Below are 56,876 nucleotides of genomic sequence, written 5' to 3'. Positions count from 1 at the left end.
TGAAGACGCAGGCCTGGCTGCGGGAGGCATTGGGTGCGCAGGATGAGGCGGCGTTGTGGGGCGTGGCGCAGGTGCTGGTGACGGTATCGGACGAGCTGTCGCAACGCTGGCTCACGCTCGATGCCGCCGACAGCGAGACCGACGGGCGGCACGACGCGCTGGAGACGGCGCTGTCCGCCGCGCTGGAGCGTACCTACGCGCAGTTGTCCGAGCGCTTTCTCGGGACCGAGTCGCGCATCGTGCTGACGTTCTGGCGGCTGCTGTCGGGCGCGTCCGATCCGATCCCGGTGCGGCTGCGTGCCATGCGGCGCCTGCTCGATGCGCTGCGCGGCCCCGTGGTCTGGATGAGTCCGACCGATCCTGAGGGCGCCGATCTCGATTTCCTGACGCGCGCGGCCGGCCGCGTGCCGGTGCTGCGCATCGGCTACGACTGGCTGGCGCGGGAGCCTGTGCCGGAGGCGGCCGCGCCGGCGACGCATGGCGCGTTCCGTACCCTGCTGCTGCACGCCTGGCCGGAATGCGGCACGGTCGCCCCGCAGGCGGCGCAGGCATCGGCCGAAGCGGAACGGCCGTCTCCTGGGCTGCGCATCGCCAGCGCGGCCCGCTTCGAGGACGAGGCCGCCTTCGCCGCCCACACGCTGGTCGACTGGCTCAACGCCGGTCGCCGGTCGCTGGCGCTGGTGGCGCAGGACCGCATCGTCGCGCGCCGGGTGCGTGCGCTGCTGGCACGCGTGAACGTGCCGGTGCGGGACGAGACCGGCTGGAAGCTGTCGACCACGCGCGCCGCCGCTGCGCTGATGCGCTGGATCGATGTGGTGCAGGGCGACGGCGATACCGCCGCGCTGCTCGATCTCCTCAAGAGCCCGTTTTGCCTGCGCGATGCCGAGGCGCCGTCGTCGGTCGCGCCGGCCTGGGTGGCCGAGCTGGAGCGCCGCGTGCGCCGGCACAACGTGTCGGGCGGATGGGGGCGCCTGCGCCGCTTGGTCGCGCTGCGCGGCACGGATACCGATGTCGCCGAGGCCGCCGATACCGGTGACGGGCCGCCTGCCGGCCGCCTGGCCGAGCGCCTCGGCCTGCTCGCCGACGAAGCCGCGCAGTGGCGCCGCGCCGGCCATGCCACGCTGGAGGCGTGGGTCACGCTGCTGGCCGGCACGCTGGATCGCCTGCGCATGCGCGCCGGCCTGCAGAACGACGATGCCGGCCGCCAGTTGCTCGACTGGCTCGACCGCCTGCGCGTCTCGGTGCATGGCAGTGCCGATGCCGGCGCGCGCTTCTCATTGCAGGAATGGCGTGCGCTGCTGTCGATGCTGCTGGAATCGGCGGTCTTCAGCGAGCCAGCACCGCCGGCGGATCGCCGGGTCGTGATCCTGCCGCTCAACGGCGCGCGCATGCGCCGCTTCGATGGCGTGGTGGTGGTCGGCTGCGACGATGCGCAACTGCCGTCCGCGCAGCCCGAATGGCTGTTTTTCTCCAACGACGTCCGCCGCGAACTGGGCCTGCCTGACCGCGCCCAGCGCTTTGCCCAGCAGGCGCGCGACCTCGCCGAGGTGCTGCTCAACCAGCCCGAGGTCGTGCTGACCTGGCAGCGCCACGGTGGTCGCGGCGAACCCAATCGCCTGTCGGGGTGGCTCGAGCGCCTGCAGCGCCGTCTGGCCGCGGCCGGCATGCGCATCGACGTGCCGGTCGTGCTGCCGGCCTTGCAGACGGCCCGCCAGCCGACCGACATGCCCGCGCCGGCGGCGCCCGTGCTGGTGCCGTCTACCCTGAGCGCGGCCGCCTACAACAGCCTGCGCCGCTGCCCCTACCAGTTCTTCGTCGGACGCATGCTGCGGCTGGGCGAGCTGGAGGAGGTGTCCGACGAACTCGAGAAGCGCGACATCGGCGAAGTGCTGCACGCGATCCTGCATCGTTTCCACCGCCAGTTGCTCGACACGCCGATGGCCGATCCGGCCGACCGCCTTGCGCTGCTGCAGACGCTCACCGACGAGCGCTTCGCTCCGCTGCTGGCCGAAGACGGCCATGCGCTGCGCTTCTGCCGGCGCTGGCAGGGCGTGATGCCGTCCTACCTGGCCTGGCAGGCGGCGCGCGAGGCGGACGGCTGGCGCTTCGAGGCCGGCGAGGTCGATGCCGATGCGTCGATCGCGCTGCCCGGCGCGCAGGCGTTGCGTCTGCGCGGGCGCATCGACCGCATCGACACGCACCCGGAACACGGCGTGGCGGTGCTGGATTACAAGACGCAATCGCCGATCGCCCTGGCGCGCAAGGTGAAAGCGCCTTTCGAGGATTGCCAACTCCCGTTCTACGGCCTGCTCGACGCGCGTGCCGGGGCGGGCGGCTGGGTCTCGCTCGACGGCGAGGCGCGCGGCGACAAGCGCGAGACCGGCCTGCCGGATTTCACCGAGGTGGTCGGCTGGTTGACCGAGCAGATGGGCAAGGACATGAGCGCGCTGGCCGCCGGCGCGCCGCTGCCGGCATTCGGGGATGAATCGGCGTGCCGCTACTGCGCCGCGCGCGGCCTGTGCCGCAAGGGCTACTGGACCGCCGGCGCGCCGCGCGAGCCGCAGCCGGAACCGGAGGGCCGGTCATGAGCGATCACGCCTACGAACGCGACGGCGCGCCGGTCTCGCCCGAGGCCTTCTCGCGCGCGGCCTGCGACCCGCTGCGCTCGGTGGTGGTGGAGGCTTGCGCCGGCAGCGGCAAGACGTGGCTGCTGGTCACGCGCATGCTGCGGCTGCTGCTGGCGGGCGCGGCGCCCTCCGACATCCTTGCCATCACCTTCACGCGCAAGGCGGCCGAAGAGATGCGCCAGCGCCTGCTCGACATCCTCGCCCAGCTGGCCGGCGCCGACGATGCGGCCGTGGTGCGCGAGCTGGTGGCTCGCACCGTCGACGAACGCGAGGCGCCGGGGCTGGTCGCCGTGGCGCGCGGGCTGTATGGGCGGGTGCTGGAGTCGCCGTCGCGCATGGCGATCGACACGTTCCACGGCTGGTTCGGCGGTCTGCTGCGCGGGGCGCCGCTGTCGTCGGGCGTGCCGCAGGGCGCCTCGCTGCGCGAAGACGCCGGCCGCCTGCGCCGCGAGGCCTGGGCGCCGTTCTGGCGCCGCCTGCTGGCCGAAGAGCATGCCGAACTGCGCGCCGCCTATGACACGCTGGTCGACCTGGTGGGCGATTTCCAGGCCGGCCGCCTGCTCGACGCGATGTTTGCGCAGCGCAGCGACTGGTGGGCCTACAAGGCGCAGGCGGGCGCCCACCCGCTGGGCCCGCTCGATGACCTGCTCGGCGACGACGCCCATACCGATCCGCTAATTGAGGCGCTGCAGGATGCTGCGCTGCTGGCCGACATGCTGCGCGTGTCGGGCTGGCTGGGGCAGGGCGGGGCGGCCGAGGGCAAGCGCGCCGTGCAGATCGAGACCGCGGTGACGGCGGCACGCGCGCTCGATCTGTCGGATGCGGCCGCGCGCCGCCACGCGTTCGAGGCGCTGTTCACCGCATTCCATACGCAGGCCGGCAAGCCGCGCGCCTGCAAGCCCACCAAGGCCCTGGTCAAGGCCATCGGCGAAGACGCCGCGCAGACGCTGGCCGACCTGCACGCCGTGCTGTGCGAGGCCCTGGCCGCCTACCAAGCGCGCCGCCACGAGAGCCGCGTGCGCGCCATCAACGCCGCGCTGTTCACGCTCGGCGATGCGCTGATCGAGCGCTACCAGGCCTACAAGCGCCAGGCGCGCGCGATGGACTTCACCGACCTCGAATGGGAAGCCGCCCGCCTGATGCGCGACGAGGACACCGCTGCCTATCTGCAGGTGCGGCTGGACGCGCGCTACAAGCACCTGCTGCTCGACGAGTTCCAGGACACCAACCCGATGCAGTGGCGCATCCTGCAAGGATGGCTGCGCGGGTACGAGGGCACGGGCACACGGCCGACGGTGTTCCTGGTGGGCGACCCGAAGCAGTCGATCTACCGCTTCCGCCGCGCCGACGCGCGCCTGTTCGATGCCGCACGCGACATGCTCGTCGCCGCGTTCGACGCCACCGTGCTGCGCACCAACCGCACGCGCCGCAACGCGCCGGCCGTGCTGGAGTGGGTCAACGCCGTCTTCCTGCTGGCGCGCGCGCGGGGCGATTACCCCATCTATGCCGAGCAGAGCACCGCCGTCGATGCGCCCGTCGGCCGGGCCCTGCTGCTGCCGCTTGTGCCGGTGCCGGAGGCCGCGCAGGCTGACGAGACCGCGCCGCGCGATTCGCTGACCGAGCCGCGCGAGGAGGCCGGCGATTCGCAGCGCTACGACGAGGGCCGGCAGGTTGCCGCCTGCCTGCGTGCGCTGCACGCGGGCGAACGCGTGCGCGAGAACGGCGCCGAGCGTCCCGTGCGCTGGAGCGATTTCCAGCTGCTCGTGCGCCGCAAGCGCTACCTGGCCGACTATGAGCGCGCCCTGCGCGATGCCGGCGTGCCTTACCTGAGCCCGCGCCGCGGCGGCCTGCTGGCGACGCTCGAGGCGCTGGACCTGTGCGCGCTGCTCGATTTCCTGATGACGCCGCAGGCCGACCTGCCGCTCGCGCACGTGCTGCGCAGCCCGATCTTCGCCGTCACCGATGACGACCTGATCGCGCTGGCGCAGGCCGGCGAGGGCGCGTCCGCGCCGACGTGGTGGGAGCGGCTGGCGGCGCTCGCCGACCGGCCGCACGCCGCCGCGCAGTGGCGCCGCGCGCATCGGCTGCTGTCGCGCTGGCTGGCGGTGGCGCCCACGCTGCCGGTGCACGATCTGCTCGACCACATCGTCTATACCGGTGAGCTCAAGCGCCGCTATGCCGAGCGGGTCCCCGAGGCCAACCGCGAGCAGGCGCTGGCCAACCTCGATGCCTTCCTCAAGCTCGCGCTCGACCTGGACGGCGGCCGTTACCCGAGTCTGCCGAAGTTCATGGCCGAGCTGCGCGCGATCCGCCAGGGCGATGAAGAGGAAAGCCCCGACGAAGGCGTGCAGGGTGACGCCGCCGAGGCGCCGGACGCCATCGACGCCGAGCTTGCCAGCGAGGGGTTGGACGCCGTGCAGATCCTGACCGTGCACGCGTCGAAAGGGTTGGAGGCGCCGTTCGTCGTGCTGCTCGACAGCCACCATAGCGATACCCGGGCCGACACCGCGGGCATCCTGATCGACTGGCCGCCCGGCGCCGAGGCCCCGGCGCATTTCTCTGCCTTCGGCAAGGCCGCCGAGCGCGGCCGCGCGCGCGATCCGCTGTTCGCGCAGGAAGCCACGCTGGCCGAGCGCGAGAACTGGAACCTGCTCTACGTGGCGATGACGCGTGCGCGGCAGGCGCTGATCGTCTCCGGCGTCGCCAACAAGCGCGACGGCGCGGCGGCCCAGGCCGTGGACGAAGGCGACGTGCCGGACGTCGACGGCAGTGCGAGCTGGTACACCCTGCTGGCGACGGCCGGCGCCGCCACGCCCGCGCCGGTGGAGGCGGCCGCCGGCGCGGGCGGCGCGGACCACGCCGCGTCGCCGGCTGTCGCGTACCACGACTTCCGCGTGCCGCTGACGGTCACGGTGCGGATCGGGGGCGCCGTCGAGCGTGTCGCCGATGCGCCGGACACCGCCGACGCGATCTTTGACCAGGGCGCCGTCGCGCAAGGCGAACTGCTGCATGCCGTCCTGGAGCGGTTGACGCGCCATGGCAAGCCGGAGCAGGTGCCGGACGCCGCCGCCATCGCCCGCTGGTTCGGCGCGACCGGCATCACCGACGCGGACGCCGCGCGCGCGACCGAGGCGGTGCGCCGCATGCTGGCCGCCGAAGCGCTGGCGCACGTGTTCGACCCCACACGCTTCGATGTCGCGCACAACGAAGTCGAACTCTTCAGCCCGGACGGCGCGCTGCTGCGCATCGACCGGCTGATCGAGCGGGGTGATGAAGTGCTGGTGGTCGACTACAAGCTGCGTCTGCTGCCGGTCGAGCGCGCGGCCTATGCCGATCAGTTGCGCGGCTACGCGGCCGCCGTCGCGCCGATCTATCCGGGGCGCGCGGTGCGTGCCGGCGTGGCGACCGCGCAGGGCGAGTGGATCGATCTGCAAGCGTTGCCCAAGCCGGCCGAAGCGGCGCGCGACGATGCCCAGGGCGCGCTGTTCTGACGCGGGCAAGACACGCAGGAAGGGGATGGGTACTGCGGGAGGGGAAAGAGAAGGGGGACGAGCCTGACCCTCGGCACTGGCGGAAAACGGCTGTGGCTGCTTCGTTCCCGACCTGACCAGGTTGACCGCGCCACCATGCGAGGAGGCCCGTCCGACCGGCATTGTAACCGACTCGCGCGGCCCCGCCTGAATATCCTTGCAAATCGCTCGGCGCGCCCGGGCCCATCCGGGGGCATCGTGCGCCGGAAAGCGCGTCGGAAATCCCCCCTGCTTTGCTACAATCCGCGGCATGAGTTATCAAGTGCTCGCCCGCAAGTGGCGCCCCCGCGATTTCACCACGCTGGTCGGTCAGGAACACGTGGTGAAGGCGCTCACGCATGCGCTCGAACAGCAGCGCCTGCACCACGCATACCTGTTCACGGGCACGCGTGGTGTCGGCAAGACGACGCTGTCGCGCATTCTCGCCAAATCGCTCAATTGCATCGGCACGGACGGGCAGGGCGGCATCACCGCGCAGCCGTGCGGCGTGTGCCGCGCCTGCACCGAGATCGATGCCGGGCGCTTCGTCGATTACATCGAGATGGACGCCGCCTCCAACCGCGGCGTCGACGAGATGGCGCAGCTGCTCGATCGCGCGGTCTACGCACCCACGGCCGGCCGCTTCAAGGTCTACATGATCGACGAAGTGCACATGCTGACCAACCACGCCTTCAACGCGATGCTGAAGACGCTGGAGGAGCCGCCCGAGCACGTCAAGTTCATCCTCGCGACCACCGACCCGCAGAAGATTCCCGTCACGGTGCTGTCGCGCTGCCTGCAGTTCAACCTGAAGCAGATGCCGCCGGGACACATCGTGTCCCACCTGGACCGCATCCTCGGCGAGGAGGGCATCGCGCACGAGCCCAATGCGCTGCGCCTGCTGGCCTCGGCCGCGCAGGGGTCGATGCGCGATGCGCTGTCGCTGACCGATCAGGCCATCGCGTACAGCGCCGGCGAAGTCACCGAGGCGGCCGTGCGCGGCATGCTGGGCGCGATCGACCAGAGCTACCTGGTGCGCCTGCTCGATGCGCTCGCCGACGAGAACGGCGCGGCACTGATCGGGATCGCCGACGAGATGGCCGGGCGCAGCCTGAGCTTCTCGGGGGCGCTGCAGGATCTGGCTTCGTTGCTGCAGAAGATCGCGCTGGCACAGGTCGTGCCCGCCGCCGTGCAGGACGACTGGCCCGAGGCCGACGACATCCGCCGCCTGGCCGAGCGCTTCGATGCGCAGTCGGTGCAACTGTTCTACCAGTTCGCCAACCTCGGTCGCAACGAACTGGCGCTGGCGCCCGACGAATACGCCGGCTTCACGATGACGCTGCTGCGCATGCTGGCGTTCCAGCCCGGCCAGTCGGGCGGCGATGCGCCGCCGCCGTCGGGTAGCGGCAAGCGTGCCGTGCCGTCGGCCGGCGTGCAGGGTGGATCGTCGCGGCCGGTTGTGGCGGCTGCTGCCGCCGGGCCGGTCGCCCAGGCGGTGCCTGCTGTGCGTGCGGAACGGGTGGTCGATGCACCGCGCGCGACGTATCAAGCCGATCCGCCGGCCGCCGCCGCACCGGCTGCAGCGCCTGCCCCAGCAACCCCGGCCCCGGCCAGTGCGCCGGCCCGCCGTTCACCGGCGCTGGAAGCGCTGGCCGCGGCGCGCCAGGCGTCGAGCCGGGGGGCGCGCGGCGGTGCCGCGGCGCCGGCTTCCGCGCCTGCCCCCGTGCCGGCGCCGGCCGCACGCCCGGCCGCGGCCGGTCCGCGCTCGAATCCGGCGGCTGCGCCTGCGTCGCCGCCGGTGCGCCGTGAACCGGCTGCCGCGTCCGCGCCTGCCGACGATTTTGCCCCGCCGCCCTGGGAGGAGATGCCCGACGAGTTCGCTTCGCCGTCTCCCGATCAGATCGACGCCGCGTTTGCCGGCTGGGAGGCGGCTTCGACCACGCGCCCGGGCGCGCAGGCTGCGGCCGCGCGCCCTGCGCAGAGTGAGCCGCCCGCCGCGGCGCCGGTGCCGGCCAGGGCTGCCGCACCGGAGCCGGTGGTCGCCGCCACGCCGCCCGACCTGAGCGCCAGCGGTCTGACGGCCTTCGACGGCGACTGGCCCACGCTCGCGGCACGTCTGCCGCTGCGCGGCCTAGCGCAGCAGTTGGCGCACCAGAGCGAGTTGGTCGCCGTGGAGGGCGCGACGGTACGCTTGCGTGTCCCGCTGCCGGCACTGACCGAGGCAAGCGTGCTCGAACGGCTGGAGGCGGCGCTGACGGAGCACTTCGGCACGCCGGTCCGCGTGGTTTGCGACATCGGTGCCGTCCGGGCCACGGCCGCCGCCGTCGATGCCGAGCAGCGTGCCCAGCGCCAGCGCGACGCCGAGGACGCCATCGCCGCCGATCCGTTCGTGCAGGCGCTGGTGCGGGACTTTGCCGCGACCGTCGTGCCCGGCTCGATCCAGCCGCACGCGCACTGACAGGCCGGCACCCGCACAAAGGTTTTCCACACTGAACGCAACGGCGCGCCGTCCATCGGGCACGCCATGCATGACCCATTCCAAGGAGCTACGACCATGATGAAAGGCCAGATCGCTGGGCTGATGAAGCAAGCCCAGCAGATGCAGGAAAACATGAAGAAGATGCAGGAGCAGCTCAGCCAGATCGAGGTGGAGGGCGTGTCCGGCGCCGGCCTCGTGAAGGTGGTGATGACCTGCAAGAACGATGTGAAGCGCGTGTCGATCGACCCGAGCCTGCTGGCCGAAGGCGAAGACAAGGAGCTGCTGGAAGACCTCGTCGCCGCGGCCTTCAACGATGCGGTGCGCAAGGCCGAAGCCACCACGCAGGAGAAGATGGGCACGGTCACCTCCGGCCTGGGCGGCATGGCCAGCATGCTGCCGCCGGGCTTCAAGCTGCCGTTCTGACCACGCGGACAGGAACACGCGCCATGGTGCCGGAATCCGCGCTGCTGTATCACTTCGGCGATCCGATGCCGGACGTCCCGCATCGCACGCGCGTGCTGGAGCGCGCATGATGCGCGGCGGTCCGGGCACGCCATCGGCGCTGCAGATGCTGATCGAGGCTTTGCGCGTGCTGCCGGGCGTGGGGCCGAAGTCTGCGCAGCGCATGGCCTATCACCTGCTGCAGCATGACCGCGAAGGCGCGTCGCGGCTGGCCGAAGCGCTGGCCGAAGCGGCCGAGTCGATCCACCATTGCAGCCGCTGCAACACCTTCACCGAGCAGGATGTCTGCGAGACCTGCCTGGACCCGCGCCGCGACGCCTCGGTGCTGTGCGTGGTGGAAACGCCCGCCGACCAGATGATGATCGAGCAGACGCTGACCTACCGCGGCCAGTATTTCGTGCTGATGGGGCGGCTCTCGCCGCTGGACAACATCGGCCCCAAGGAAATCCACCTCGAGCGCCTGCTGGCCCGGGCGACCGATCCGGCGCTGGGCGGGCCGTGCGCCGAAGTCATTCTCGCCACCAACTTCACCAGCGAGGGCGAGGCCACCGCGCACTACATCGGCGAGATGCTCAAGGCGCGCGGCATCAAGGTGTCGCGGCTGGCGCGCGGTGTGCCGGTGGGCGGCGAGCTGGAATACGTGGACGCGGGCACCATCGCCCGCGCGGTGCTGGACCGGCGCCAGCTCTGAAGCCCGGCCCGGCGCCTTCGCGTCAGAAATCCGCGTGGACCCGCAGGCCCACGATGGACACCGGGCCCCGATCCCGGTTGTAGGCGGGGTGCACCACATACTGGTAGTTGAGACCGAGCGTGAGGTGCCGCATCGCGGCCCAGTTGTAGTACAGCTCGGCGATGCGCTCCGTGCCGTAGTTCAGCGCGCCGTCGCCGATCAGCACGCCCAGGCCGCCGGCCTCGAAATACCGCCGCGCCGCGCGCGACAGGCCGTTGACCACGACCGCCACGCCCACCGTGTCGTCGTGGCGGCCCCAGCGGTCGCCCTTGAGCGAGAAGCCGGCGGAGACGGACCGGTTGATGTCGGTGAACTCGTACGTTTCCTTGCTGCCGTCGTTCATGCTGGCGCGTGCGAAGAAGCCGAGATCGGGTGCCAGCTCCTGCTCCACGTTCAGCGCGATGCCGGCGCGCCACGCGAGGTGCCGGACGAGGGACGTATCGGGGGTGTCCCCGGTCTGCTGCGCGAGGCTCAGGGCATCGCCGTAGCCACCCATCCTGGCGCGGTTGGCGAAGGCGAGCAGCTTGACCTTGCCGGGGCGCCCGAGCCACTGATGGCGCGCTTCGAATTCGCCGACCCAGGCGTATTGCTTATACGACGTGTCGATCGTCGCGCTGTTTGGCACCTTTGACAGCGCGAAGAAGCCGCCGCGGACCGTCCACCACGACTGGGTCCATTCCACCGCCGCGCCATGGGTATAGCCCCAGGCATCGGCCGCGTAATCGAAGGCGCCGGCATCGACCACGGACCAGTTCAGGAAATCCCCGCGCGGATCGTGCGCGTAGGCATTGGTGTCGAAGATGTCGATTACCGAGAACTTGCCGATGGTGAGGGTCAGGTTGTCCGCCGCGCGGGTCCCGCCGAGCTGGTTGGGCGCCGACTCCATCGCCTGCGGCGCGCCGCCGAGGTCGATGACCTGCCGCAGGAAGAGGCGAGGCAGCTTGTGGTACGGATCGTTCTTGCCGACCTTGTACGCTTCGGCGCTCGGAAAGCCGGCCATGCCCAGCGTGTTGTTCAGACCGAAACCCTGGTCGATCTCCGGGTTTGCATACAGCTCGGCGCCCTTCCACAGGCGCACGCCGAGGAACAGGGTCAGGTCCGTCGTTGCGCGGTCTTCGCTGGCGGGCGTCAGGCTGTTGGGGCCGCTGTAGCGCGCGCTGAAGGCGGGGTGCCACTGCGTGACGCTAGTGAATTGCCCATGCAGATTCCACGGCTGCGGCTCGGGCAGGTCTTGCGTGGCCGCGGGCTCGGGGGCATTGGGGGCGGCCGGATCGGCCAGTGCCGTGCCGTGCAGGCCCAGGCCGAGCGCGAGGGCCGCAAGGGTGTTGCGCAGGCGGCGGGCGGCGGCACGTTCCGTGTGCCGGGGCAAAGGGCGGGCGATCTGGCGGGGAAACAGCAAGGGCATGGGGCTCGGCGACAGGGGCAGCCGGTAGAATTCCAGGCTTGTGCCCGGGCGGGCGGAAACTCCGCCATGGTAAACGGGTCGCAACGATTTGCCCGTGAAAACCGCGCCGATCGGGTCGGCCCTGTTGCATTTTTTCCCAACCTTGCCGGATGGCTTCCAACGATGAATCTCGCTCGCTTCGATCTCGTCACGCTTGGCCTGTTTGTTGCGGTGGCCAGGCTGGGCAGCATCTCGGCCGGGGCGCGCCAGTCGCACCTGGCGGTGGCGGCGGCGAGCAAGCGCATTTCGGACCTGGAAGCGGCCGTGGGCGCGCCGCTGCTGTACCGGCACGCCGCCGGCGTCGAACTGACCGAAGCCGGCCAGGCGTGCTTCCGCCATGCGGTGGGCATCCTGCAGGATGTCGAGCGTATGGCGGGCGCGCTGTCCGACTTCGCGGCGGGCACGCGCGGGCTGGTACGGGTGTGGGCCAACACCTCGTCGATCACGCAGTTCCTGGCCGACGACCTGGCCGCCTTCATGCTGGCCAATCCGGCCATCCGCATCGCGCTGGAGGAACAGGACAGCGGCGACATCGTTGCCGCGCTGCGCGAGAACCGGGCCGATCTCGGCATCTTCGCCGCCGGCACGCCATGCGAGGGCCTGCAGTCGTTCGACTATCGCGAGGACGACCTCGCCCTGGTCACGCCGCGCGGCCACCCGCTGGCGGGCCGCAAGCAGGCGCGCTTTGCCGAGGCCGCCGATTTCGATTTCGTCAGCCTGCCCCCGGGCACCTCGCTGGCCGCGCAGCTGCTGGAAGAAAGCCAGCGCCTGGGCCGGCCGTTGCGCCTGCGCATCCAGGTGCGCAGCTTCGAGGCAGTCTGCCGCATGGTGGCCTCGGGGCTCGGGGTGGGCGTGCTGCCGCGCATTGCCGCGCAGGCGCATGTCTCCAGCCTGCCGGGCGCGGGCCTCGCGCTGGTGCCGCTGGACGACGACTGGGCGCATCGCCGCCTGCTGGTGGGCGTACGCGACCCCGATGCGCTGACCAGCTCGGCGCGCCTGCTGATGACGCATCTGCTCGGCAATCCCGCCGCGCTCCGACTCTGACCTTCTCCCACTTTCTCTGGCGCTTGATCACCATGCCGACACAGGTTTTGCAGGACATCCGCGTGCTCGAACTCGGGCAACTGATCGCCGGGCCGTTTGCCGCCAAGACGCTGGCGGACTTCGGCGCGCAGGTCATCAAGATCGAACCGCCGGGGCAGGGCGACCCGCTGCGCAAATGGCGGATGCTGCATGAGGGCACCTCGGTGTGGTGGGAGGCGCAGTCGCGCAACAAGCAGTCGGTGTGCGTCGACCTGCGTGTGCCGGAGGGGCAGGACGTGGTGCGCCGGCTCGCGGCCGAGGCCGATGTGCTGATCGAGAATTTCCGGCCCGGTACGATGGAGAAGTGGGGGCTGTCGTACGAGGCGCTGTCGGCCATCAACCCGGGGCTGATCATGCTGCGCGTGTCGGGCTACGGCCAGACCGGGCCCAAGCGCGATGAGCCCGGCTTCGCGGCCATCGCCGAGGCCATGGCCGGCCTGCGCTACCTGACGGGAGAGCCGGGCCGGCCGCCGGCACGCGCCGGGCTGTCGCTGGGCGACACCATCGCCGGCCTGCACGGTGCCCTGGGCGTGCTGCTGGCGCTGTACGAGCGCGATGCGCGCGGCGGCAAGGGGCAGGTGATCGACGTGGCGCTGTACGAGTCGGTGTTCAACCTGACGGAGAGCCTGTTGCCCGAATACGCCGTGTTCGGCGCGGTGCGCCAGCCGGCGGGCGGCGCGCTTCCTGGCATCGCGCCATCCAATGCCTACCGCTGCGCGGGCGGCGCGTACGTGCTGATCGCCGCCAACGGCGACAACATTTTTCGCCGCCTGATGCTGCGCATGGGCCGCCCCGACCTTGCCGACGACCCCGGCCTCGCCCGCAACGACGGCCGTGCCGCGCGCGCCGACGAGATCGACGCCGCCATCAACGCCTGGACCGGCACGCTGTCCATCGACGACGTCCTGGCCGCCCTGCACGAGGCTGACGTGCCCGGCGGGCGCATCTACACCGTGGCCGACATCGCGGCCGATCCGCATTACCGCGCGCGCGGCGTGATCGAGACCGTGCGCGCGCAATCGGGCATCGACGTGGACATGCCGGGCGTGGTGCCCAAGCTGTCCGGCACGCCAGGGGCGGTGCAGGCGAGCGCGCCGCGCCTCGGCCAGCATACGCGCGAGGTCCTGCGCAGGCACGGCCTGACCGACGCGCAGATCGACGCGCTGGCCTCCCAGGGCGTCATCGCGGACGCCGCAAAATAGGACGAACTCGCATGCCGACAGGTGGAGCGTTGCGGTAACATCCGCGGCATTTGATCAGGCAGTCAACCCATTCGAAATGCAGGAGATGAGGATCATGAGCATGCAAGGCATCGGGCGCTGGACCAAGTGGATGGGCGCGGCGCTGTGCGCGGCGAGCCTGCTGGCGGCCAGCCCCGCCGCGCTGGCGCAAGGCAAGCCCGAGAAAACCAAGGTGACGATCGCCGTGGGCGGCAAGGCGCTGTTCTACTACCTGCCGCTGACGATCGCCGAGCGCCTGGGCTATTTCAAGGACGAGGGCCTCGACGTCGAGATCGTCGACTTCGCCGGCGGCGCCAAGGCCCTGCAGGCCGTGGTGGGCGGCAGCGCGGACGTGGTGAGCGGCGCCTACGAGCACACGCTGGTGCTGCAGGCCAAGGGCCAGACCTACCAGGAGTTCGTGCTGCAGGGCCGCGCCCCGCAGATCGTGCTGGCGGTCAACAACAAGACCATGCCCAACTACAAGTCGATCGCCGACCTGAAAGGCAAGCGGATCGGCGTGACCGCGCCGGGCTCGTCGACCAACATCATGGTCAACTACGTGCTGGCGCGCGCCGGCATCAAGCCGAGCGAAGTCTCGTTCATCGGCGTGGGGCCGAGCAGCGGCGCGATCGCCGCCGTGCGCGCCGGGCAGATCGATGCGCTGGCCAACCTCGATCCGGTCACGTCGATGCTGACGCAGAAGAATGAAGTGCGCATCATCTCCGACACGCGCACGCTGGCCGATACCCGCGCGGTGTTCGGCGGCAACATGCCGGCCGGCTGCCTGTACGCATCCACCTCGTTCATCCAGAAGAACCCGAACACCACGCAGGCGCTCACCAACGCCATGGTGCGCGCGCTGAAGTGGCTGCAGAAGGCGGGCCCGTCGGACATCGTCAAGACGGTGCCGGAGTCTTACCTGCTGGGTGACCGCGCGCTGTACCTGGCCGCGTGGGAGAAGGTGCGCGAGGCCATCTCGCCCGACGGCGTGATGCCGGCCGACGGCCCGGCCACCGCGCTGCGCACGCTGTCCGAATTCGACGCGGATGTGAAGGGCAAGCCGATCAAGCTGGACCAGACCTTCACCAACGCCTTCGTGCAGAAGGCCGACGCCAAGTACAAGTAAGCCCGGCATCCTGCCCGTCGGCGCCCGGTTCCGTCCGGGCGCCTTGCTTTGGACGATTCCCCATGACGACGCCCGCGCTTTCGTTCGACCGGATCACCTGCACCTTCATCTCGGCTGACCAGCCCGCTCAGCGCTACACCGCCGTCCAGGACACCTCGCTCGATGTCCAGGCCGGCGAGTTCGTCTCGGTGGTGGGGCCGACCGGCTGCGGCAAGTCCACGCTGCTGAACCTGGCGGCGGGGCTGCTGCAGCCGTCCTCGGGGCAGGTGCGCGTGTTCGGCGAGCCGCTGGCCGGCATCAACCGCCGCGCCGGCTACATGTTCCAGGCCGAGGCGCTGATGCCCTGGCGCAGCGCGCTCGGCAACGTCCTGGCGGGACTGGAATTCCGCGGCATGCCGGCCGCGGAAGCGCAGGACCTGGCGCGTTCGTGGCTCGCGCGCGTCGGCCTGGCCGGGTTTGAAGACCGCTATCCGCACCAGCTCTCCGGCGGCATGCGCAAGCGCGTGAGCCTGGCGCAGACGCTGGTGCTGGACCCGGACATCATCCTGATGGACGAGCCGTTCTCCGCGCTCGACATCCAGACCCGCCAGTTGATGGAGAACGAGGTGCTTGACCTGTGGGCCGCCAAGCGCAAGGCCGTGCTGTTCATCACCCACGACCTGGACGAGGCGATCGCCATGAGCGACCGCGTGGTGGTGCTCGCCGCCGGTCCCGGCACCCGCCCGATCGGCGAATTCGCGATCGACCTGCCGCGCCCGCGCGATGTGGCCGAGATTCGCGACGACGCCGGTTTCGTCGACTTGCATGCGCGCATCTGGGGCGTGCTGCGCGATGAAGTGCTCAAGGGCTACGCGCAGCACCGCCGCGCCGCCTGATCCGAATCCGACCGTTTCCTCCCATGGCCAATCGTCCGATTTCCCGGCTTTCGTTGCGTGCCTGGCAGCTTGGGCTGCTGGTCGCCACCCTGGCCGTGTGGCATGTCGCCACGCGCTCGCAGGAGGTGGCGTTCTTCTTCGGCGAACCGCTGATCGTTGCCCAGCGCATCTGGTCGTGGTTCGTCACGGAGGGTGACATCTATCAGCATCTCGGCGTCACGCTGGCCGAGACCGTGCTGGCCTTCGGCATCGGCACCGCCACCGGCCTGGGCGCGGGGCTGTGGCTGGCGCTGAGCCCGTCCGCCTCGGCCGTGCTGGACCCGTACATCAAGGCCGCCAACTCGATGCCGCGCGTGATTCTGGCGCCGATCTTCGGCGTGTGGTTCGGGCTGGGCATCTGGTCCAAGGTGGCGCTGGCCGTCACGCTGGTGTTTTTCATCGTTTTCTTCAACGTCTACCAGGGCGTGAAGGAGGTCAGCCCGGTGGTGCTGGCCAACGCGCGCATGCTGGGCGCCTCGCGGCGGCAGCTGCTGCGCTTCGTCTACCTGCCGAGCGCGACCAGCTGGGTGTTCTCGTCGCTGCACACTTCGGTCGGGCTGGCCTTCGTCGGCGCGGTGGTGGGCGAATACCTGGGCTCCGCGCGCGGCGTCGGCTACCTGATCCTGCAGGCCGAGGGTACCTTCGATATCAACACGGTGTTCGCCGGCATCGTCGTGCTGACCGTGTTCGCGCTGGTGCTGGACTGGCTGGTCGGCCTGGCGGAAAAGCGCCTGATGCGCTGGCAGCCGAAGACCGGCGAAACCGAAAAACTGTAAGTCACATCGACCCTGCCACGCACAGGGTCATGCAACTAGACGGTCGGTCTACTATAATCCGTTCCATCATGAGCAAGCACCCCGAACCCGTCACCGCCGAGGGCACCGAAGCCCGGCACGACACCCGCGACCGCATCCTGGACGCGGGGGCCGAGCTGATCCTCGGACGGGGCTTCTCGGCGGTCGGCCTGGCCGAGATCCTTGGCCGCGCGCAGGTGCCCAAGGGCTCGTTCTATTACTACTTCGATTCCAAGGAAAACTTCGGCGTCGCATTGCTGGAGCGGTATTTTCAGGATTACGAGGCCGGCGTCGTCAGCCTGTTCAACGACACGCGCATGACGGCGCGTGAACGGCTGATCCGCTACTTCGCCGCCTGGATCGACCTGCACGAGCGCAGCGCCTGCGAGGTTACCTGCCTGGCGGTCAAGCTGTCGGGCGAGGTCTCCGATCTGTCGGAGCCGATGCGCAAGGTGCTGTCGGCCGGCATGACGCGCATGGTCGAGCGTATCGCCGCGGCCGTGGAGGCGGGCGTGGCGGACGGTTCGCTCGCACCGGTGGCCGATCCGCGCGGGCTGGCCGAAGGGCTGTACGCGATGTGGATGGGCGGGGCGCTGCTGGCCAAGGCGCACCGGTCGACCGCGCCGTTCCACGGCTGCGTCGCACAGACCGAAGGGTTGCTGGCCAAGCCGAATCATTGAGCGCACATGACACCATGCCGGCGAGGCACGTTCCTCGCCTTTCTTTTGGTCCGGTTATAGACGACCGGTCTAATACTTGAACTGGATGTTCCAGTCTCTCTTTCCAGGAGCCGAGATGACACAACAACTGCTTTCTCCGATCCAAGTCGGCCAGACGGCCCTCGCCAACCGCGTCGTGATGGCGCCGCTCACGCGCTCGCGCGCAGCCCAGCCCGGCGACGTGCCCACCGAGCTCAACGGGACGTACTACGCGCAGCGCGCCACCGCGGGCCTGATCGTCACCGAAGCCACGCAGGTCTCCCGGCAGGGCCAGGGCTATGCCTGGACGCCGGGCATGTATACCGATGCGCAGGAAGCCGGCTGGAAGGCCGTGGTCGATGCCGTGCATGCCAAGGGCGGCCGCATTTCGCAACAGTTGTGGCATGTGGGCCGCATCTCGCACACGCTGCTGCAGGAGGGCGGCCAGGCGCCGGTCGCACCGTCGGCGATTGTCGCCCAGGGCGCGCAGAGCTTCGTCGTGCAGCCGGACGGCACGCCCGCCAACGTGCCGACCAGCGAGCCGCGCGCGCTGGCCACGGAGGAGATCCCCGGCATCATCGCGCAGTACCGCCAGGCCGTGCAGCGCGCCCGCCGCGCCGGTTTCGACTTCGTCGAAATCCATGCCGCCAACGGCTACCTGCTGCATCAGTTCCTGTCGACCAACAGCAACCAGCGCGCCGACCAGTACGGCGGCTCGCTGGAGAACCGGGCGCGGCTGATCCTGGAGGTGGTCGACGCGGCCATCGCCGAGATCGGCGCCGAGCGCGTGGGCATCCGCCTGTCGCCGCACTTCGTCGCGCACGACATCGCCGATGCCGAGGCCGAGACCAGCGCGCTGTACCTCGCGCGTGAACTGACCCGGCGCGGCGTCGCCTACCTGCATATCGCCGAGCCGGACTGGGCGGGCGGCCCGGAGCTGTCGGACGCGTTCCGCCGGCAACTGCGCGATGCGTTCAAGGGTGCACTGATCGTCTGCGGCCAGTACACCGCGGAAGAGGGCGAGCAGATGATCGCCTCGGGCCTGGCCGATGCCGTCGCCTTTGGCCGCCCCTTCATCGCCAATCCGGACCTAGTGGCGCGCTTCCGTGCCGGCGCCGGCCTGAACACGCCGGACCGCTCGACCTTCTACGGCGGTCAGGAGAAGGGCTACACCGACTACCCGACACTGGAAGAAGCCGCCTGAGCGGTCCGCCACGCCAATGAAAAAGCCGCGCCGGCCTGCTGCCCGCGCGGCTTTTTCTTGCCAAACGCTGACGACGCTTACGGCTGGATCACCACCTTGCCTGTCACCTTGCGTGCCGCCATGTCGAGCAGCGCCTGCGCGGTCCGCTCCAGCGGATAGCGCGCCGAGATATGCGGGCGGATCTTGCCTTCCTGCAACCAGCCCAGCATCTGCATCATGTTGGCGAGATTCGCCTTCGGCTCGCGGCGGGCGAAGTCGCCCCAGAACACGCCGACCAGCGACGCTCCCTTGAGCAGCGCGAGGTTCAGCGGCATCTTGGGAATCTCGCCGTTGGCAAAGCCCACCACGAGGTAGCGGCCCCGCCAGGCGATCGAGCGGAAGGCCGGCTCCGCATAGATCCCGCCGACCGGGTCGTAGATGACGTCCGGGCCCTTGCCGTCGGTCAGCGCCTTGATGCGCTCGCGCAGGTCTTCCGCGGCGTAGTTGATCAGCGCATCGGCGCCGTGCTCCCTGCAGACGGCCAGCTTCTCGTCGCTCGACGCCGCCGCGATCACGCGGGCGCCGATCGCCTTGCCGATCTCGATCGCCGCCAGCCCCACGCCGCCCGCCGCGCCCAGCACCAGCATGGTCTCGCCCGGCCGCAGTTGTCCGCGGTCGACCACCGCGTGGTGCGACGTGCCATAGGTGAGTGTGAACGCGGCTGCCGTGTCGAACGCCATGCCCGGCGGCATCGGCATCACCATCTTGGCCGGCGCCTTCACCTGCGAGGCGAACGCACCCTGGCCGAGGAACGCGATCACGGGGTCGCCCGCTTTCACGTGCGAGACGCCATCGCCCACCGCGCGCACCACGCCGGCCAGCTCCGAGCCCGGCGTGAAGGGCAGTTCGGGCTTGAACTGGTATTGGTTCTGGATGATCAGCACATCGGGGAAATTCACGCCGGCGGCCTTCACGTCGATGACGACCTCGCCGGCGCCGGGCACGGGGTCCGGCAGGGTTTCGATCACCAGCGATTCGGGCGGACCCCAGGTCTTGCAGACGACGGCTTTCATCTTGTCTCCTGATTGGTGTGTGCTGCGACGACGAATCATCCGTGAATGCCGAGCAGTGTAACCGAATAAAAGCACGGTCGTTCGATTCGATTTCCGCGCAGGCGCGGCTGTCTTGCCGATGCATTTGCATGGCGCCTGTCGGCGTTCGCGCAAGCGCGAATACGTGACCGTGCTCGGTTACAATCCGCGCCATGCATATTCTTCTCGCCAACGACGACGGTTATCTCGCGCCCGGCCTCGCGGCACTCCACCGGGCGCTCGCGCCGCTGGGGCGCATCACGGTGGTGGCGCCGGAGCAGAACCACAGCGGCGCCTCCAACTCGCTCACGCTGCAGCGTCCGCTGTCCGTGTTCCAGGCGACCGAGGGCGCCCAGAAGGGCTTCCGCTTCGTCAATGGCACGCCGACCGACTGCGTGCACATCGCGCTCACCGGCATGATCGAGGAGCGGCCCGATCTCGTTGTCTCCGGCATCAACCAGGGGCAGAACATGGGGGAAGACGTGCTGTATTCCGGCACCGTCGCCGCCGCCATCGAGGGCTACCTGTTCGGCGTCCCGTCGATCGCCTTCTCGCAGGTCGACAAGGGCTGGACCCACCTGGATGCCGCCGAGCGCATCGCGCGCGAAGTCGTTGAGCGCTATCTGTCCGATCCGCCGGCCGGGCCCGTGCTGCTCAACGTCAATATCCCGAACCTGCCTTATGCCGAAGTGGCGGGCTGGCGCGCGACGCGGCTGGGCAAGCGGCACCAGTCGCAGCCGGTGATCCGCCAGGAGAATCCGCGCGGCGAACCGATCTACTGGGTGGGCGCCGCCGGCGATGCAAAGGATGCCAGCGAAGGTACCGACTTCCACGCGGTGGCGCACGGCTTCGTCTCGCTGACGCCGTTGCAGCTCGACCTGACCGACACGGCGCAACTGCGCTCCGTGCGTCGCTGGCAGACGCCATGACCGCATCGGTGGCGCATGTCTGAACGCTCACGCGGCCGACGCTTTCCGCTGACGCTCGACGCGGTGGTCGAGCGCAAGCCGGCCGAGCGCCAGCGCGAGACGCGGATTTCGTCCGGCGTGAACGCCGTGTCGCGGCCGACGCCCGCGCGTACGGCTTCCGCGGAGCGCGCAAGCTCCACGCCCGCGCCGGGCCCGGGGCCGCAGCGCGTGGCGGGCGTCGACGCGGCCGTCGGCGCCGTGGCGGCCAGCGCGGTGCAGGCTCGCACCCAGGCCGCGCACGCGGCCGCCGGCGGCATGGCTTCTGACCGCGCGCGCCAGGCGCTGGTTGCCCGCGTGCAGGCCGCGGGCGTGACCGATGCGCGCGTGCTGGCCGCGATCGGCCGGGTGCCGCGCCACCTGTTCGTCGATGCCGGGCTCGCCTCGCAGGCATACGAAGATGCCGCGCTGCCGATCGGCCACCAGCAGACCATTTCCAAGCCCTCGGTCGTCGGCCGCATGATCGAGCTGCTGCTGCGGGAGCGTCCCGAGCCGTCCGCCCAGGCCTCGCAGGCGCCCGCGCAACCGTTGTCGCGCGTTCTCGAGATCGGCACCGGCTGCGGCTACCAGGCCGCGGTGCTGTCGCAGGTGGCCGGCGAGGTGTATTCGATCGAACGCATCCGTCCGCTGCACGAGAAAGCCAAAGCGAACTTGCGGCCACTCCGCGTGCCAAACATCCGCCTGCACTACGGCGACGGCATGCTGGGGTTGCCCAAGGCCGCGCCGTTCGATGCCATCATCGTGGCCGCCGCCGGGTTGGAGGTGCCGCAGGCACTGCTCGACCAGCTCGCCATCGGCGGTCGGCTGATCGCGCCGGTGGCGACGGACCGCGCCGGCGGCCCCTCGCAGCAGCTCGTGCTGATCGAGCGCCGCGGCCGCTTCCAGTTTCACAGTACCGCGCTTGAAGGCGTTTTCTTTGTCCCGTTAAAATCAGGAACTGTTTAGCATGTTCACCCTCCGGAGCTCCATGAACCCTCCAAGCCCCGCACGCGCCGGCCGGCTCGCTGTGGCGATGGTGTCGGCCGCACTGCTGGCGGCTTGCGCATCCTCCGGCAACCAGGCGCCCGTCCTCGATCGCACGTCGCGTGCGGGCAGTGCGCCCGCCGCGCCGCTGGAACCGCCTCCGCCCGGCTACTATCGGGTCAAGCGTGGCGATACGCTCTACAGCATTGCGCTACGCAACGGCCAGGCGCCGCGCGATCTCGTGACGTGGAACAACATCCCCAACCCGAACCAGATCGAAGTCGACCAACTGATCCGCGTGGTGCCGCCGAATGCGGACGCCAGCGCGACCGGCGCCGTCGCGACGCCGGTCCGCCCGCCCAATACCACGACGCAGCCGATCGATGCCGCGCCGGCCGCGACGCCGCCCGTGGTCTCGTCCGGCGCTTCTGCCGGGGCAACGGACGGCGCAATCGCACTGGCTTGGCCCGCGCATGGCCAGGTGATCGGCCGCTTCGACGACAAGGCCAACAAGGGCATCGACATCGGCGGCAAGCGGGGCGACGCGGTCACGGCTGCCGATGACGGAAAAGTGATCCACGTTGGACCCTTGCGTGGGTACGGGAATCTTGTCATCATCAAGCACAACGATACGTTCCTGACCGCCTACGGCAACAACGATAAGGTTCTGGTCACCGAGCAATCCACGGTCAAGAAAGGGCAGAAGATCGCCGAAATGGGCAGTACCGATGCGGACCGCGTGAAACTTCACTTTGAAGTGCGCCGCAACGGTAAGCCTGTCGATCCGATGCGTTTCCTTCCGCCGCAATAGAGGAATGCATGCCGCGCCAGAAAGCCGCCACGTCCGCCAACCCCGCCGATGAGACCATCGGCGCCGTCGATGGCCCGAACGCCCCGAACGGGCGTAGCGGGCGGCGTGCGCGCGGCGCAGCGCCGGCAGCCTCCGATGACGTCGAAGTCGTCGATCCCCTGATCGATGAGGCGCCTGCCGCCGAGCCCGCCGACATCGCCGATACCTCGGACGCCAACGACAGCGCCGACGAATCCGACGAAGAGGACGAGGACGGCGAGGAAGCCGCGCCTGAGGAAGACTTCCGCACGGTGTTGCAGGCCGAGCTGGCCGCTGACACCGTCCAGCATTACCTGAACCGCATCAGCATCAAGCCGCTGCTGACGCCGGCGGAGGAACTGCACTTCTCCACGCTGGCCAAGGCAGGCGAGTTCGCCGCGCGGCAGGTGATGATCGAGCGCAATCTGCGCCTGGTGGTCAGTATCGCCAAGGGCTATCTGAACCGCGGCGTGCCGCTGCTGGACCTGATCGAAGAGGGCAACCTGGGGCTGATGCACGCGATCGAGAAATTCGATCCGGAGCGCGGCTTCCGTTTCTCCACGTATGCCACGTGGTGGATCCGCCAGAGCATCGAGCGGGCCATCATGAACCAGGCACGCACCGTCCGCCTGCCGGTGCACGTGATCCGCGAGCTCAACCAGGTGCTGCGCGCCAAGCGCCATCTGGAAAAGAGCGGAATCGATGGCCGCGACGCCAGCATCGAAGACATTGCGCACCTGCTCGGCAAGACCACCGAGGAGGTGCAGGACGTGCTTTCGCTCAACGAGCACACGACCTCGCTCGATACGCCGTTCGACCTGGATCCGGGCACCAGCCTGCTCGATTTCCTGTCGGACGAGCATGGCGCCTCGCCAGACCAGGAAGTCGCGCACCGCGAGTTGTCGCAGCTGATGAAATCCTGGCTGGCACGGCTGTCCGACAAGCACCGCTACGTGGTGGAACGCCGGTTCGGCCTTAATCACATCGAGCCGGCCACCCTCGAAGAGCTGGCCGCCGAGATGGGCCTGACGCGCGAGCGTGTGCGTCAGATCCAGCAGGAAGCGCTGGTCAAGCTCAAGCGGCACTTCGCCTCGCAAGGCGTGCGCAAGGATGCGGTGCTGTAAGGCGCCGCCCAGCGCTTAATTCATCCACGTTGTCTATTCCGCGTCGCGCAGCTCCACCAGCATTGGCTGGTGGTCGGATGCCTGCGTCGCGCTGTTGACTTCCACGCGGGCCACGCGCATCTTCAGCGGTTCGCTGACCAGCATGAAATCGCAGGCGTAGGCCGGCTCCGTCCACCCGGTCCGGTCATGCACGCCGAATGTCGGCGGTTGCGGTGCTGGGCCGTGTGCGGTTTCCCAGGCGTCGTACAGGGCTGCTGCCTCATGTGAGAACGGTACGGTGGCGAGCCGCTTGGGCTTGGAATCCGGCTTGCAGTTGAAATCGCCGCAGATGACGGTGGCGCGTGTCTGCGCGAGCGGACGAAACGGGCCATCGGTGGGTTCCGGCCCCAGCGTGGGTGGATGGGCCGCGCGCATGCAGCCCTCCACATGAAGCGCGCGCAGGGCGTCGATCTGCGCGATGCGCTGCGTTTCCGAGTAATACTCCAGGTGCGTGCTGACCACGCGCAGCGGCCCGAATGGCGCCTGCACGATCGCCTCGATGGCCATGCGCGGCATGGTCGGGCCGGCATCGGCCGGACAGGGCAGGGCATGCCGCGCGACGTGCAGCACCGGCAGCCGCGTGGCGATGGCATTGCCGAAGCGCCGGATCTGTGCGCCCTCGTGGCGCTCCAGTGCGATGCCGTCGATCAGGGTGAATGCCTGTCCGAGCGCTCCGGCCAGTTCCTGCCACTGGTCCTCGCCCGGTTGGCCGGGCAGATGGCCGAAGCCCGACGTGACCTCCTGCAGGCACAGCACGTCGAACGGCCCCATGGCGCGCGCTTCGGCCAGCATGCGCGACAGGTCGACCCGGCCGTCCGCGCCGCGGCCCCACTGGATGTTCCATGTCAGGATGATGGTGCCCATGCCTGTCCTCCGGTGTCTTACAATGCCGCCCTTGTCCCCAATTCGCCCAGGCTCGCCCGTGTCTCAAGCCGCACCTCCTGCTTTGCCCTCGTCGCCGGTTTCGGCATCTCCCGCGTCGGCCAAGCCCTCGCGCGCATCACGCAGGAAACCCGAGATGCCCGTGGCGGGGCCGCTGGAGATTGTGTCGCTCGATAACGAAGCGCGCGGCGTGGGCCGTCTGTCCAACGAGGATGGTACGCCCGGCAAAGTGGTGTTCGTGGAAGGCGCATTGCCGGGTGAGCGGGTGACTTACCGCAGCCATCGGGCCAAGCCGTCCTATGAGCAGGCCACCCTGGTCGATATTCTGCGCCAGTCGGCCTCGCGCGTGACGCCGCAGTGCAGGTTCTTCGGCACCTGCGGCGGCTGCTCGATGCAGCATCTGGATTCGCGTGCGCAAATCGCCATCAAGCAGCGCGTGCTGGAAGACGACCTGTGGCACCTGGCCAAGCTCCGTCCCGATGTGGTGTTCCGCCCCATCGCCGGGCCGGACTGGGGGTATCGCTATCGCGCGCGGCTGACCGTGCGCCATGTGGCGGCCAAGGGCGGAGTGCTGGTGGGCTTCCACGAGCGCAAGAGCAGCTACGTGGCCGATATGACTTCGTGCGAGGTGCTCCCGCCGCACGTGTCCGCATTGCTGGTGCCGTTGCGCGAACTGGTCGGCCGCCTGAGCATCGTCCAGCGCATGCCGCAGATCGAGGTGGCGGTCGGCCAGGATGTGACCGCGCTGGTGCTGCGTATCCTCGAGCCGCTCACGTCGGCCGACGAGGCGGAGCTGCGCGCGTTCGCCGACCGGCACGCCGTGCAGTTCTGGCTGCAGCCGAAAGGGCCGGACACGGTCTATCCGTTCTATCCGCTGGATCGTGCGCTGACCTACACGCTGCCCGAATTCGGCATCACCATGCCCTTCAAGCCGACCGATTTCACGCAGGTCAACCACCAGATCAACCGCGTGCTGATGTCGCGCGCACTCAAGCTGCTGGATGCCCGGCCGGGCGACCGTCTGCTCGACCTGTTCTGCGGCATCGGCAACTTCACCCTGCCGATGGCGACGCGCGGGTGCGAAGTGATGGGCATCGAAGGCAGCGAAGCGCTGACGACCCGTGCGCTGGCCAATGCGCAGCACAACGGGCTCGATGGGAAGACCACGTTTGCCTGCCGCAATCTGTTCGAGGTGAGCGCGGATGACATCGCGGCGCTGGGCCGGTTCGATCGCTGGCTGGTCGATCCGCCGCGCGAGGGGGCGCTGGCGGTGTCCAAGGCGGTGGCCGAGCTGTCGCAGCGCGGCGGCGAGGCGGCGGCGCTGCTGCCCGGCCGCATCGTCTATGTGTCGTGCAATCCGGCCACCCTGGCGCGTGATGCGGGCCTGCTGGTGCACGAAGCCGGTTACCGCCTGGCGGGGGCCGGGGTGGTGAACATGTTCCCGCACACGTCGCACGTCGAATCGATCGCGGTGTTCGAGCGCGCCTGAGGCGCGTTCCGGCAAAGAAAAACCGGCGCATCATCGGGCGCCGGTTTTTTTTCGTCTGCTGCGCCGGATCCGGCGCAGGCGCGGCATCAGTTGCGGTTGCCGCCAAAGATGCCCAGGATCGCCAGCAGGTTCGTGAAGACGTTGTAGACGTCCAGGTAGATCGCCAGCGTGGCCGTCACGTAGTTGGTCTCGCCGCCGTTCACGATGCGCTGCACGTCGTACAGGATGTAGGCCGAGAAGATGGCGATGGCCAGTACCGAGATCGTCAGCATCATCGACGGCAGCTGCAGCCAGATGTTGGCCACGGAGCCGACGATCAGCACCAGCACGCCCATGAACAGCCACTTGCCCAGGCCGGAGAAATCGCGCTTGCTGACGGTGGCCACGGTGGCCATCACAGCAAAGATGGTTGCCGTGCCGCCGAACGCCGTCATGATCAGTGCTGCGCCGTTCGAGAAGCCGAGGATCATGCCGATCAGCCGCGACAGCATGAGCCCCATGAAGAACGTGAAGCCGAGCAGCAAGGCAACGCCCATGCCGCTGTTCTTGAAGCGTTCGATGGCGTAGAAGAAGCCGAAGGCCACCCCCATGAAGATCAGGAAGCCCATCAGCGGCCGGCCGGCCATCAGGTTGAAGCCCGTGGCGACACCGATCCATGCACCCAGGATGGTGGGGATCATCGAAAGCGCGAGCAGCGAATAGGTATTGCGCAGCACGCGGTTGCGGACGGCCAACGCGCCGGCGGTGCCGGAAGCGCCAAAACCGTACGTGTTGAGTTGGTTGTCCATGCGAACTCCTTGGGTGGGTGACATTGCAGACAATGCGGATCGGCCAGAATGTGGCATCCGGAGTGCGGTTTTGCAAGCCGCATCATCGCTGGTTTGAGCACGCAGGATGCCACGCGGTTCCGGCGTCCGTGTGCGGATCAGGCGCCAAAGTGACGTGTCGGGGTGACTTCAGGTGCCCTCGGTAAGGGAATCTTAAGCGTGCTCGGCGACCGGTGCCGTCATCGCCCGGCAATGTGATCTCGAGGCCGTGCGCGACAGCGGGCGAGGCCCGTGCGCCGGTTGAACCGGTGCCATCCAATCCCGGCGGCGTACGTGCTAGAATCCAACGTTTATCTTTGACGTAACACCTTCATTTTTTGGAGTTTTTAATGGCGATCGAACGCACTCTGTCGATTATCAAACCGGATGCCGTGGCCAAGAATGTCATCGGCCAGATCTATGCGCGCTTCGAAGGCGCCGGCCTGAAGGTCGTGGCAGCCAAGATGATCCACCTGTCGCGCGCTGAAGCCGAGCAGTTCTACGCCGTCCACAAGGAGCGCCCGTTCTTCAAGGACCTGGTCGACTTCATGATCTCCGGCCCCGTGATGGTGCAGGCACTGGAAGGCGAAAGCGCCATCGTCAAGAACCGTGACCTGATGGGTGCAACCGATCCGAAGAAGGCAGAGAAGGGCACGATCCGCGCCGATTTCGCCGACAGCATCGATGCCAACGCCGTGCACGGTTCGGACGCAGCCGAAACGGCTGCCGTGGAAGTCGCTTTCTTCTTCCCCGGCCTGAACATTTACAGCCGCTAAGCGTCAGCACTAGACTGGCATTGGCGGTTTCGGGCAGCAAGTCATGAACGATATGGTGAATCTTCTCGATTTCGACGCACAGGGCCTGCTCGCATATTGCGAGAGCCTGGGCGAGAAGTCGTTCCGCGCCAAGCAGCTGCAGCGCTGGATTCACCAGTCGGGCGCCGCCGATTTTGGCGAGATGACCGATCTCGCCAAGTCCCTGCGCGAGAAGCTTGCGACCCGCGCCACCATCCAGGCGCCGGCGGTCATCTCCGACCACCTGTCGTCGGACGGCACGCGCAAGTGGCTGGTCGACGTGGGTGCCGGCAATGCCGTCGAGACGGTGTACATCCCCGAGGAGACGCGCGGCACGCTGTGCGTGTCTTCGCAGGCGGGGTGCGCCGTCAACTGCCGGTTCTGTTCGACCGGCAAGCAGGGGTTCTCGCGCAACCTCAGCACAGGCGAGATCGTCGGCCAGCTGTGGATGGCCGAGTTCGCCATGCGCAAGCAGCTCGGCCGCGGCCCCAAGGATGACCGCGTCATCACAAACGTCGTGATGATGGGCATGGGCGAGCCGCTGCTCAACTATGATGCCGTGGTGCCGGCCATGCGCCTGATGCTGGATGACAATGCCTATGGCCTGTCGCGCCGGCGCGTGACGCTGTCCACTTCCGGCGTGGTGCCGATGATGGACCGGCTGTCGCACGATTTGCCGGTGGCGCTGGCGGTTTCGCTGCATGCCTCCAACGATGCGCTGCGCGATGTGCTGGTGCCACTCAACAAGAAGTATCCGCTGGCCGAACTGATGGCGGCCTGCCGCCGCTATCTCGAATTCGCGCCGCGAGACTTCATCACCTTCGAATACTGCATGCTGGACGGCGTCAATGATTCCGTCGAGCATGCGCGCGAACTGCTGCGCGTCGTTGCCGACGTGCCGTGCAAGTTCAACCTGATCCCGTTCAACCCGTTCCCCGAATCGGGCCTGAAGCGCTCGAACAACGAGCAGATTCGCCGGTTCTCGCAGGTGCTGCTGGACGCGGGCATCGTCACCACGATCCGCAAGACGCGCGGTGACGATATCGACGCGGCCTGCGGCCAGTTGGCCGGCGAGGTCAAGGATCGTACGCGCCTGGCCGAGCGCGGTAAATTCGGCAAGACTGTTCCGATCCAGGTGATCGGGGCCGATTCCACTCACCGCATGGGTTCCGCATGAAGCGTTGGTCGACTGCTGTCAGTCTGGTTTTCACACTGGCCGCCGCCGGGTGCGCACTGCCGCCGCCACCGGCCCAGACGCAGGACGTCAAGACGCTCTCCGATCAGACCGATATCAGCCGGCGCGCCGCGATCCGGCTGCAGTTGGCGACGCAATACCTGGAGGCCGGGCAGGCCGCCACGGCGCTCGACGAGGTCAAGAACGCCATTGCGATCGACCCGTCCGTGCCGGGGGCCTACCATATCCGCGCGCTGGCCTATATGAGCCTTGGGCAGCACGAACTGGCCGACGACAGTTTCCGGCGCGCCCTGTCCATGCAACCGAACGATGGCGACCTGCTGAACAACTACGGCTGGTTCCTGTGCGCGCAGGGCGGCAAGCCCGATCAGGGTATGGCGATGCTGCGCCAGGCCATCGAGGTGCCCGCCGTCGGCAGTCCCTCCAAGCCGTGGACCAACCTCGGCGTCTGCCAGATGCGCCAGGGCGATTTGGATGGCGCCGAGAAGAGCCTGACGCGCGCGACCTATATCGATGCGAACAATCCGCTGACCAATCTGACGCTGGCGCAGCTCCACTACAAGCGCCGCGACTACGCGCGCGCCATGTCGTTCATCGAACGCGTCAACGGCCGCGGCAATCCGACGGCCGAGAGCCTGTGGCTGGGCGCTCGCATCGCGCGCCGCCTGGGCGATGTTTCGCAGCAGAATGCGTGGAGCGCGCAGCTGCAGCGCCGTTTCCCCAATGCGCCCGAAGAGGCGGCTTTCGAGAGAGGAGCGTGGGATGACTGACCGCGATGCGGCGAACACCGGCGATCTTGCGCCAGGGGGCTCGCCTGCCGAGCCTTCCGCGGTGTCGCACGACCGTGATGATGCGTTGCGCCAGATCGCCGGGCGCCTGCGTGCTGGCCGCGAAAGCCAGCGCCTGACGATCGAGGATCTTGCGACACGCCTGAAAGTGGCGCCGGCCAAGCTGCTGGCGGTGGAGTCCGGCGACGTCAGCGCGTTGCCAGACATGACGTTTGCCAAGGGCCTGATCCGCACGTACGCACGCGTATTGCAGGTCGATGTCGACGACCAGCTCGCGCGCCTCAACGTGCGCGTGCAGGTCGCCAACATCGGCTTGCGCCCGGAGGGCGGCCTTGGGAAGACGTTTTCCGACAAGCCGAGCTTTGCCGCGCGCCGCACCGGCAGCCGCTGGCTGATCGGCTTGCTGGTGGCCGTGGTGGTGATCGGCGGGGCGCTGGCGGGTATGGACCGGCTCAAGCAATGGCTGGCTTCCCACGCGCCGGAAACCACGCAAGCACCTGCCGAGCCGGCCGCAAAGGCACCCGCCGCGACCGAACCGGCGCCCGCTGGCGCGGAAGCCTCGTCGGCACCGGCCGCCACGTCGGGCCCGGCGGAAGCGCCTGCCGCGTCGATGCCGACGCCGCTGACGCCTGCCACGCCCACCGAGCCGGCTTCCGGCACCGTGACAGCGCCGCTGGCGCCGCCGCCGACGTTGCCGCGTTCCGATGCGGGCGCCATGGCGGCACCTGCCACCGCAGTGGATGCCACTAGGCCGGCCGTCGTCAGCGTCGATGCGTCGTCGGTTCCTGCCGTGCCTGCCGCCGAGGTGGCCAGCAAGCCAGCCGTCGGCAATGCCGCCGGCAGCGCGCTGTCGGTGCGCTTCTCGGGCGCTTCGTGGTACGAGATCAAGGATAAGTCGGGCAAAACGCTGGTCAGCGGCCTGGCGAGGGACGGCGATGCGCGGGACGTGAACGGCACGCCGCCGTTCAAGGTCGTCTTCGGCAATGCCGAAGCGGTCGAGTCGCTGACCGTGTCCGGCGCACCGGTCGAGATCCGGAAGTACGCTCGCAATCGCGTGGCGCGCGCCACGCTGCCCTGAACCGTTTTTGTTGAACGGCGCCCGCGCACTGTCGGCGCGGCGCCTTGCCAGATCATGCAGATGACTACGCCCGTCGATTGCGCTCCCGCCTTGCCCGGCCCGCTTCCGCGCCGGCACTCGCGCGCGGCCGAGATCCGCTGGGGCGAGCGCCTGGTCCGCGTGGGCGGCGACGCGCCGGTCTGCGTGCAGTCGATGACCAACACCGACACGGCGGATGCTATCGGCACCGCCATCCAGGTGAAGGAACTCGCGCGCACCGGTTCCGAGCTGGTGCGCATCACCGTGAATACGCCGGAAGCCGCCGCAGCCGTCCCAGCCATCCGCGAGCAGCTCGACCGCATGGGCATCGATGTGCCGCTGGTCGGCGATTTCCACTACAACGGCCACAAGCTGCTGCAGGACCATCCGGCGTGCGCCGAGGCGCTGTCGAAGTACCGCATCAACCCGGGCAACGTGGGGCAGGGCGCCAAGCGCGACACGCAGTTCGCCCAGATGATCGAGACGGCCTGCCGCTACGGCAAGCCGGTGCGCATCGGCGTCAACTGGGGCAGCCTGGACCAGGACCTGCTCGCGCGCATCATGGACGAGAACGCGCAGCGCGCCGCGCCGTGGGACGCGCGTGCCGTGATGATCGAAGCGCTGATCACGTCCGCCATCGAGTCGGCGCGCAAGGCCGAGGAGATCGGCCTGCCCGGCAGCCAGATCATCCTGTCGTGCAAGGTGTCGGCGGTGCAGGACCTGATCGCGGTCTACCGCGAGCTGGCGCGCCGCTGTGACTACGCATTGCACCTGGGCCTGACCGAGGCGGGCATGGGCAGCAAGGGGATCGTGGCCTCGACGGCCGCGCTGTCGGTGCTGCTGCAGGAAGGCATCGGCGACACCATCCGCATTTCGCTGACGCCGGAGCCGGGCGCGCCGCGCGAGAAGGAAGTCATCGTCGCGCAGGAGATCCTGCAGACCATGGGGCTGCGCAATTTCACGCCGATGGTCATCGCGTGCCCTGGCTGCGGCCGCACCACCAGCACGGTGTTCCAGGAGCTGGCGGCGCGCATCCAGTCGTATCTGCGCGAGCAGATGCCGGTGTGGAAGACGCAGTACCCCGGCGTCGAAGACATGAACGTCGCGGTGATGGGCTGCATCGTCAATGGCCCGGGCGAGAGCAAGCATGCCAATATCGGCATCTCGCTGCCGGGCACGGGCGAATCGCCGGCGGCGCCGGTGTTCGTCGATGGCGTCAAGGTGAAGACGCTGCGCGGCGAACGCATCGCCGAAGACTTCCAGGTCATCGTCGACGAATACGTGCGCACGCACTACGGTGCGTCGCAGGCGGAAGCAACGGCGGCGGAATAAGGCCCCGCACCGCGGGGCGACAGGCGGGCCAGGAAGACAACGGGCCGGCTTTTAACGTGACATCATGAGCGATACACAAAAACAACGCGTGCAGAAGATCGCGGGCGTCAAGGGCATGAATGACCTGCTGCCCGGCGATGCCCCGCTGTGGGAGCATTTCGACAATGCCGTGCGCAGCATGCTGCGTGCCTACGGCTACCAGCAGATCCGCACGCCGATCGTCGAGCAGACGCAGCTGTTCGTGCGCGGCATCGGCGAGGTGACGGACATCGTCGAGAAGGAGATGTACTCCTTCACCGACGCCCTGAACGGCGAGCAGCTGACGATGCGTCCGGAAGGCACTGCGGCCGCCGTGCGCGCCGTGATCGAGCACAACCTGCTGTACGACGGCCCGAAGCGTCTGTGGTACACCGGCCCGATGTTCCGCCACGAGAAACCGCAGCGCGGCCGTTATCGCCAGTTCCACCAGGTGGGCGTGGAAGCGCTGGGCTTTGCCGGCCCGGACATCGATGCGGAAGTCATCCTGATGTGCCAGCGCCTGTGGGATGACCTCGGCTTGGTCGGTCTGACGCTGGAGCTGAACTCGCTCGGCCAGGCGGAGGAGCGTGCAGCGCACCGCGCCGATCTGATCAAGTATCTGGAAGGCTTCCAGGACATCCTGGACGAAGACAGCAAGCGGCGCCTGTACACCAATCCGCTGCGTGTGCTCGACACCAAGAACCCGGCCCTGCAGGAGATGGCTGTCGGCGCGCCCAAGCTGATCGACTACCTGGGTGAAGAGTCGTGCGCGCACTTCGAGGGCGTGCAGAAGCTGCTCAAGGCCAACAACATTCCGTTCACCATCAACCCGCGTCTGGTGCGTGGCCTGGATTACTACAACCTGACCGTGTTCGAATGGACGACCGACAAGCTCGGCGCGCAGGGCACGGTGGCCGGCGGCGGCCGCTATGACCCGCTGATCGAACAGATCGGCGGCAAGCCGGCGCCGGCTTGCGGTTGGGCGATGGGCGTGGAGCGCATCATCGAACTGCTGCGCGAAGAGAATCTGGCACCGGAGCAGCAGGGCAGCGACGTCTACATCGTCCACCAGGGTGATGAGGCACAGGTGCAGGCGCTGGTGGCGGCCGAGCGCCTGCGCGACGCGGGGCTGGACGTGATCCTCCACGCCTCGGCCGAAGGGCGCAACGGCAGCTTCAAATCGCAGTTCAAGCGCGCTGACGCAAGTGGCGCAGCCTATGCGGTTATCATTGGCGACGACGAAGTCGCCTCCGGCGTGGTGCAGATCAAGCCCCTGCGCGGCGATCCGAATGCGGACGCCCAGCAGACCGTGCCGTCCGACCAACTGGTCGATCGCCTGATTGATGCCATGGTGGCAAATAGCGACTGAACCCCAAACACTAAGCTCTGCAAAGCATGGCCTACGATCTCGAAGAACAGGAACAACTGGAGAGCCTCAAGCACTGGTGGCGCGACAACGGCAACGTGGTGACGTGGATCGTCATCGTGGTGCTGCTGGCCCTGGCGGGCTGGTTCGGCTGGAAGAACTGGCAACGCAAGCAGGCGGGCGAAGCCTCGGTGCTGTACGAGCAGGTGCAGAAGGCGGTCGACGCCAAGGACGCCGAGAAGATCAAGCGCGCGGCCGCCGACATGGAAGACAAGTTCGGCCGCACCGCCTACGCGCAGATGGGCGCGCTGTCGGCCGCCAAGGCGCTGTACGAGGCCAACGACGCGGCGGGCGCCAAGGCGCAGCTGCAATGGACCATCGACCACGCCGGCGACGATGAGTACAAGGCGGTCGCCAAGCTGCGCCTGGCCGGCCTGCTGCTCGACGAGAAGGCCTACGACCAGGGGCTCGCGCTCGTCTCGGGCGATGTCGCGCCGGCCTTCGCCGCGCTGTATGCCGACCGCCGGGGCGACCTGCTGGCCGCGCAGAACAAGAAGGACGAGGCCCGTACGGCCTACAAGCTGGCGCTGGAGAAGTTCGGCCAGGCCGACGCGTCGGCACGCCAGATTGTGCAATTCAAGCTGGATGCGCTGGGCGGCGCCTGATCGGCCCGCGCATCATCCGGCCTGCGCGATTCAACGCATAACAAAGGATTCCGATTTCATGATTCACGCACTTGAGCAGGGTGGCGTCGCGCGTGCGGCGCGGGTGACGATGTTGGTGCTGGCCGCGGCCGCCGTGCTGGGCGGCTGCTCGCTGTTCAGCAGCAAGAACAAGCACGAGCCCGCCAAGCTGCAGGCTGTCCAGCAGGTGCTGGCCGTGCGCCAGGCGTGGAGCGTGGGCGTCGGCAAGAGCGGCCGCTACGTGATGCAGCCGGCCGTGGCCGGCAGCAACGTCTACGTCTCGGCGGCCGGCGGCACGGTCACCGCGCTGGAAGGCGCGACCGGCCGCACCGTCTGGCAGGGCAAGGCCGGTGTCGACCTGACTTCGGGCCCGGGCAGCGATGGCACCCTGACGGCCGTGGCCGGCGAGAAGGGCGCCGTCATTGCCTTCGACGACAAGGGGGCGCAGAAGTGGAAGGCCTCGATCAACGGTGAAGTGCTGACCGCGCCGCTGGTCGGTCAGGGCCTGGTGGTGGTGCGCACCACTGATGGCCGCATCCTGGGGCTGGATGGTGCCAGCGGCGACCGCAAGTGGATCTACCAGCGTTCGCCGTCCGCACTGAACCTGCGCAGCAGCCTGCCGATGGTCTTCGCCGGCGACAACGTCGTGCTGGGCTTTGCCGGCGGCAAGCTGGGCGCGGTTGCGCTCAACAACGGCGCGCTGCGGTGGGAGGCCACGGTGTCGTATCCCCGCGGCGTGTCGGAGATCGAACGCCTGAACGACGTGACCGGCACCCCGTCGATCGACGGCCAGCAGGTGTGCGCCGTCAGCTTCCAGGGCCGCGTGGCGTGCTTCGACGTCACGACCGGCGCTCCGCGCTGGGGCCGAGATTTCTCGTCGCCGACCGGCGTGACGCAGGAAGACGGCAATCTGTTCGCGGCGGACGACAAGTCGATCGTCTACGGCTTCAACGCGCAGAACGGCGCCGACCTGTGGAAGAACGAGGCGCTGCTGTGGCGCGAGCTGGGTGCGCCGCTGGCGTTTGGCCGCGCCGTGATCGTCGGCGATTTCGAAGGCTGGCTGCATTTCCTGTCGCGCGATGACGGCAAGTTCGTCGCGCGCGTGAAGACCGATGGCAGCGCCATCAGCGCCGCGCCGGTCGTGGTGGGCCAGACGCTGGTCGTGCAGACGCGCGGTGGCGGCGTCTACGGCTACGTGCCGAAATAAGCGCAGGACGGCTTGCCGCGCGCCGCAGAGGCAGCGCCGGCAGGCGATTCATTTCCGGGGCGGCGCCGCCGTCCCATACCGGCGCCCGCGACCATCGCGGGCGCGTTGCATCTGTGCGGAGGACCGTGCCGGTGCCCGTTGAGCTGCATCAACCCGAATCTACCGCGGCGCCCTTCGCGCGCGGCGCATACGCATGAAACCAGTCATCGCCCTCGTGGGGCGGCCGAATGTCGGCAAATCGACCCTGTTCAACCGCCTGACGCGCTCGCGTGACGCGCTCGTCGCGGACATGCCGGGCCTGACGCGCGACCGCCACTACGGCGAGGGCCGCGTCGGCGAGCGTCCGTTCATCGCCATCGATACCGGCGGCTTCGAGCCCGTTGCCAAGGAAGGCATCGTTGCCGAGATGGCCAAGCAGACACGCCAGGCCGTGGTCGAGGCCGACGTGGTCATCTTCATCGTCGACGGACGCCTGGGGCTGGCGCCCCAGGACCGCGTGATCGCGGACTACCTGCGCAAGACCGGCCGCCGCATCCTGCTGGCCGTCAACAAGGCCGAAGGCATGAAGTACACCGCCGTGGCCACCGACTTCTATGAGCTGGGCCTGGGCGATCCGCGCGCCATCTCCTCCGCTCATGGCGACGGTGTGCGCGAACTCGTGGACGAGGCGCTCGATCTGGCGTTCGCCGAGCGTCCCGAGCTTGCCGAGGCAGCGGAGGGTCACGACCACGGCACGCGCATCGCCATCGTTGGCCGGCCGAATGTGGGCAAGTCGACCCTGGTGAACGCGCTGATCGGCGAGGAGCGCGTGATCGCGTTCGACATGCCCGGCACCACGCGCGACGCCATCTACGTGGACTTCGAGCGCAACGGCAAGCCGTACACCCTCATCGATACGGCCGGCCTGCGCAAGCGCGGCAAGGTGTTCGAGGCGATCGAGAAGTTCTCGGTGGTCAAGACGCTGCAGTCCATCGCGGATGCCAATGTGGTGGTGCTGCTGCTCGATGCGCAGCAGGACATTTCCGACCAGGACGCGCACATCGCGGGCTTCATCGTGGAGTCGGGGCGGGCGCTGGTGATCGGCGTCAACAAGTGGGACGGCCTGGACGGCCACGCGCGCGACCGCATCAAGCACGACATGGAGCGCAAGCTGCAGTTCCTGTCGTTCGCCAACGTGCACTACATTTCGGCCAAGCAGCGCACCGGCATCGGCGCATTGATGAAATCGGTGGACGACGCTTACGCCGCTGCCATGGTCAAGCTGCCGACGCCCAAGCTCACGCGCGTGCTGCAGGAGGCGGTCGAGTTCCAGCAGCCGCGGCGCGCCGGCGTCTCTCGACCGAAGCTGCGCTATGCGCACCAGGGCGGTTCCAATCCGCCGATCGTGGTGATCCACGGAAATGCGCTGTCGAATATCCCGGAAACCTATCGCCGTTTTCTGGAAGGTCGGTTTCGCGACGCTTTCCAGCTCAAAGGCACGCCGCTGCGGATCGAATTTCGTACGAACAAAAACCCGTACGCCCAATCCAACGAGTGAGGGCTGCGTCGGCAGTGCTCGACAGTGGGAGCGTGTGGCGCGGGGAGGCGCAAAGGCAGCGCGGGAGGAATCACCAGAACGCCGGGCAGGGCTGCATCGTCCGGAGTTTTCCGTTTGCTTTCCTTGATTTCTACGGCTAAATTCTCGGAACATGGCGCTCTGCGCGCCATTGATGTTTGCTTGGTACCATCTGGCCGACTCTTTTGACGAACTTTTTTTGCGTCGCCTGCTTGAATCAGGGGTCCCCGGCCCCCATAACCCATCACTAAACCTATAAATCTGGAGTGTGCCATGAGCAACAAAGGGCAATTGCTACAAGACCCGTTTCTGAATGCGCTGCGTAAGGAGCATGTGCCGGTGTCGATCTATCTCGTCAACGGTATCAAGCTGCAAGGCAATATCGAATCGTTCGACCAATATGTCGTTCTGCTGCGCAATACCGTCACGCAGATGGTGTACAAGCATGCGATTTCCACTGTGGTGCCGGCGCGTGCCGTGAATTTCCGCGTGGATGAGGCCTCCGACGCCTGAGTCGTCGCCTGACCGCCCGCCGCCGTTCGCGCGGCGGGTGCATCTCCCCCGGTTTTCCCCGTTTCCCCCAATTCCCGCTTGCCATCCCATCCCACCTCCAGCACGGAGCCGACGCGTGCCATCCTGGTCGCTGTCGATTTCGGCAAACATGATTTCCAGGAAAGTCTGAGCGAACTGGCGCTGCTGGCCTCGACCGCGGGCTCCGAGCCGGTGCGCGCCGTGACGGGCCGTCGCTCCCGGCCCGACGCCGCGCTGTTCATCGGCGCGGGCAAGGCCGAGGAAGTGAAGATCGCGGCGGACGAGGACGACGCCGAGATCGTCATCTTCAACCATGCGCTGAGTCCGGCGCAGCAGCGCAACCTGGAGCGCTTCTTCGGCCGCCATGTGGTGGACCGGACCGGCCTGATCCTCGACATCTTCAGTCAGCGCGCGCAGAGCCACGTCGGCAAGGTGCAGGTGGAGCTCGCGCGCGTGCGCTACCAGGCTTCGCGCCTGGTGCGTGCGTGGAGCCACCTGGAGCGGCAGAAGGGCGGGATCGGCATGCGCGGCGGCCCGGGCGAGCGTCAGCTCGAACTGGACCGCCGGATGCTGGACGAGCGCGCCAAGCGGCTGTCGGCGGAGCTCGACCGGCTGCAGCGCCAACACGATACGCAACGGCGCGCGCGCAGCCGCAACGATGCGTTTTCCGTGTCGCTGGTCGGCTATACCAACGCCGGCAAGTCGACGCTGTTCAATGCCCTGACCAAGGCGCGGGCCTACGCCGCCAACCAGTTGTTTGCCACGCTGGACACGACCTCCCGCCGGCTCTATCTGGAAGGGCTGGGCAACGTGGTGCTGTCGGACACCGTCGGCTTTATCCGCGATCTGCCGACGCAACTGGTGGCGGCTTTCCGCGCCACCCTGGAAGAGACCGTCCACGCCGACGTGCTGCTGCACGTGGTGGATGCCGCGAGCGCGGTCAAGCACGAGCAGATGGAGCAGGTCGACCGCGTGCTGGCCGAGATCAATGCCAGCGACATCCCGCAGATCCTGGTGATGAACAAGATCGACGCGGCCGAGGAACTGCGCTCGCAGGGACCGCGCATCGAGCGTGACGAGGCCGGTGCGGTGCGCCGCGTGTTTGTCTCGGCACTCGAAGGGGCTGGGCTGGAGCTGCTGCGCGAGGCCCTGGTCGAGACGGCGATTCGCCTGCGCGAGCACCCGCCGTCGCGCGATGGCGATTTCGATCCGCGTTTCGATACCCGCCGGGAGACCTCGTCCGCGCAACGTGACGAACTGTCGCAGGTGCCGCCCGCAAGTGCGCTTCCCGCCGAGCGTGGCGGACGAGACTGATAGAATCCGCTGTTACATCCTTTGCCGTCAGACAATCAGGACAAGCCCAACCGCTCATGCCCGAGATTTCGACCCCGTCATCTTCCCCGGCTTTGCCCACATCGGCGCGAGGCCTGTGGCACCGCCTGCGCGTGCTGCTTTCGCTGAACGACCCGCGTTGGGGGCGTGGCGATGACAACAACGCCGAGCGTGAAGACAAGGACGATCCGAAGCGCCAAAGCAAACCGCCCCAGGATGGCCCGCCCGACCTGGACGAGCTGTGGCGCGACTTCAACCGCCGTCTGAACAATCTGTTCGGCCGCAAGGAAGGCGGCAACGGTAATGGCCCGACGCCGCTGCGTCCCGGCAACGGCCGTGCGGGCTCCGGCCTGGGCGTCGGCGTGCTGCTGGCGGTGCTGGCGGTGCTGTGGCTGGCCAGCGGCTTCTTCATCGTGCAGGAAGGCCAGACCGGCGTGATCCTGCAGTTCGGCCGCTTCAAGTATCAGGCGACCCCGGGCATCAACTGGCGCTTGCCGTATCCGATCGAGACGCACGAGATCGTCAACCTGTCGGGCGTGCGCACGCTGGAGATCGGCCGCACCACGCAGATCAAGGACACCAACCTGAAGGATTCGTCGATGCTCACGCAGGACGAGAACATCGTCGACGTGCGTTTCTCGGTCCAGTACAACATCGCCGATCCGGTCGAATACCTGTTCTACAACCGTACCGATCAGCGCGGCGACGAGGAGCTCGTGACGCAGGCGGCGGAGACGTCGGTGCGCGAGATCGTCGGCCGCAACAAGATGGACGCCGTGCTGTACGAAGGGCGCGATGCGGTCGGCCGCAACCTGGCGGAATCGATCCAGCGCATCCTGTCGGCGTACAAGACCGGCATCCGCATCCTGAGCGTCAACGTGCAGAGCGTGCAGCCGCCCGAGCAGGTGCAGTCGGCCTTCGATGACGTGACCAAGGCCGGGCAGGACCGCGAGCGCGCGATCTCCGAGGGCCAGGCCTATGCCAACGACGTGGTGCCGCGCGCCAAGGGCACGGCCGCGCGCCTGGGCGAGGAGGCGCAGGGCTACAAGGCCCGCGTGGTCGCCCGCGCGGAAGGCGATGCCGCCCGCTTCGCGTCGGTGCAGCGCGAATACGCGAAGGCGCCGCAGGTCACGCGCGATCGCATTTACCTGGAAACGATGCAGGACATCTACGCCAACGCGACCAAGGTGCTGGTCGACCAGAGCGGCAACGGCAACCTGCTGTACCTGCCGCTCGACAAGCTGATCGCCCAGTCGCAGACCGGCGACGCGGCGCGTACGCAGCCGGTGCCCGGCGCGTCGCCGCAGGACAGCGGCTCGGCGCAGGGCATGCCCACGCCCCCCAATCCGTCGTCGATGAGCGACGCCGACTCGCGCTCGCGCGAGGCGCTGCGTAATCGCGAACGCGATTCCCGTTAAGAGGAGAGGGCTCATGAATCGTCTGATTTCCGCCCTCGTGGCGCTGGTGATTGCCCTGGCGGTCCTGTCGTCGGTGGTGTTCGTGGTGGACCAGCGGCAGTACGCCGTGGTGTTCGCCTTCGGTGAGATCAAGCAGGTCATCAAGGAGCCGGGGCTGCACTTCAAGCTGCCGCCGCCGCTGCAGAACGTGATCTTCATGGACAAGCGCCTGATGACCATCGACGTGGCTGGTGCCGACCGCTTCATCACGGCCGAGAAGAAGAACCTGCTGGTCGACTGGTTCGTCAAATGGCGGGTTTCCGATCCGCGCCTGTTCTACGTGAGCTTCAAGGGCGACAACCGCCTCGCGCAGGACAGCATGACGCAGAAGATCAACTCCATCGCTCGCGACGAATTCGCGCGCCGCACCGTCTCCGACGTGGTCTCGACCGACCGCGAGGCGGTGATGCAGAGCATCCTCAAGGGCGTGCAGGAATACGGCAGGTCGGTTGGCGTCGACATCATCGACGTGCGTCTCAAGCGCGTCGATCTGCTGGCCAGCGTGACCGAGTCTGTCTACCGCCGCATGGAGGCCGAGCGCAAGCGCGTGGCCAACGAACTGCGCTCGACCGGCGCCGCCGAAGGCGAGAAGATCCGCGCCGACGCCGACCGCCAGCGCGAGGTGGTGCTGGCCGATGCCTACCGCGAAGCCCAGAAGATCAAGGGTGAGGGCGATGCCCGCGCCGCCGACATCTATGCCGACGCGTTCGGCCGCGATCCGCAGTTTGCCGCGTTCTGGCGCAGCATGGAGGCGTATCGCGCGTCGTTCCGCGACCGCAAGGACGTGATGGTGCTGCAGCCCGGCAGCGATTTCTTCAAGTTCATGCGCGGCCCCAACGGCGGCGGCCAGTCCGTCGCACCGGCTGCCCAGGCTGGGCGCCATCGCTAGTAGAATTGCGTCGCTGATCGACTCGCGGCGAACAGACCCCGGCTTGCCGGGGTTTTGTTCGTCCGCAAACCGCGTTTCATGGTTCATGGAAGATTCACTCCCCACCCTTTTGCTGGCTGCGTGCGCCCTGGTGTTCGTGGTCGAGGGCATTCTGCCGTTCGTCGCGCCGCAGGCCTGGCGGCGCGCGTTCCAGGCCCTGATCGAGCTGTCCGACGAAAAGCTGCGCATGATCGGCCTGGTGTCGATGGCCGTGGGGCTGATCCTGCTGCGCCTGCTGCACCGCTGATCCGCCGTCAGCACACGACTGTTTTCGTATTCCCGTATTGAGCGAGACCGCCATGCCGAACTGGCTGCTGCCTGAATCCATTGCCGACGTGCTGCCTTCCGAGGCGCGCAAGATCGAGGAGCTGCGCCGCCGCATGCTCGACCTGTTCCGCACCTACGGCTATGAGCTGGTGATGCCGCCGATGCTGGAGTACATCGAGTCGCTGCTGTCCGGCACCGGCCACGATCTGGATCTGAAGACCTTCAAGCTGGTCGATCAGTTGTCCGGCCGCACGATCGGCCTGCGCGCCGATATCACGCCGCAGGTTGCCCGCATCGACGCCCACCTGCTGAACCGTGCCGGCGTGACGCGCCTGTGCTACGCCGGCTCGGTGCTGCATACGCGGCCGAGCGGCTTCCACGTCACGCGCGAGCCGCTGCAGATCGGTGCCGAGATCTACGGCCACGCGGGCCTCGAGGCCGACCTGGAGATCCAGGACCTGATGCTGGCCGCGCTGTCGGCCGCCGGCCTGGCGGATGTGCGGCTGGACCTGTGCCACGTCGGCGTGCTCGCCGCGCTGCTGGCGCAGGCGCCCGTGGCGCCGGACGTCCAGGACGAACTCTTCGCAGCGCTGGCCTCCAAGGATGCGCCGGCGCTGCATGCCCTCACCGCCGGGCTGCCGGCCGCGCAACGCGACGCCATCAATCTGCTGCCGTCGCTGTACGGCGGCGTCGACGTGCTGGCCCGGGCCCGGGCGCAGTTGCCGCAGCTGCCGGCGATCGGCCGCGCGCTGGATGACCTGGCCACGCTGGCCGCGCATGCCGGCGGGGCGGCCGTCAATATCGATCTGGCCGACCTGCGCGGCTACCATTACCACAGCGGCGTCATGTTCGCGGCGTATGTCGCGGGCGTGCCCAACGCGGTCGCGCGTGGCGGCCGCTACGACAAGGTCGGCGAGGCGTTCGGCCGGGCTCGTCCGGCGACGGGCTTTTCGCTGGATTTGCGCGAGGTTGCGGGCATTTCGCCGGTGCAGGCGCGTGCCGCCGCCATTCATGCGCCGTGGTCGGGGGATGCGAAGCTACGCGAGGCGATCGCCGGCCTGCGCGCCACCGGAGAGATCGTGATCCAGTCGCTGCCGGGGCACCCGGAAGACCTGGAGGAATTCGCCTACGACCGCCAGTTGGCGGAGGAGGGCGGGCGCTGGGTCGTCAAGCCGCGCAAGGCGTCGGCCTGAGGCTGTTACACGAACGCAGTATGAGCCTCCGCTCGTTTCGGGGACCGCCCTGACAACGAGGGTAGAATACGTTTTTAACCCATCAGTAAATTCAACATGTCCGCACCAGCAGTTAGCCAGGGACGCAATGTCGTCGTCATCGGCACCCAGTGGGGTGACGAGGGTAAAGGGAAAATCGTCGATTGGCTGACCGATCACGCGCAAGGCGTGGTTCGCTTCCAGGGCGGACACAACGCAGGCCACACCCTGATCATCGGCGGCAAGAAGACCATTCTGCGGCTGATCCCGTCGGGCATCATGCGCGATGGCGTGGCGTGCTACATCGGTAACGGCGTGGTGCTGTCGCCCGAGGCGCTGTTCAAGGAAATCGACGAGCTGGAGTCGGCCGGCGTGGAGGTCAAGAGCCGCCTGCGGATCTCCGAGGCGACCACGCTGATCCTGCCGTACCACATCGCCATCGATAAGGCGCGCGAGATCAAGCGCGGCGCCGCCAAGATCGGTACCACCGGCCGCGGCATCGGCCCGGCGTACGAAGACAAGGTCGCTCGCCGCGCGCTGCGCGTGCAGGACCTGTTCGACCCGGCCTACTTTGCCGAGCGCCTGCGCGAGAACCTCGATTTCCACAACTTCGTGCTGACGCAGTACCTGAACCATCCGGCGCTGGATTTCCAGCAGACGCTGGACGAGATGCTGCCGTACGGCGAGCGCCTCGCGCCGATGGTCACCGACGTGTCGGCCGAGCTGTTTGCGGCCAACGCCGCCGGCAAGAACCTCATGTTCGAAGGCGCGCAGGGCACGCTGCTCGACATCGACCACGGCACCTATCCGTTCGTCACCTCCAGCAACTGCGTGGCCGGCAACGCGGCCGCCGGTGCGGGCGTGGGGCCGGGTCAGCTGCACTACATCCTGGGGATCACCAAGGCCTACTGCACGCGCGTCGGCTCCGGCCCGTTTCCGAGCGAGCTGTATGACGCCGACAACCCCGCGCGCCAGGACCCGACCGGCGTGCGCCTGGCCAACGTGGGCAAGGAATTCGGCTCGGTCACGGGCCGTCCGCGCCGCACCGGCTGGCTGGATGCCGCCGCGCTGCGCCGCGCGATCCAGATCAACGGCGTGTCGGGCCTGTGCATGACCAAGCTGGACGTACTCGACGGCCTCGAGACCATCAAGTTGTGCGTCGGCTACATGCTGGACGGCAAGTCGATCGACATCCTGCCGCGCGGCTCGGATGCCGTGGCGCGCTGCCAGCCGGTGTACGAGGAATTCCCGGGCTGGAACACGTCGACCTTCGGTCTGAAGGAGTGGGATGCGCTGCCGGAAACCGCGCAGGCCTACCTGAAGCGGGTGGAAGAGGTAGCCGGCATCCCGATCGCCATGATCTCGACCGGTCCGGATCGCGACGAGACCATCCTGCTGCGTCACCCGTACAAGGATTGATGCGCGCGCGGCGGCTCTCGGTGCCATGCGGTTTTCGACTCGCCCGGTGATTCGCCGGGCGAATTCGCATGGGGCGCCGCATCCGGCGGAACATGACAGCGGCCGTCCGTGCCGCATTGGACGAAGAGGAGCACCATGAACCAGCCGATCAATGACGATGCCCACCTGTGGGTGTCCTGGGATGACTACCACGGCCTGGTCGAGCGCCTGGCGCTGATCGTGCACGAGTCGGGCTGGAAGTTCGACAATATCCTGTGCCTGGCGCGCGGCGGCCTGCGCGTCGGCGACCAGTTGTCGCGCATCTACGATCTGCCGCTCGCCATCCTGGCCACCAGCAGCTATCGCGAGGCCGCCGGCACGCAGCAGGGCGACCTCGATATCGCCCAGTACATCACCATGACGCGCGGCGAGCTGTCGGGCCGCGTCCTGCTGGTGGATGATCTGGTCGACTCGGGCGTTACGCTGGAGCGGGTGGGGCGCCACCTGAAGGAGCGCTATCCGGCGGTCACCGATGTGCGCACTGCCGTGGTGTGGCACAAGGCCTGCTCGAAGATCCAGCCGGACTACGCCGTGCAGTTCCTGCCGACCAATCCGTGGATCCACCAGCCGTTCGAGGAATACGACACGCTGCGCCCGCATAACTTGGCGGCGTGGATCAAGCGCGGCAAGGGGCAGACGGCGGGTGCCGGCGGCCCGGGCAGCGGCGTTGCCGGCTGACGGTGTCGATGCGCGTGATGGATGCGTGCGCGGCTTGCGCCGTGCGTGCCACTTCGGTAACCTGACGCCACAGGCCACAATGCTGGCCTGAAACCCGCGCGCGGATTGGATTTGCAGTCCGGCGGCGCGGTCGATCGAAGCGCGGTGCGTCCTGGTGGATGCGCCGGGCGGCGAACCCACCCAGCGCCTGGGGCAGGGCCGGCATGCCGGCACGGGCCCGGCGCGATTGCCAAGACACAATGCCTGCCGTCAACCGCGGAACCCAGAGTCAGTCGCTGTCCCAGTTTCTGGTCTCGGAAAAGAAAAACGGCGCAACCTGCGTTGCGCCGTTCCTAACATCTGGTGCCCAGGAGAGGACTCGAACCTCCACGGAGTTACCCGCTAGTACCTGAAACTAGTGCGTCTACCAATTCCGCCACCTGGGCAGGTGTGCGTGTACCGAAGCTGTGATTATTACTGGATCCAGCGACCTTGTCAACACTCCAGAAGAACAAATTGAATCAACCGACTTATCCGATCCCGAGCCGCGAGGAAATCCTCGGTGTGCTGCGCACGTCGGGATCTCCGCTGTCTGCCGCCGACATCGCAAAGGCGCTGTCTGTCACGCGCAAGGAGCATGATGGCTTCATCAAGCGGCTGACCGCGATGGAGCGGGACGGCCAGCTCGAACTCAACCGCAAGGGGCGCTACGAACTGGCGCACCAGCCCAACTTCATCGAAGGCCGCGTGGTCGGCCACCGGGACGGCTACGGCTTCTTCATCCGCGACGACGGCGAGCCCGACATCTTCCTGCCCGAGCGCGAAATGCAGAAGGCCATGCATGGCGACCGCGCACTGGTGCGCGTGATCGGCTATGACCGCCGCGGGCGTTCGGAAGGGCAGATCGTCGAGATGCTGGAGCGGGCCAACCGCTACGTGATCGGCCGGCTGCTGTCGGAGAGCGGCACGCTGGTGGTGGCGCCCGAGGACAAGCGCCTGGGCCGCGACATCCTGATCGCGCCCAAGGGGCAGGGCAAGGCCAAGGTCGGCCAGGTGGTGAGCGTGGAGATCCTGGAATATCCGGACCGCTACGTGCAGCCGATCGGTCGCGTGGTCGAGGTGTTGGGCGAAATCGACGACCCCGGCATGGAGATCGAGATCGCGGTGCGCAAGTATGGCGTGCCGCACGAGTTCTCCGAGGCCACGCTGCGCGAGTCGGAGGCGCTGCCCGATGTGGTGCGCGAATCCGATCTGGCCGGCCGGATCGATCTGCGCGACGTGCCGCTGGTCACCATCGACGGCGAGGACGCGCGCGACTTCGACGACGCGGTCTATTGCGAGCCGGTCAAGATCGGCCGCAGCAAGGGTTGGCGCCTGGTCGTGGCGATCGCCGACGTGTCGCACTACGTGCAGCCGGGCAAGTCGCTCGACGTGGACGCGATCGACCGCGCCACGTCGGTCTATTTCCCGCGGCGCGTGATCCCGATGCTGCCGGAGAAGCTGTCCAACGGCCTGTGCTCGCTGAATCCGGAGGTGGATCGCCTGTGCATGGTGTGCGATGCGGTGATCACGGCCAAGGGGCAGATCAAGGCGTATCAGTTCTACCCGGCCGTGATGCACTCGGCCGCGCGCCTGACCTACAACGAGGTCTGGTCGATCCTGTCCAACGTGAAGGGGCCGGAGGCGGCCAAGCGCGCGCCGCTGGTGCCGCATCTGCAGGATCTGTACGAACTGTTCCAGGTCTTGCTGAAAGCCCGCCGCGAACGGGGCGCCATCGACTTCGACACCACCGAGACCTATATCGTCTGCAATGCGCAGGGCAAGATCGAACAGATTCTGCCGCGCACCCGCAACGACGCGCACCGGCTGATCGAGGAGTGCATGCTGACCGCCAACGTCTGCGCGGCGGAGATGCTGGAGCGCTACAAGCATCCGGCGCTGTATCGCGTGCATGCCGGTCCGACCGAAGAGAAGCTGCAGGCGCTGCGCGCCTTCCTCAAGACCAGCGGCCTGACGCTGGGCGGCGGCGATAAGCCCCAGGCGGCGGACTATGCCGAGCTGATGGAAAAGATCATCGCGCGCCCTGACGCGCCGATGTTGCAGACCATGCTGCTGCGCTCGATGCAGCAGGCGGTCTACAGCCCCGACAACGTCGGCCACTTCGGCCTGGCGTACGAGGCCTACGCGCACTTCACCAGCCCGATCCGCCGCTATCCGGACCTGCTGGTGCACCGGGCCATCAAGGCCGTCCTGCAGCATTCGCGCTATGTGCCGGCGCTGGCGTCGGGCGTGCAGCTCAACAGCGGGCTTTCGCCCAAGGCGCGCCGCATGCAGGCCGAGGCCGACAAGGCCACGCCGGCCGCCGTCGCCAGCAAGGCCAAGGTCGAGGCGATCTGGCACGAGCTGGGCGTGCATTGCTCGGCCAACGAGCGCCGCGCCGACGAGGCTTCGCGCGACGTGGAGGCCTGGCTCAAGTGCTACTTCATGCGCGATAAGCTGGGCAATGAGTTCTCCGGCACGGTCAGCGCGGTCACCTCGTTCGGCATCTTCGTGCAGCTCGACGAGCTGTACGTGGAGGGCCTGGTGCACGTGACCGAACTGGGCAGTGACTACTTCCAGTTCGACGAGGCCCGCAATGAGCTGCGCGGCGAGCGTACCGGCATCCGCTATCGCCTGACCGATCGCGTGCGCGTGCAGTTGCTGCGCGTCGATCTGGATGCGCGCAAGATGGATTTCCGGCTGATCCAGGAGCCGTCGGTCAAGGCGTTGCGTCCGGCCAAGGTGGCCGGCGCGCCGGCGGAGGGCGCGCCGCGCCAGCCGGCCGTCGCCACGCCCGCGCCGCCGGTGGGGCGCAAGAAGCCGCGCCAGCTGGCGGCCTTGCTGGGCGGTACGGCCAAGCCGGAGGAGTCGTTCGACGAGACGCTGGACCGCGTGTTCGAGGAGCAGCCGGTGTTCGAGCCGGGGCCGCGCGCGCTGCCGCCGGGCCATGCGCATGCCAAGCCGACGCGCAAGAAGCCGGCCGCGCGCACGACCAAGCCCAAGACTGGCGGCAAGACCGCGACGCGCAAGGCGCCGGGCAAGACCGTGCGGTCGCGCAAGGGGCGGTGAGCAGCGGGGCGGGTACAATCGCGCCATGTCCAAGTCCAAGCTCCTGATCGGCTTTCACGCCGTTACCGCCCGGCTGCGCCACGATGCGCGGTCGATCGACGAAATCTACTTCGAGGCCAACCGCCGCGACCGCCGCATGCAGGATTTCCTGAAAGCGGCGGAAGCCGCGGGCGTGCGCATGATTCCGGCCGACAACGAACGGCTGCGCGGCATTGCCGGCACCGACCGCCACCAGGGCGTGGTGGCCAAGGCCGAGGCGCTGTCGCTGGCGCTCAACCTCGACGAGCTGCTCGACGGCATCGAAGGTCCGCCGCTGCTGCTGGTGCTCGACGGCGTGACCGACCCGCACAACCTCGGCGCTTGCCTGCGCGTGGCCGATGCGGCCGGCGCGCACGCGGTGATCGCGCCGAAGGACCGCAGCGTCGGCATCAATACCACTGTCGCCAAGGTGGCGAGCGGTGCGGCCGAGACCGTTCCCTACATCACCGTGACCAACCTGGCGCGCACGCTGCGCGAGCTGCAGCAGCGCGGTGTCTGGGTGATCGGCACGGCTGACGAGGCAGAGCAGGATCTCTATCGGGCTGACTTCAAGGGCCCCATCGCGCTGGTGATGGGCGCGGAAGGGGAAGGCATGCGCCGCCTCACGCGCGAGACCTGCGACACGCTGGTCAGCATCCCGATGGCGGGCAGTGTGGAGAGCCTGAACGTCTCGGTGGCCAGCGGTGTGTGCCTGTTCGAGGCGGTGCGCCAGCGCAGCGTCGTGCCTGCCAAGTGATGGACGTATTGCCCACGGCTGTCTCCGACGCGGCGGCCCCGGCTCAGGCGCGTGCCTGGATCGAGGCGGCCGAGCGCGTCATGGTGCTGACCGGCGCCGGCGTGTCGGCCGAATCCGGCGTGCCGACCTTCCGCGATGCGCTGACCGGCCTGTGGGCCCGCTTCAACCCAGAGGACCTGGCGACCGAAGCCGCGTATCGCGAGCATCCGCGCATGGTGTGGGATTGGTACCAGGAGCGCCGCGCGCGCGTGTCGCAGGTGCAGCCGAACCCGGCGCATCTGGCGATTGCCGCGCTGGCCACGCGCAAGACGGTGGCGCTCGTTACGCAGAATGTCGATGGCCTGCACCAGCGGGCCGGCAGCGTGGGCGTGATCGAACTGCACGGCAACCTCTTCGCCAACAAATGGCTGGACGGCTGCGGCAAGTGCGATGTCGCCACGGCCGAGCACGGCCGGCCGCCGCGCTGCGCGGCCTGCGGTGCGATGCTGCGTCCGGGCGTGGTGTGGTTCGGCGAGCGGCTGCCCGTGGTGGCGAACTACCGCGCGGAAGAGGCGGCCAACACGTGCGACGTGTGCCTGGTGGTGGGCACCTCGGGCATGGTGTACCCGGCGGCCGGACTGCCGGGGCTGGCGAAGGACCACGGCGCGCGCGTCATCGTGGTGAATCCGGAGCCGAGCGTGCTGGACGAGACCGCCGATCTCGTCATCCACCAGCCGGCGGGCGTATGCCTGCCCGCCATGCTGGCGTAGTGCTTCACGCCGGCTTCACGCGGCCGCGCGCAGCGGCCCGATCAGACCTTCCAGCTTGACCGCATCCGCCGCGAACAGGCGGATGCCTTCGGCCAGCTTTTCGGTGGCCATCGCGTCGGCGTTCATGTGCCAACGGAACGCGGCCTCGTCGGCGGGCAGGCGGACGAGGTTGGTGGCGTGCGCGTGCTCCGGCGACAGCTTGCGCTCGACCGGCGCGTCGGACTGCTGCAACTGGGCGAGCAGCTCGGGGCTGATGGTCAGCAGGTCGCAGCCGGCCAGTTCGATGATCTGCGAGGTGTTGCGGAAGCTCGCGCCCATCACTTCGGTCGTGTAGCCGAAGCGCTTGTAGTAGTTGTAGATGCGCACGACCGACTGCACGCCGGGGTCGTTGGCGCCGCCTTGCGCGATCGGGTCCCACGCGGCGCCCGCGTCCTTCTTGTACCAGTCGTAGATGCGGCCGACGAACGGCGAGATCAGCTGCACGCCGGCTTCCGCGCAGGCCACGGCCTGGATCAGCGAGAACAGCAGGGTCATGTTGCAGCGGATGCCTTCGGCGCGCAGTTGGTCGGCCGCGCGGATGCCTTCCCAGGTGGAGGCGATCTTGATCAGTACGCGCTCGCGCGGCACGCCGCGCGCTTCGTACAGCGCAATCAGGTGCCTGGCCTTGGCCACCGTGGCGGCGGTGTCGAACGACAGGCGCGCGTCGACCTCGGTCGACACGCGGCCGGGGATGATCGACAGGATTTCGCAGCCGAACGCCACCAGCACGGCGTCGATGATGTCTTCCACGCTGTCGCTGCGGGCATCGCGCACGGCCTGTTCCAGTAGCGGCCGGTATTCGGCCTTCTGCACGGCTTTCAGGATCAGCGACGGATTGGTGGTCGCGTCGTGCGGCGCGTAGGCGCGCATGGCCTGGAAGTCGCCGGTATCTGCGACGACGGTGGTGAACTGCTTGAGCTGATCGAGCTGAGTCATGTTCTGGGTGCAGGTCCGTAGTGCGGGCCGGCGGCGGTCGCCGGGTGTGGTGGATGAATCGATTGTACTCCGCGCCTCCGGTGCCGCTGTGCTGCGGCGGACCGTCGCGGTGATCCGGTACACTACCGGGTTTTCCGATTCCGACCGAGTTTTCGCGATGACGCAGGATGAACTGAAGGCGCTGGTGGCCCAGGCCGCCGCCGACTACGTATTGGCCAACGTGCCCGAGGGCGCCGTGCTGGGTGTCGGCACCGGTTCGACCGCCAACCTGTTCATCGACGCGATGGCGCCGCACAAGGCGCGCTTCGCCGGCGCGGTGTCGAGCTCGGAGGCGTCGACGCGCCGTCTGCAGGGCCACGGTTTTGCCGTGCTGGATCTGAACGAGGTCGATACGATTCCCGTCTACGTGGACGGTGCCGACGAGATCGATGACACGGGCGCCATGATCAAGGGCGGCGGCGGCGCGCTGACGCGCGAGAAGATCGTCGCGTCGGTGGCAGGACGGTTCGTCTGCATCGCCGACGGCAGCAAGCTGGTCGATGTGCTCGGCGCTTTCCCGCTGCCGGTGGAAGTGGTGCCGATGGCACGCGCCGCAGTAGCGCGCCAGCTGGCGGCGCTGGGCGGCCAGCCGCGCCTGCGCATGACCAAGGAAGGCCAGATCTACCAGACCGACAACGGCAATGTGATCCTGGATGTCTCCGGCCTGCGGATCGGCGAGCCGAAGACGCTCGAGGCGCAGATCAACGATATTCCCGGCGTGGTGACGGTCGGCCTGTTCGCCAAGCGCGGCGCCGATGTACTGCTGCTGGGCACCGAAGCGGGCGTGCAGCGCCGCGACTTCTGATCCGCAGCACGCGCCGCGTTTTTCGCGCGGCGCCACCCGCGAAGATGCCGTTCCAGCGCAGGGCTGAACGGCATTTTTCTTTTGCGCAGGCGATGTCATGGGCGCGGCGCCGGTTCGGGGTCATCGGCGTGGATGCGCCGGGTGCAATGGATGCATGCGTGTCCGCCTGGTCGCGCCGTGCATCACGATGGCGCGCGAGCGTGCCGGCGGCCGCGCGAACCGGGCCGCTCGGCCGGACGCATCCGGTACGTGCCGGCGCGCAGCTGCCCCCAGCCGGTGCGGATTTCGCGCGGGCCGGATGCCGTGCTTGACCGGATGGACGCATCCCCGTGGTTTTTGCTATCTACACATGAGCCTGACGCGCGCCGCAGCGCCCGCGCCCAACATCCGTGGAGGTTTTTGAATGAAGCCGACAGCGCAACCCGCCGATGCCCAGCCGGGCGCGGCGCACGGCAGCCGTCTCTACAACGACGATCTGGCGCCGACCGGGGCAGCGCAGCGCACCTGGAAGTGGTATCACTTCGCGGCGCTGTGGGTCGGCATGGTGATGAACATCGCCTCGTACATGCTGGCGGCCGGACTGACGGAGCAGGGCATGTCGCCGTGGCAGGCGGTGCTGACGGTGTTGCTGGGCAACGCCATCGTGCTGGTGCCGATGTTGCTGATCGGTCATGCGGGGGCCAAGCACGGCATTCCGTACGCGGTGCTGGTGCGCACCTCGTTCGGCACGCAGGGGGCGAAGCTGCCGGCGCTGCTGCGCGCCATCGTCGCGTGCGGCTGGTATGGCATCCAGACCTGGCTGGGCGGCAGCGCCATCCATACGCTGCTCAACATCCTGACCGGCAATGCGCTGCACGGTGCGCCGCTGCCGCTGCTGGACATCTCCGCCGCGCAGCTGGCCTGCTTCCTGCTGTTCTGGGCGCTGCAGCTGTACTTCATCGTGCACGGCACTGACTCGATCCGCTGGCTGGAGAGCTGGTCGGCGCCGATCAAGATCGTGATGTGCATCGCGCTGGTGTGGTGGGCCACCGCGAAGGCGGGCGGGGTCGGCTCGATGCTGTCGGCGCCGTCGCAGTTCACGGCGGGCGGCAAGAAGGCCGGGCTGTTCTGGGCGACCTTCTGGCCGAGCCTGACGGCGATGGTCGGCTTCTGGGCGACGCTGGCGCTGAACATTCCGGACTTCACACGCTTCGCCAGATCGCAGCGGGACCAGGTGGTGGGCCAGTCGATCGGGCTGCCGGTGCCGATGGCGCTGCTGTCGGTGATCTCGGTGGTGGTGACCTCGGCCACGGTGGTGATCTACGGCCGGGCGGTCTGGGACCCGATCGACCTGACCAGCCGCATGACGGGCATCGGCGTGGGCATCGCGCTGGTGATCCTGACGCTGGACACCATGTGCTGCAACCTGGCCGCCAACCTGGTGGGGCCGGCCTACGATTTCTCCAGCCTGTGGCCGAAGGGCATCTCGTACAAGACGGGCGGGCTCATCACCGCGACCATCGCCATCGTGATGATGCCGTGGAAGATCCTGGCCACCACGCAGGGCTACATCTTCACGTGGCTGGTCGGCTATTCGGCGCTGCTGGGGCCGGTGGCGGGGATCATGATGGTCGACTACTTCCTGATCCGCGGCACGCGGCTCGAGGCGCGCGCGCTGTTCGACGAGCGCGGCGAGTATGCCTACACCGGCGGCTGGAACCTCGGCGCGGTGGCGGCGCTGGCGGTGGGTGTGCTGCCCAATCTGCCCGGCTTTCTGCATACCGCGTTTCCGGCGTCGTTCCCGAACGTGCCGGCGTTCTTCAATACGCTCTACACCTATGCGTGGTTCGTCGGGCTGGTGCTGGCGTCCATTGTCTATGGCGCGTGGATGAAGCTGCGCGGCAGTCCGCGTGCGCGCGTGGCAAGCACCTGAGCTGCCGCCGCCGCCTGCGCGCGGATCTTCGCACGGGCCTCACGGGATGCTCCGCGCTGCGTCACCATGCACCCGCGTGCAATGCGTCGGGGATGGTCGCCTGTGTGATGCGAGCGTCATGGCAGAGCGCGCTGACGCCTTAAATGTGAATATTTTTGAATATTGGATTAAGTGAGGCGTTAAGCGGCCGATAAGGCGGTCACGGCGACGGAAAGACGTCGCCCGGCACGCGGCGCCGGCATCACGCCCTGACGAGGAGGCGGAAGCGGGCCCGCGCGTGCCGATGCAGACAGTCGTCTCTACGGAATCCCCATGAAACTCGCGATCAAGCTTCCCCTGGCCTTTGCCGCAGCGCTGCTGCTGATGTTTGCCGGGGCGATCTACGGCATTGTGTCCCTCAACGGGTCGATCACCGAATACAACACCACGGTCCAGGCGCGCGTGGCCGACGAGCGCGCGGTGACCAGCATGCTGGTCAACTTCAAGACCCAGGTGCAGGAGTGGAAGGACACGCTGCTGCGCGGCAAGGTCCAGGCCACGCGCGACAAGCACTGGGCCGCCTTCGGCCAGCGCGAGCAGGACGTTGCCGGGCAGGCCCGGGCGCTGCAGGCGTCGCTGCCGCCGGGCAAGAGCCGTGATCTGGTCGGCCAGTTCGCGGCCGCCCACGCGACGATGGGACAGGGCTATCGGAAGGGCTACGAGTCCTTCGTTGCGGCGGCGTTCGATCCGACGGTGGGCGATCAGGTGGTGACCGGGGTGGACCGCGAGCCGTCGAGGCTGCTCGACGAGGCGGCGCGCGAGATCGCGGCGGAAAGCGCCGCGGTGTCGGCCCGCACGGCGGCGACGGCGCACACGGTACTGGTGGTCAGCGTCGTGCTGATGCTGGTGGCGTTCGGGTTGGGCCTGGCCGGTGCGTTCCTGTTCAGCCGCTCGATCACGCGGCCGCTGTCGCGCGCGGTCGAGGTGGCGCGCACGGTGGCGCAGGGCGATCTGGGGAGCGCGTTCGAGGCGCGCGGCTCCGACGAGATCGCGCAACTGCTGATCGCGCTCAGGGAGATGCAGGGCAGCCTGGCCAAGGTGGTGAGCGAGGTGCGGCGCAATGCAGAAGGCGTGGCCTCGGCCAGTGCGCAGATCGCTTCGGGCAACCTGAACCTGTCGTCGCGTACCGAGGAGCAGGCGGCCTCGCTGGAGGAGACCGCCGCCAACATGGGCGAGCTGACCTCGACCGTGCGCCTCAATTCCGAGAATGCCGTGCAGGCGTCGACGCTGGCCGGCCACGCCTCCGATACGGCGGCGCGCGGCGGCAAGGTGATGACCGACGTGGTCGAGACCATGCAGGGCATTTCGGAGAGCTCGGCCAAGGTGGGCGAGATCATCGGCGTGATCGACAGCATTGCGTTCCAGACCAACATCCTCGCGCTCAACGCGGCGGTCGAGGCCGCGCGTGCCGGCGAGCAGGGGCGCGGGTTTGCGGTGGTGGCGGGCGAGGTGCGCACGCTGGCGCAGCGCAGCGCCTCGGCGGCCAAGGAGATCAAGGGCCTGATCGGCCAGTCGGCCGAGCGGGTGGAAGCCGGCGCGCGGCTGGTGCAGGAGGCCGGCGGCATCATCGACGAGATCGTGGCCTCCGTGCAGCGCGTGACGCAGATCGTGTCGGAGATCTCGTCGGCCTCGGCCGAGCAGAGCACCGGCATCGAGCAGGTGAACATCGCCGTCGGGCAGATCGAGGAAGTGACGCAGCAGAACGCCGCGCTGGTGGAAGAGGCCTCGGCCGCGGCGCAGCAGATGGCCGACCAGGCCGACGCGCTGCGCCGCGCGGTGGCGATCTTCCGGGTGGACGGCGAGGCCGGGCGGGCATAGCGGGCATCGCGCATCGTGTGCATAGGGTGCATATCGCGCCCAAAGAAAAAGCCGTTCAGCGCAAACTGAACGGCTTTTTTGTGCCCCGCGCGTGGACGGGCGCTTCGGCCTCAGGCCGACGGCGGCGGCACGTAGCCCGAGGCCTGGTCGGCGCCTTCGCCGAAGAAGTACTTCTCGGTCTGCTTGAGCAGGTATTGGCGCGCGCGCGTATCCGCCATGTTCAGGCGGTTCTCGTTGATCAGCATGGTCTGGTGCTTGAGCCAGCCGGCCCAGGCCTCTTTCGAGACGCTTTGCCAGATCTTTTTGCCCAGTTCGCCGGGCAGGGGCGGGAAGTCGAGGCCTTCGGCTTCCTTGTTGAGCTTGACGCAGTGGACCATGCGGGCCATGGGGATTCCTCGTTTTGACGAATGGTGGGACCTGTGCAGCAGGTCCGCAACTCGGCATTTTAAGCCACGCTCGGCAATGCCATGGCGCCGGAAGGGCCTTCGGGCGTCGGGCCGGCCCGGCCAGTGGCGTCGGCTGCGCAATTTCCGGCATGTGCGCCGATGGCAGCCATGCCGCCACCGGCTTTTACAGCGCGAGACGCGACCCTGCGTCGGTGCGAATCAGAACACGTGCACGATGCCGGTGTAGACCCCTTGCTGGCTGGCGCCCGCTGCGGGTTTGCCGCCGTTGGCCTCCACCGAGAACGTCGATTGCTTGCCGTTGAGGACGGTTCCAACGGTGCCATACAGCAACGTGCGTTTCGACAACGCGTAGTTGACGCCCAACGTCAGCAGCGTACCGGTGCCGCCGCCGTGGTTCCGGTGGGTCCTGTAGACGCCGCCGACCAGCGTCGCCGCCGGTGTCATCTGGTAGTTGGTCCCGATCCAGTAGGTCTGCTGCCGCGTCGCGCCGGTCGGGTTGTCGGCATCCGCGATCGTGTTGCCGCTGGACTGGATCTGGCTGTATCCGCCGAACAGCTTGGCATCGCCGATTTGATAGGTCCCGCCCGCGGTATATAGGCGGGATGCCGTGTAGAGATTGGTGAATTGCCCCGCGCTGTCACGGATGTCTTCGTAGAATCCTTTGAGCATGAGCGGGCCGTTCTGGTAACCGATGCTGGCGGCAAGCTGCCTGCCTGCGTTGAAGTTGCCGGCCGTGCCGTTCAGCCCGGCTTGGGCGCGGAATGACCAGCCGCCCCAGACCGGCGAGTTGTAGGTGATCGCCTTGGTGCGCGACCCCCACGTCCGATTGCCCTGGAAGGTCGCGGCGCTCATGAATTGCAGCCCCATGGGATCGATCGTGTAGACCTCGCTGTCGGGAATGCCCATGGCGCGGCCGACCAGCAGCGTCCCGTACGTGCTGCTGGACAGCCCCGCCACGGCGTAGCGGTTGAAGAGGCCGCCGGAGGCCACGCCATCGGCGGAAGTGAAGCCGTTTTCGAGGTTCATCACCGCCTTCAGGCCGCCCCCGAGGTCTTCGCTGGCACGCAGGCCCCACATGCTGGTGCCCCATTGATTGCTGCCGTACTGCAGTCTGCCGGCGGATTGGCCGCTGCCGGTGTCGATCTTGTTCGTATAGTCGATCCCTCCGGCAACGCGTCCATACAGCGTGACGCCGTTTTGGGCGCTGGCAAGACCGCAAGCGACGGCAAGCGCCGCAGCCGCGGTGAAGCGTACCGATACACGCTGGGCACTGCATTGCCGGCGCGATGTTCTAGCCTTGATGCTCATGACGTCTGTCTCCTCGATCTGGCAGGTAAGCCGCCTGCGCTACGATGGCGATGAGCTATCGCCTATTTTTTTTTGCGCTCGGATGCGATGGCAGATCGCGCGCGCGATCTCGCTCGCCACGCTTGCACGGTTGCCGTGCGTGGGAAGAAGGGGGTGCTGATGTTGGTGCGGGAGCGATACGAGGCTTAGTCCGAAGGCGGACGCAGCATCCACTCATGGACCGGGTCGTTCCGGAAGGCCCACGCCCGGCTCGGACCGGCCATCACGTTCAGGTAATACAGGCTGTAGCCGTGCGGCGCGACCACCGGGTGGTAGCCGCGCGGCACCATGACGACGTCGTGATTCTCGACGGCGCAGGCTTCGTCCAGGCTGCGGTCATCGGTGTAGACGCGCTGGAACGCAAAGCCCTGGGGCGGGTTGAGCCGGTGGTAGTAGGTTTCCTCCAGCACGGTTTCGCCGGGCTCGGCGTCGCTGTCGTGCTTGTGTGGCGGATAGCTGCTGGAATGGCCGGCCGGGGTCACCACCTCCACCACGAGCAGCCGGTCGGCCGCCGGGTTGTCGCCCATCAGGATGTCGCAGACGTAGCGGGTGTTGCTGCCACTGCCGCGC

General features: G+C 68.1%; 48 protein-coding genes, 1 tRNA gene and 1 other RNA gene (2 of these 50 running past the window's edge). 40 read left to right on the top strand and 10 right to left on the bottom strand.

Annotation, left to right across the window (positions count from 1 at the left end; genetic code table 11):
• Both GO999_RS10485 and GO999_RS10480 read left to right on the top strand, forming a co-directional pair.
• Positions 1-2,588 carry the 3' portion of a PD-(D/E)XK nuclease family protein gene (locus GO999_RS10485; RefSeq protein ID WP_211906207.1) on the top strand. 301 nt of this gene lie to the left of the window's left edge, so only the last 2,588 of its 2,889 coding nucleotides appear in the window; its start codon lies off the left edge, out of view; the stop codon is at positions 2,586-2,588.
• A complete protein-coding gene (locus GO999_RS10480; RefSeq protein ID WP_211906206.1) occupies positions 2,585-6,118 on the top strand; it encodes a UvrD-helicase domain-containing protein in 3,534 nt (1,177 codons plus the stop codon). Before GO999_RS10485 ends, GO999_RS10480 begins: the two co-directional genes overlap by 4 nt.
• A 53-nt stretch (positions 6,119-6,171) precedes the next feature.
• Here GO999_RS10480 and ffs read toward each other — a convergent pair.
• Positions 6,172-6,270, bottom strand: an RNA gene (ffs, locus tag GO999_RS10475) — signal recognition particle sRNA small type.
• A gap of 137 nt (positions 6,271-6,407) precedes the next feature.
• Between ffs and GO999_RS10470 the strand changes: the two genes are divergently transcribed.
• The 3 genes from GO999_RS10470 (at position 6,408) to recR (ending at position 9,768) form a co-directional block, all read left to right on the top strand.
• On the top strand, positions 6,408-8,594 hold the full coding sequence (locus GO999_RS10470; RefSeq protein ID WP_071011305.1) for a DNA polymerase III subunit gamma/tau: 2,187 nt from the start codon (positions 6,408-6,410) through the stop codon (positions 8,592-8,594).
• Between the two features lie 96 nt (positions 8,595-8,690).
• Positions 8,691-9,038: a YbaB/EbfC family nucleoid-associated protein gene (locus tag GO999_RS10465; RefSeq protein ID WP_011001142.1), complete on the top strand. Its 348-nt coding sequence runs from the start codon at positions 8,691-8,693 to the stop codon at positions 9,036-9,038.
• 106 nt (positions 9,039-9,144) lie between these two features.
• On the top strand, positions 9,145-9,768 hold the full coding sequence (gene recR, locus GO999_RS10460; protein WP_011001144.1) for a recombination mediator RecR: 624 nt from the start codon (positions 9,145-9,147) through the stop codon (positions 9,766-9,768).
• A 22-nt stretch (positions 9,769-9,790) separates the two neighbouring features.
• Here recR and GO999_RS10455 read toward each other — a convergent pair whose 3' ends face one another.
• The gene (locus GO999_RS10455; protein WP_016722157.1) at positions 9,791-11,212 is read right to left on the bottom strand and encodes a carbohydrate porin; all 1,422 of its coding nucleotides are present in this window, start codon (positions 11,210-11,212) and stop codon (positions 9,791-9,793) included.
• Between the two features lie 162 nt (positions 11,213-11,374).
• Here GO999_RS10455 and GO999_RS10450 point away from each other — a divergent pair, with 162 nt between their 5' ends.
• From GO999_RS10450 to GO999_RS10420, 7 genes are all read left to right on the top strand, one after another.
• The gene (locus GO999_RS10450) at positions 11,375-12,295 is read left to right on the top strand and encodes a LysR substrate-binding domain-containing protein (protein WP_011001146.1); all 921 of its coding nucleotides are present in this window, start codon (positions 11,375-11,377) and stop codon (positions 12,293-12,295) included.
• Between the two features lie 32 nt (positions 12,296-12,327).
• Positions 12,328-13,536: a CaiB/BaiF CoA transferase family protein gene (locus GO999_RS10445; protein WP_020831706.1), complete on the top strand. Its 1,209-nt coding sequence runs from the start codon at positions 12,328-12,330 to the stop codon at positions 13,534-13,536.
• A gap of 94 nt (positions 13,537-13,630) precedes the next feature.
• Positions 13,631-14,680 (top strand): ABC transporter substrate-binding protein, encoded by a 1,050-nt coding sequence (locus tag GO999_RS10440; RefSeq protein ID WP_016722154.1) that lies wholly within the window; start codon positions 13,631-13,633, stop codon positions 14,678-14,680.
• Positions 14,681-14,742: 62 nt separating this feature from the next.
• On the top strand, positions 14,743-15,555 hold the full coding sequence (locus tag GO999_RS10435) for an ABC transporter ATP-binding protein (RefSeq protein WP_011001149.1): 813 nt from the start codon (positions 14,743-14,745) through the stop codon (positions 15,553-15,555).
• Positions 15,556-15,578: 23 nt separating this feature from the next.
• A complete protein-coding gene (locus tag GO999_RS10430) occupies positions 15,579-16,370 on the top strand; it encodes an ABC transporter permease (RefSeq protein WP_011001150.1) in 792 nt (263 codons plus the stop codon).
• A gap of 68 nt (positions 16,371-16,438) precedes the next feature.
• Positions 16,439-17,068: a TetR/AcrR family transcriptional regulator gene (locus tag GO999_RS10425; protein ID WP_011001151.1), complete on the top strand. Its 630-nt coding sequence runs from the start codon at positions 16,439-16,441 to the stop codon at positions 17,066-17,068.
• A gap of 115 nt (positions 17,069-17,183) precedes the next feature.
• Positions 17,184-18,290 (top strand): alkene reductase, encoded by a 1,107-nt coding sequence (locus GO999_RS10420; RefSeq protein WP_019718025.1) that lies wholly within the window; start codon positions 17,184-17,186, stop codon positions 18,288-18,290.
• Positions 18,291-18,367: 77 nt separating this feature from the next.
• Here the strand turns inward: GO999_RS10420 and GO999_RS10415 are convergent, their stop codons facing one another.
• Entirely contained in the window at positions 18,368-19,342 is a 975-nt protein-coding gene (locus GO999_RS10415; RefSeq protein WP_011001153.1) for an NADPH:quinone oxidoreductase family protein, read from the bottom strand.
• A gap of 191 nt (positions 19,343-19,533) precedes the next feature.
• Between GO999_RS10415 and surE the strand changes: the two genes are divergently transcribed.
• From surE to rpoS, 4 genes are read left to right on the top strand one after another with little or no spacing between them, the layout of a single operon-like run.
• Complete coding sequence (surE, locus tag GO999_RS10410; RefSeq protein WP_011001154.1) at positions 19,534-20,289, top strand: 5'/3'-nucleotidase SurE; 756 nt, start codon at positions 19,534-19,536, stop codon at positions 20,287-20,289.
• A gap of 15 nt (positions 20,290-20,304) precedes the next feature.
• A complete protein-coding gene (locus GO999_RS10405; RefSeq protein WP_071011302.1) occupies positions 20,305-21,270 on the top strand; it encodes a protein-L-isoaspartate(D-aspartate) O-methyltransferase in 966 nt (321 codons plus the stop codon).
• Position 21,271: 1 nt separating this feature from the next.
• Positions 21,272-22,099 (top strand): peptidoglycan DD-metalloendopeptidase family protein, encoded by an 828-nt coding sequence (locus GO999_RS10400; RefSeq protein ID WP_016725833.1) that lies wholly within the window; start codon positions 21,272-21,274, stop codon positions 22,097-22,099.
• Between the two features lie 8 nt (positions 22,100-22,107).
• On the top strand, positions 22,108-23,241 hold the full coding sequence (gene rpoS, locus GO999_RS10395; RefSeq protein WP_011001157.1) for an RNA polymerase sigma factor RpoS: 1,134 nt from the start codon (positions 22,108-22,110) through the stop codon (positions 23,239-23,241).
• 33 nt (positions 23,242-23,274) lie between these two features.
• Here the strand turns inward: rpoS and GO999_RS10390 are convergent, their stop codons facing one another.
• Entirely contained in the window at positions 23,275-24,144 is an 870-nt protein-coding gene (locus GO999_RS10390; RefSeq protein WP_211906205.1) for an endonuclease/exonuclease/phosphatase family protein, read from the bottom strand.
• A gap of 154 nt (positions 24,145-24,298) precedes the next feature.
• Here GO999_RS10390 and rlmD point away from each other — a divergent pair, with 154 nt between their 5' ends.
• Positions 24,299-25,651 carry a 23S rRNA (uracil(1939)-C(5))-methyltransferase RlmD gene (gene rlmD, locus GO999_RS10385; RefSeq protein ID WP_011001159.1) on the top strand — a complete coding sequence of 451 codons (1,353 nt, stop codon included), beginning with the start codon at positions 24,299-24,301 and terminating at the stop codon, positions 25,649-25,651.
• Positions 25,652-25,737: 86 nt separating this feature from the next.
• Here the strand turns inward: rlmD and GO999_RS10380 are convergent, their stop codons facing one another.
• Positions 25,738-26,439: a Bax inhibitor-1/YccA family protein gene (locus GO999_RS10380; RefSeq protein ID WP_211906204.1), complete on the bottom strand. Its 702-nt coding sequence runs from the start codon at positions 26,437-26,439 to the stop codon at positions 25,738-25,740.
• Between the two features lie 368 nt (positions 26,440-26,807).
• Here GO999_RS10380 and ndk point away from each other — a divergent pair, with 368 nt between their 5' ends.
• The 17 genes from ndk (at position 26,808) to GO999_RS10295 (ending at position 44,353) form a co-directional block, all read left to right on the top strand.
• The gene (gene ndk / locus GO999_RS10375; RefSeq protein ID WP_011001161.1) at positions 26,808-27,233 is read left to right on the top strand and encodes a nucleoside-diphosphate kinase; all 426 of its coding nucleotides are present in this window, start codon (positions 26,808-26,810) and stop codon (positions 27,231-27,233) included.
• A gap of 43 nt (positions 27,234-27,276) precedes the next feature.
• Entirely contained in the window at positions 27,277-28,428 is a 1,152-nt protein-coding gene (gene rlmN, locus GO999_RS10370; protein WP_016722148.1) for a dual-specificity RNA methyltransferase RlmN, read from the top strand.
• Entirely contained in the window at positions 28,425-29,216 is a 792-nt protein-coding gene (pilW, locus tag GO999_RS10365) for a type IV pilus biogenesis/stability protein PilW (RefSeq protein WP_016722147.1), read from the top strand. Before rlmN ends, pilW begins: the two co-directional genes overlap by 4 nt.
• A complete protein-coding gene (locus GO999_RS10360; RefSeq protein ID WP_023470412.1) occupies positions 29,209-30,312 on the top strand; it encodes a helix-turn-helix domain-containing protein in 1,104 nt (367 codons plus the stop codon). The genes pilW and GO999_RS10360 overlap by 8 nt, the downstream gene beginning before the upstream one ends.
• A gap of 54 nt (positions 30,313-30,366) precedes the next feature.
• Positions 30,367-31,662: a flavodoxin-dependent (E)-4-hydroxy-3-methylbut-2-enyl-diphosphate synthase gene (ispG, locus tag GO999_RS10355; RefSeq protein ID WP_016725836.1), complete on the top strand. Its 1,296-nt coding sequence runs from the start codon at positions 30,367-30,369 to the stop codon at positions 31,660-31,662.
• A 64-nt stretch (positions 31,663-31,726) separates the two neighbouring features.
• Positions 31,727-33,049, top strand: coding sequence for a histidine--tRNA ligase (gene hisS, locus GO999_RS10350; protein ID WP_211906203.1), 1,323 nt, complete (start codon positions 31,727-31,729; stop codon positions 33,047-33,049).
• Between the two features lie 26 nt (positions 33,050-33,075).
• Entirely contained in the window at positions 33,076-33,711 is a 636-nt protein-coding gene (locus GO999_RS10345) for a YfgM family protein (RefSeq protein ID WP_011001167.1), read from the top strand.
• Positions 33,712-33,769: 58 nt separating this feature from the next.
• On the top strand, positions 33,770-34,936 hold the full coding sequence (gene bamB / locus GO999_RS10340; RefSeq protein ID WP_011001168.1) for an outer membrane protein assembly factor BamB: 1,167 nt from the start codon (positions 33,770-33,772) through the stop codon (positions 34,934-34,936).
• 193 nt (positions 34,937-35,129) lie between these two features.
• Positions 35,130-36,473 (top strand): ribosome biogenesis GTPase Der, encoded by a 1,344-nt coding sequence (gene der / locus GO999_RS10335; RefSeq protein WP_011001169.1) that lies wholly within the window; start codon positions 35,130-35,132, stop codon positions 36,471-36,473.
• 291 nt (positions 36,474-36,764) lie between these two features.
• Positions 36,765-37,004: an RNA chaperone Hfq gene (hfq, locus tag GO999_RS10330; RefSeq protein WP_003263868.1), complete on the top strand. Its 240-nt coding sequence runs from the start codon at positions 36,765-36,767 to the stop codon at positions 37,002-37,004.
• Between the two features lie 78 nt (positions 37,005-37,082).
• On the top strand, positions 37,083-38,336 hold the full coding sequence (gene hflX / locus GO999_RS10325; RefSeq protein ID WP_019718033.1) for a GTPase HflX: 1,254 nt from the start codon (positions 37,083-37,085) through the stop codon (positions 38,334-38,336).
• Between the two features lie 56 nt (positions 38,337-38,392).
• Complete coding sequence (hflK, locus tag GO999_RS10320; protein ID WP_019718034.1) at positions 38,393-39,772, top strand: FtsH protease activity modulator HflK; 1,380 nt, start codon at positions 38,393-38,395, stop codon at positions 39,770-39,772.
• Positions 39,773-39,785: 13 nt separating this feature from the next.
• The gene (gene hflC, locus GO999_RS10315) at positions 39,786-40,700 is read left to right on the top strand and encodes a protease modulator HflC (RefSeq protein ID WP_011001172.1); all 915 of its coding nucleotides are present in this window, start codon (positions 39,786-39,788) and stop codon (positions 40,698-40,700) included.
• Positions 40,701-40,785: 85 nt separating this feature from the next.
• Complete coding sequence (locus tag GO999_RS10310) at positions 40,786-40,986, top strand: DUF2065 domain-containing protein (RefSeq protein WP_011001173.1); 201 nt, start codon at positions 40,786-40,788, stop codon at positions 40,984-40,986.
• Positions 40,987-41,038: 52 nt separating this feature from the next.
• A complete protein-coding gene (locus tag GO999_RS10305) occupies positions 41,039-42,199 on the top strand; it encodes an ATP phosphoribosyltransferase regulatory subunit (protein ID WP_011001174.1) in 1,161 nt (386 codons plus the stop codon).
• A 96-nt stretch (positions 42,200-42,295) separates the two neighbouring features.
• Complete coding sequence (locus tag GO999_RS10300) at positions 42,296-43,636, top strand: adenylosuccinate synthase (RefSeq protein ID WP_011001175.1); 1,341 nt, start codon at positions 42,296-42,298, stop codon at positions 43,634-43,636.
• A 135-nt stretch (positions 43,637-43,771) separates the two neighbouring features.
• Complete coding sequence (locus GO999_RS10295; RefSeq protein WP_019718035.1) at positions 43,772-44,353, top strand: phosphoribosyltransferase; 582 nt, start codon at positions 43,772-43,774, stop codon at positions 44,351-44,353.
• A gap of 340 nt (positions 44,354-44,693) precedes the next feature.
• On the opposite strand, the gene GO999_RS10290 is transcribed toward GO999_RS10295, so the two are convergent.
• A tRNA-Leu gene (locus tag GO999_RS10290) sits at positions 44,694-44,778 on the bottom strand.
• A 70-nt stretch (positions 44,779-44,848) separates the two neighbouring features.
• Between GO999_RS10290 and rnr the strand changes: the two genes are divergently transcribed.
• Genes rnr through GO999_RS10275 form a run of 3 tightly spaced genes read left to right on the top strand, consistent with a single transcriptional unit; the run spans position 44,849 to position 48,964 of the window.
• Positions 44,849-47,440, top strand: coding sequence for a ribonuclease R (rnr, locus tag GO999_RS10285; RefSeq protein WP_028852938.1), 2,592 nt, complete (start codon positions 44,849-44,851; stop codon positions 47,438-47,440).
• Between the two features lie 25 nt (positions 47,441-47,465).
• Positions 47,466-48,215: a 23S rRNA (guanosine(2251)-2'-O)-methyltransferase RlmB gene (rlmB, locus tag GO999_RS10280; protein ID WP_011001178.1), complete on the top strand. Its 750-nt coding sequence runs from the start codon at positions 47,466-47,468 to the stop codon at positions 48,213-48,215.
• Positions 48,215-48,964, top strand: a complete 750-nt coding sequence (locus GO999_RS10275; protein WP_016722136.1) for an SIR2 family NAD-dependent protein deacylase — start codon at positions 48,215-48,217, stop codon at positions 48,962-48,964. The genes rlmB and GO999_RS10275 overlap by 1 nt, the downstream gene beginning before the upstream one ends.
• Before the next feature lie 15 nt (positions 48,965-48,979).
• Here GO999_RS10275 and tal read toward each other — a convergent pair whose 3' ends face one another.
• A complete protein-coding gene (tal, locus tag GO999_RS10270) occupies positions 48,980-49,939 on the bottom strand; it encodes a transaldolase (protein ID WP_011001180.1) in 960 nt (319 codons plus the stop codon).
• Between the two features lie 157 nt (positions 49,940-50,096).
• On the opposite strand from tal, the gene rpiA reads away from it, so the two are divergent.
• The 3 genes from rpiA to GO999_RS10255 all read left to right on the top strand — a co-directional run bounded on the left by rpiA (position 50,097) and on the right by GO999_RS10255 (position 54,552).
• Positions 50,097-50,783 (top strand): ribose-5-phosphate isomerase RpiA, encoded by a 687-nt coding sequence (gene rpiA, locus GO999_RS10265; RefSeq protein ID WP_011001181.1) that lies wholly within the window; start codon positions 50,097-50,099, stop codon positions 50,781-50,783.
• Positions 50,784-51,186: 403 nt separating this feature from the next.
• Positions 51,187-52,695: an NCS1 family nucleobase:cation symporter-1 gene (locus GO999_RS10260; protein ID WP_211906202.1), complete on the top strand. Its 1,509-nt coding sequence runs from the start codon at positions 51,187-51,189 to the stop codon at positions 52,693-52,695.
• A 312-nt stretch (positions 52,696-53,007) separates the two neighbouring features.
• The gene (locus GO999_RS10255) at positions 53,008-54,552 is read left to right on the top strand and encodes a methyl-accepting chemotaxis protein (RefSeq protein ID WP_011001183.1); all 1,545 of its coding nucleotides are present in this window, start codon (positions 53,008-53,010) and stop codon (positions 54,550-54,552) included.
• A gap of 110 nt (positions 54,553-54,662) precedes the next feature.
• Here GO999_RS10255 and GO999_RS10250 read toward each other — a convergent pair whose 3' ends face one another.
• The 3 genes from GO999_RS10250 to iolB all read right to left on the bottom strand — a co-directional run.
• Positions 54,663-54,938, bottom strand: coding sequence for an oxidative damage protection protein (locus GO999_RS10250; RefSeq protein WP_011001184.1), 276 nt, complete (start codon positions 54,936-54,938; stop codon positions 54,663-54,665).
• A gap of 219 nt (positions 54,939-55,157) precedes the next feature.
• Complete coding sequence (locus GO999_RS10245) at positions 55,158-56,267, bottom strand: porin (protein WP_019718040.1); 1,110 nt, start codon at positions 56,265-56,267, stop codon at positions 55,158-55,160.
• A 185-nt stretch (positions 56,268-56,452) separates the two neighbouring features.
• A protein-coding gene (gene iolB / locus GO999_RS10240; RefSeq protein WP_071011270.1) for a 5-deoxy-glucuronate isomerase crosses the window boundary here: on the bottom strand, positions 56,453-56,876 show its 3' portion. 392 nt of this gene lie beyond the right edge of the window; the window shows 424 of its 816 coding nt (coding positions 393-816); the start codon falls outside the window, past its right edge; its stop codon occupies positions 56,453-56,455.

Origin of the sequence: Ralstonia nicotianae, from assembly GCF_018243235.1 — a bacterium.
Lineage (GTDB): Bacteria > Pseudomonadota > Gammaproteobacteria > Burkholderiales > Burkholderiaceae > Ralstonia > Ralstonia nicotianae.
The sequence above is the reverse complement of the archived record's forward strand: the minus strand, read 5'-3'. Positions and strand labels throughout refer to the sequence as shown.

What these genes read in the sequence shown, in the direction of transcription:
- GO999_RS10480 (WP_211906206.1), top strand. Translation starts at nt 2,585, where the DNA reads ATGAGCGATCACGCCTACGAACGCGACGGCGCGCCGGTCTCGCCCGAG.
- GO999_RS10470 (WP_071011305.1), top strand. Translation starts at nt 6,408, where the DNA reads ATGAGTTATCAAGTGCTCGCCCGCAAGTGGCGCCCCCGCGATTTCACC.
- GO999_RS10465 (WP_011001142.1), top strand. Translation starts at nt 8,691, where the DNA reads ATGATGAAAGGCCAGATCGCTGGGCTGATGAAGCAAGCCCAGCAGATG.
- recR (WP_011001144.1), top strand. Translation starts at nt 9,145, where the DNA reads ATGATGCGCGGCGGTCCGGGCACGCCATCGGCGCTGCAGATGCTGATC.
- GO999_RS10455 (WP_016722157.1), bottom strand. Translation starts at nt 11,212, where the DNA reads ATGCCCTTGCTGTTTCCCCGCCAGATCGCCCGCCCTTTGCCCCGGCAC.
- GO999_RS10450 (WP_011001146.1), top strand. Translation starts at nt 11,375, where the DNA reads ATGAATCTCGCTCGCTTCGATCTCGTCACGCTTGGCCTGTTTGTTGCG.
- GO999_RS10445 (WP_020831706.1), top strand. Translation starts at nt 12,328, where the DNA reads ATGCCGACACAGGTTTTGCAGGACATCCGCGTGCTCGAACTCGGGCAA.
- GO999_RS10440 (WP_016722154.1), top strand. Translation starts at nt 13,631, where the DNA reads ATGAGCATGCAAGGCATCGGGCGCTGGACCAAGTGGATGGGCGCGGCG.
- GO999_RS10435 (WP_011001149.1), top strand. Translation starts at nt 14,743, where the DNA reads ATGACGACGCCCGCGCTTTCGTTCGACCGGATCACCTGCACCTTCATC.
- GO999_RS10430 (WP_011001150.1), top strand. Translation starts at nt 15,579, where the DNA reads ATGGCCAATCGTCCGATTTCCCGGCTTTCGTTGCGTGCCTGGCAGCTT.
- GO999_RS10425 (WP_011001151.1), top strand. Translation starts at nt 16,439, where the DNA reads ATGAGCAAGCACCCCGAACCCGTCACCGCCGAGGGCACCGAAGCCCGG.
- GO999_RS10420 (WP_019718025.1), top strand. Translation starts at nt 17,184, where the DNA reads ATGACACAACAACTGCTTTCTCCGATCCAAGTCGGCCAGACGGCCCTC.
- GO999_RS10415 (WP_011001153.1), bottom strand. Translation starts at nt 19,342, where the DNA reads ATGAAAGCCGTCGTCTGCAAGACCTGGGGTCCGCCCGAATCGCTGGTG.
- surE (WP_011001154.1), top strand. Translation starts at nt 19,534, where the DNA reads ATGCATATTCTTCTCGCCAACGACGACGGTTATCTCGCGCCCGGCCTC.
- GO999_RS10405 (WP_071011302.1), top strand. Translation starts at nt 20,305, where the DNA reads ATGTCTGAACGCTCACGCGGCCGACGCTTTCCGCTGACGCTCGACGCG.
- GO999_RS10400 (WP_016725833.1), top strand. Translation starts at nt 21,272, where the DNA reads ATGTTCACCCTCCGGAGCTCCATGAACCCTCCAAGCCCCGCACGCGCC.
- rpoS (WP_011001157.1), top strand. Translation starts at nt 22,108, where the DNA reads ATGCCGCGCCAGAAAGCCGCCACGTCCGCCAACCCCGCCGATGAGACC.
- GO999_RS10390 (WP_211906205.1), bottom strand. Translation starts at nt 24,144, where the DNA reads ATGGGCACCATCATCCTGACATGGAACATCCAGTGGGGCCGCGGCGCG.
- rlmD (WP_011001159.1), top strand. Translation starts at nt 24,299, where the DNA reads ATGCCCGTGGCGGGGCCGCTGGAGATTGTGTCGCTCGATAACGAAGCG.
- GO999_RS10380 (WP_211906204.1), bottom strand. Translation starts at nt 26,439, where the DNA reads ATGGACAACCAACTCAACACGTACGGTTTTGGCGCTTCCGGCACCGCC.
- ndk (WP_011001161.1), top strand. Translation starts at nt 26,808, where the DNA reads ATGGCGATCGAACGCACTCTGTCGATTATCAAACCGGATGCCGTGGCC.
- rlmN (WP_016722148.1), top strand. Translation starts at nt 27,277, where the DNA reads ATGAACGATATGGTGAATCTTCTCGATTTCGACGCACAGGGCCTGCTC.
- pilW (WP_016722147.1), top strand. Translation starts at nt 28,425, where the DNA reads ATGAAGCGTTGGTCGACTGCTGTCAGTCTGGTTTTCACACTGGCCGCC.
- GO999_RS10360 (WP_023470412.1), top strand. Translation starts at nt 29,209, where the DNA reads ATGACTGACCGCGATGCGGCGAACACCGGCGATCTTGCGCCAGGGGGC.
- ispG (WP_016725836.1), top strand. Translation starts at nt 30,367, where the DNA reads ATGCAGATGACTACGCCCGTCGATTGCGCTCCCGCCTTGCCCGGCCCG.
- hisS (WP_211906203.1), top strand. Translation starts at nt 31,727, where the DNA reads ATGAGCGATACACAAAAACAACGCGTGCAGAAGATCGCGGGCGTCAAG.
- GO999_RS10345 (WP_011001167.1), top strand. Translation starts at nt 33,076, where the DNA reads ATGGCCTACGATCTCGAAGAACAGGAACAACTGGAGAGCCTCAAGCAC.
- bamB (WP_011001168.1), top strand. Translation starts at nt 33,770, where the DNA reads ATGATTCACGCACTTGAGCAGGGTGGCGTCGCGCGTGCGGCGCGGGTG.
- der (WP_011001169.1), top strand. Translation starts at nt 35,130, where the DNA reads ATGAAACCAGTCATCGCCCTCGTGGGGCGGCCGAATGTCGGCAAATCG.
- hfq (WP_003263868.1), top strand. Translation starts at nt 36,765, where the DNA reads ATGAGCAACAAAGGGCAATTGCTACAAGACCCGTTTCTGAATGCGCTG.
- hflK (WP_019718034.1), top strand. Translation starts at nt 38,393, where the DNA reads ATGCCCGAGATTTCGACCCCGTCATCTTCCCCGGCTTTGCCCACATCG.
- hflC (WP_011001172.1), top strand. Translation starts at nt 39,786, where the DNA reads ATGAATCGTCTGATTTCCGCCCTCGTGGCGCTGGTGATTGCCCTGGCG.
- GO999_RS10310 (WP_011001173.1), top strand. Translation starts at nt 40,786, where the DNA reads ATGGAAGATTCACTCCCCACCCTTTTGCTGGCTGCGTGCGCCCTGGTG.
- GO999_RS10305 (WP_011001174.1), top strand. Translation starts at nt 41,039, where the DNA reads ATGCCGAACTGGCTGCTGCCTGAATCCATTGCCGACGTGCTGCCTTCC.
- GO999_RS10300 (WP_011001175.1), top strand. Translation starts at nt 42,296, where the DNA reads ATGTCCGCACCAGCAGTTAGCCAGGGACGCAATGTCGTCGTCATCGGC.
- GO999_RS10295 (WP_019718035.1), top strand. Translation starts at nt 43,772, where the DNA reads ATGAACCAGCCGATCAATGACGATGCCCACCTGTGGGTGTCCTGGGAT.
- rlmB (WP_011001178.1), top strand. Translation starts at nt 47,466, where the DNA reads ATGTCCAAGTCCAAGCTCCTGATCGGCTTTCACGCCGTTACCGCCCGG.
- GO999_RS10275 (WP_016722136.1), top strand. Translation starts at nt 48,215, where the DNA reads ATGGACGTATTGCCCACGGCTGTCTCCGACGCGGCGGCCCCGGCTCAG.
- tal (WP_011001180.1), bottom strand. Translation starts at nt 49,939, where the DNA reads ATGACTCAGCTCGATCAGCTCAAGCAGTTCACCACCGTCGTCGCAGAT.
- rpiA (WP_011001181.1), top strand. Translation starts at nt 50,097, where the DNA reads ATGACGCAGGATGAACTGAAGGCGCTGGTGGCCCAGGCCGCCGCCGAC.
- GO999_RS10260 (WP_211906202.1), top strand. Translation starts at nt 51,187, where the DNA reads ATGAAGCCGACAGCGCAACCCGCCGATGCCCAGCCGGGCGCGGCGCAC.
- GO999_RS10255 (WP_011001183.1), top strand. Translation starts at nt 53,008, where the DNA reads ATGAAACTCGCGATCAAGCTTCCCCTGGCCTTTGCCGCAGCGCTGCTG.
- GO999_RS10250 (WP_011001184.1), bottom strand. Translation starts at nt 54,938, where the DNA reads ATGGCCCGCATGGTCCACTGCGTCAAGCTCAACAAGGAAGCCGAAGGC.
- GO999_RS10245 (WP_019718040.1), bottom strand. Translation starts at nt 56,267, where the DNA reads ATGAGCATCAAGGCTAGAACATCGCGCCGGCAATGCAGTGCCCAGCGT.